Source organism: Paenibacillus athensensis, from assembly GCF_004514475.2.
GTDB classification, from domain to species: domain Bacteria; phylum Bacillota; class Bacilli; order Paenibacillales; family NBRC-103111; genus Paenibacillus_AL; species Paenibacillus_AL athensensis.
Genome location: NZ_MYFO02000014.1, coordinates 57,672 through 115,342 on the forward strand (window position 1 = coordinate 57,672; position 57,671 = coordinate 115,342).

General features: G+C 51.4%; 55 protein-coding genes (2 of these 55 cut by a window edge). 12 read left to right on the top strand and 43 right to left on the bottom strand.

Annotated elements, in window-relative coordinates; translation table 11 throughout:
- Positions 1 to 246, bottom strand: partial view of a sensor histidine kinase gene (locus B5M42_RS20725; protein ID WP_134754187.1) — the beginning only. Its footprint begins 573 nt before the window's first position; the window shows 246 of its 819 coding nt (coding positions 1–246); it begins with the start codon at positions 244 to 246; its stop codon lies beyond the left edge, outside the window.
- A 228-nt stretch (positions 247 to 474) separates the two neighbouring features.
- Here B5M42_RS20725 and B5M42_RS20730 point away from each other — a divergent pair, with 228 nt between their 5' ends.
- From B5M42_RS20730 to B5M42_RS20740, 3 genes are read left to right on the top strand one after another with little or no spacing between them, the layout of a single operon-like run.
- The gene (locus B5M42_RS20730) at positions 475 to 897 is read left to right on the top strand and encodes a FixH family protein (RefSeq protein ID WP_134754189.1); all 423 of its coding nucleotides are present in this window, start codon (positions 475 to 477) and stop codon (positions 895 to 897) included.
- Positions 898 to 909: 12 nt separating this feature from the next.
- Positions 910 to 1,524 carry an SCO family protein gene (locus B5M42_RS20735; protein WP_134754191.1) on the top strand — a complete coding sequence of 205 codons (615 nt, stop codon included), beginning with the start codon at positions 910 to 912 and terminating at the stop codon, positions 1,522 to 1,524.
- Between the two features lie 22 nt (positions 1,525 to 1,546).
- A complete protein-coding gene (locus B5M42_RS20740; RefSeq protein WP_134754193.1) occupies positions 1,547 to 1,912 on the top strand; it encodes a c-type cytochrome in 366 nt (121 codons plus the stop codon).
- A 361-nt stretch (positions 1,913 to 2,273) separates the two neighbouring features.
- Here the strand turns inward: B5M42_RS20740 and B5M42_RS20745 are convergent, their stop codons facing one another.
- The 12 genes from B5M42_RS20745 to B5M42_RS20800 form a co-directional block, all read right to left on the bottom strand.
- Positions 2,274 to 3,308, bottom strand: coding sequence for a cytochrome c class I (locus B5M42_RS20745; protein WP_134754195.1), 1,035 nt, complete (start codon positions 3,306 to 3,308; stop codon positions 2,274 to 2,276).
- A 22-nt stretch (positions 3,309 to 3,330) separates the two neighbouring features.
- The gene (locus tag B5M42_RS20750) at positions 3,331 to 4,647 is read right to left on the bottom strand and encodes a c-type cytochrome (protein ID WP_134754197.1); all 1,317 of its coding nucleotides are present in this window, start codon (positions 4,645 to 4,647) and stop codon (positions 3,331 to 3,333) included.
- A 126-nt stretch (positions 4,648 to 4,773) separates the two neighbouring features.
- Positions 4,774 to 5,133 (bottom strand): DUF6262 family protein, encoded by a 360-nt coding sequence (locus B5M42_RS20755; protein WP_134754199.1) that lies wholly within the window; start codon positions 5,131 to 5,133, stop codon positions 4,774 to 4,776.
- A 245-nt stretch (positions 5,134 to 5,378) separates the two neighbouring features.
- The gene (locus B5M42_RS20760) at positions 5,379 to 6,077 is read right to left on the bottom strand and encodes a response regulator (protein ID WP_134754201.1); all 699 of its coding nucleotides are present in this window, start codon (positions 6,075 to 6,077) and stop codon (positions 5,379 to 5,381) included.
- Positions 6,077 to 7,657, bottom strand: coding sequence for an ATP-binding protein (locus B5M42_RS20765; protein WP_134754203.1), 1,581 nt, complete (start codon positions 7,655 to 7,657; stop codon positions 6,077 to 6,079). The genes B5M42_RS20760 and B5M42_RS20765 overlap by 1 nt, the downstream gene beginning before the upstream one ends.
- Before the next feature lie 38 nt (positions 7,658 to 7,695).
- Positions 7,696 to 10,020, bottom strand: coding sequence for a universal stress protein (locus tag B5M42_RS20770; protein WP_134754205.1), 2,325 nt, complete (start codon positions 10,018 to 10,020; stop codon positions 7,696 to 7,698).
- Between the two features lie 11 nt (positions 10,021 to 10,031).
- Positions 10,032 to 10,595: a potassium-transporting ATPase subunit KdpC gene (gene kdpC / locus B5M42_RS20775; protein ID WP_134754207.1), complete on the bottom strand. Its 564-nt coding sequence runs from the start codon at positions 10,593 to 10,595 to the stop codon at positions 10,032 to 10,034.
- Between the two features lie 36 nt (positions 10,596 to 10,631).
- Positions 10,632 to 12,671, bottom strand: coding sequence for a potassium-transporting ATPase subunit KdpB (gene kdpB / locus B5M42_RS20780; RefSeq protein WP_134754210.1), 2,040 nt, complete (start codon positions 12,669 to 12,671; stop codon positions 10,632 to 10,634).
- Between the two features lie 27 nt (positions 12,672 to 12,698).
- Positions 12,699 to 14,372, bottom strand: coding sequence for a potassium-transporting ATPase subunit KdpA (gene kdpA, locus B5M42_RS20785; protein ID WP_134754285.1), 1,674 nt, complete (start codon positions 14,370 to 14,372; stop codon positions 12,699 to 12,701).
- Between the two features lie 45 nt (positions 14,373 to 14,417).
- Positions 14,418 to 14,534: a potassium-transporting ATPase subunit F gene (locus tag B5M42_RS20790; RefSeq protein ID WP_134754212.1), complete on the bottom strand. Its 117-nt coding sequence runs from the start codon at positions 14,532 to 14,534 to the stop codon at positions 14,418 to 14,420.
- A 171-nt stretch (positions 14,535 to 14,705) separates the two neighbouring features.
- A complete protein-coding gene (locus tag B5M42_RS20795) occupies positions 14,706 to 15,554 on the bottom strand; it encodes a sugar phosphate isomerase/epimerase family protein (protein ID WP_134754214.1) in 849 nt (282 codons plus the stop codon).
- A gap of 70 nt (positions 15,555 to 15,624) precedes the next feature.
- Positions 15,625 to 16,701: a Gfo/Idh/MocA family protein gene (locus B5M42_RS20800; protein WP_134754216.1), complete on the bottom strand. Its 1,077-nt coding sequence runs from the start codon at positions 16,699 to 16,701 to the stop codon at positions 15,625 to 15,627.
- 152 nt (positions 16,702 to 16,853) lie between these two features.
- On the opposite strand from B5M42_RS20800, the gene B5M42_RS20805 reads away from it, so the two are divergent.
- From B5M42_RS20805 to B5M42_RS20825, 5 genes are all read left to right on the top strand, one after another.
- Positions 16,854 to 17,699 carry an AraC family transcriptional regulator gene (locus B5M42_RS20805; protein ID WP_209280735.1) on the top strand — a complete coding sequence of 282 codons (846 nt, stop codon included), beginning with the start codon at positions 16,854 to 16,856 and terminating at the stop codon, positions 17,697 to 17,699.
- Between the two features lie 427 nt (positions 17,700 to 18,126).
- Entirely contained in the window at positions 18,127 to 18,804 is a 678-nt protein-coding gene (locus B5M42_RS20810; RefSeq protein ID WP_134754220.1) for a response regulator transcription factor, read from the top strand.
- A complete protein-coding gene (locus B5M42_RS20815; RefSeq protein ID WP_134754222.1) occupies positions 18,801 to 20,213 on the top strand; it encodes a sensor histidine kinase in 1,413 nt (470 codons plus the stop codon). Before B5M42_RS20810 ends, B5M42_RS20815 begins: the two co-directional genes overlap by 4 nt.
- Before the next feature lie 82 nt (positions 20,214 to 20,295).
- Positions 20,296 to 20,559 carry a hypothetical protein gene (locus B5M42_RS20820; RefSeq protein ID WP_134754224.1) on the top strand — a complete coding sequence of 88 codons (264 nt, stop codon included), beginning with the start codon at positions 20,296 to 20,298 and terminating at the stop codon, positions 20,557 to 20,559.
- Positions 20,560 to 20,578: 19 nt separating this feature from the next.
- Positions 20,579 to 21,385 carry a ubiquitin family protein gene (locus B5M42_RS20825; RefSeq protein WP_134754226.1) on the top strand — a complete coding sequence of 269 codons (807 nt, stop codon included), beginning with the start codon at positions 20,579 to 20,581 and terminating at the stop codon, positions 21,383 to 21,385.
- Here the strand turns inward: B5M42_RS20825 and B5M42_RS20830 are convergent.
- Positions 21,344 to 21,901: an SMI1/KNR4 family protein gene (locus tag B5M42_RS20830; protein ID WP_134754228.1), complete on the bottom strand. Its 558-nt coding sequence runs from the start codon at positions 21,899 to 21,901 to the stop codon at positions 21,344 to 21,346. The genes B5M42_RS20825 and B5M42_RS20830 overlap by 42 nt on opposite strands.
- 62 nt (positions 21,902 to 21,963) lie before the next feature.
- On the bottom strand, positions 21,964 to 22,305 hold the full coding sequence (locus B5M42_RS20835; RefSeq protein WP_134754230.1) for a low molecular weight protein tyrosine phosphatase family protein: 342 nt from the start codon (positions 22,303 to 22,305) through the stop codon (positions 21,964 to 21,966).
- 409 nt (positions 22,306 to 22,714) lie between these two features.
- Here B5M42_RS20835 and B5M42_RS20840 point away from each other — a divergent pair, with 409 nt between their 5' ends.
- The 4 genes from B5M42_RS20840 to B5M42_RS20855 all read left to right on the top strand — a co-directional run bounded on the left by B5M42_RS20840 (position 22,715) and on the right by B5M42_RS20855 (position 26,690).
- Positions 22,715 to 23,674 (top strand): tyrosine-type recombinase/integrase, encoded by a 960-nt coding sequence (locus B5M42_RS20840; RefSeq protein ID WP_134754232.1) that lies wholly within the window; start codon positions 22,715 to 22,717, stop codon positions 23,672 to 23,674.
- Complete coding sequence (locus B5M42_RS20845; protein ID WP_134754234.1) at positions 23,671 to 24,651, top strand: tyrosine-type recombinase/integrase; 981 nt, start codon at positions 23,671 to 23,673, stop codon at positions 24,649 to 24,651. The genes B5M42_RS20840 and B5M42_RS20845 overlap by 4 nt, the downstream gene beginning before the upstream one ends.
- Before the next feature lie 259 nt (positions 24,652 to 24,910).
- The gene (locus B5M42_RS20850; protein ID WP_167690015.1) at positions 24,911 to 25,294 is read left to right on the top strand and encodes a DUF5071 domain-containing protein; all 384 of its coding nucleotides are present in this window, start codon (positions 24,911 to 24,913) and stop codon (positions 25,292 to 25,294) included.
- Between the two features lie 25 nt (positions 25,295 to 25,319).
- Positions 25,320 to 26,690 (top strand): hypothetical protein, encoded by a 1,371-nt coding sequence (locus tag B5M42_RS20855; RefSeq protein WP_134754238.1) that lies wholly within the window; start codon positions 25,320 to 25,322, stop codon positions 26,688 to 26,690.
- Between the two features lie 63 nt (positions 26,691 to 26,753).
- Here the strand turns inward: B5M42_RS20855 and B5M42_RS20860 are convergent, their stop codons facing one another.
- The 28 genes from B5M42_RS20860 to B5M42_RS20995 form a co-directional block, all read right to left on the bottom strand.
- Positions 26,754 to 27,776: a tyrosine-type recombinase/integrase gene (locus B5M42_RS20860; RefSeq protein ID WP_134754240.1), complete on the bottom strand. Its 1,023-nt coding sequence runs from the start codon at positions 27,774 to 27,776 to the stop codon at positions 26,754 to 26,756.
- Positions 27,777 to 28,387: 611 nt separating this feature from the next.
- On the bottom strand, positions 28,388 to 28,714 hold the full coding sequence (locus tag B5M42_RS20865; protein ID WP_134754242.1) for a hypothetical protein: 327 nt from the start codon (positions 28,712 to 28,714) through the stop codon (positions 28,388 to 28,390).
- Between the two features lie 114 nt (positions 28,715 to 28,828).
- Entirely contained in the window at positions 28,829 to 29,131 is a 303-nt protein-coding gene (locus B5M42_RS20870) for a DUF7678 domain-containing protein (RefSeq protein WP_209280736.1), read from the bottom strand.
- A gap of 84 nt (positions 29,132 to 29,215) precedes the next feature.
- Positions 29,216 to 32,536: a DUF5704 domain-containing protein gene (locus B5M42_RS20875; RefSeq protein WP_230633089.1), complete on the bottom strand. Its 3,321-nt coding sequence runs from the start codon at positions 32,534 to 32,536 to the stop codon at positions 29,216 to 29,218.
- A gap of 14 nt (positions 32,537 to 32,550) precedes the next feature.
- Complete coding sequence (locus tag B5M42_RS20880; protein WP_167690017.1) at positions 32,551 to 33,867, bottom strand: S-layer homology domain-containing protein; 1,317 nt, start codon at positions 33,865 to 33,867, stop codon at positions 32,551 to 32,553.
- A 115-nt stretch (positions 33,868 to 33,982) separates the two neighbouring features.
- Entirely contained in the window at positions 33,983 to 34,969 is a 987-nt protein-coding gene (locus B5M42_RS20885; RefSeq protein WP_134754245.1) for a hypothetical protein, read from the bottom strand.
- Positions 34,956 to 35,504 carry a hypothetical protein gene (locus B5M42_RS20890; RefSeq protein WP_134754288.1) on the bottom strand — a complete coding sequence of 183 codons (549 nt, stop codon included), beginning with the start codon at positions 35,502 to 35,504 and terminating at the stop codon, positions 34,956 to 34,958. The genes B5M42_RS20885 and B5M42_RS20890 overlap by 14 nt, the downstream gene beginning before the upstream one ends.
- Positions 35,505 to 35,519: 15 nt before the next feature.
- The gene (locus B5M42_RS20895; RefSeq protein WP_134754247.1) at positions 35,520 to 35,909 is read right to left on the bottom strand and encodes a hypothetical protein; all 390 of its coding nucleotides are present in this window, start codon (positions 35,907 to 35,909) and stop codon (positions 35,520 to 35,522) included.
- 87 nt (positions 35,910 to 35,996) lie between these two features.
- On the bottom strand, positions 35,997 to 36,476 hold the full coding sequence (locus B5M42_RS20900; protein WP_134754249.1) for an ABC transporter permease: 480 nt from the start codon (positions 36,474 to 36,476) through the stop codon (positions 35,997 to 35,999).
- A 21-nt stretch (positions 36,477 to 36,497) separates the two neighbouring features.
- The gene (locus B5M42_RS20905; RefSeq protein WP_134754251.1) at positions 36,498 to 38,567 is read right to left on the bottom strand and encodes a hypothetical protein; all 2,070 of its coding nucleotides are present in this window, start codon (positions 38,565 to 38,567) and stop codon (positions 36,498 to 36,500) included.
- Positions 38,557 to 40,431, bottom strand: a complete 1,875-nt coding sequence (locus B5M42_RS20910; RefSeq protein ID WP_134754253.1) for an ATPase, T2SS/T4P/T4SS family — start codon at positions 40,429 to 40,431, stop codon at positions 38,557 to 38,559. The genes B5M42_RS20905 and B5M42_RS20910 overlap by 11 nt, the downstream gene beginning before the upstream one ends.
- Positions 40,432 to 40,433: 2 nt before the next feature.
- Complete coding sequence (locus tag B5M42_RS20915) at positions 40,434 to 41,324, bottom strand: hypothetical protein (protein ID WP_230633091.1); 891 nt, start codon at positions 41,322 to 41,324, stop codon at positions 40,434 to 40,436.
- On the bottom strand, positions 41,263 to 41,991 hold the full coding sequence (locus B5M42_RS20920; protein WP_134754255.1) for a hypothetical protein: 729 nt from the start codon (positions 41,989 to 41,991) through the stop codon (positions 41,263 to 41,265). Before B5M42_RS20920 ends, B5M42_RS20915 begins: the two co-directional genes overlap by 62 nt.
- Entirely contained in the window at positions 41,988 to 43,061 is a 1,074-nt protein-coding gene (locus B5M42_RS20925) for an SAF domain-containing protein (protein WP_230633093.1), read from the bottom strand. The genes B5M42_RS20920 and B5M42_RS20925 overlap by 4 nt, the downstream gene beginning before the upstream one ends.
- Before the next feature lie 46 nt (positions 43,062 to 43,107).
- A complete protein-coding gene (locus tag B5M42_RS20930; protein WP_134754257.1) occupies positions 43,108 to 43,338 on the bottom strand; it encodes a hypothetical protein in 231 nt (76 codons plus the stop codon).
- Between the two features lie 4 nt (positions 43,339 to 43,342).
- On the bottom strand, positions 43,343 to 44,722 hold the full coding sequence (locus B5M42_RS20935) for an AAA family ATPase (RefSeq protein ID WP_134754260.1): 1,380 nt from the start codon (positions 44,720 to 44,722) through the stop codon (positions 43,343 to 43,345).
- A 47-nt stretch (positions 44,723 to 44,769) separates the two neighbouring features.
- Positions 44,770 to 44,952 (bottom strand): hypothetical protein, encoded by a 183-nt coding sequence (locus B5M42_RS20940; protein ID WP_134754262.1) that lies wholly within the window; start codon positions 44,950 to 44,952, stop codon positions 44,770 to 44,772.
- Between the two features lie 322 nt (positions 44,953 to 45,274).
- Positions 45,275 to 46,072: a DNA adenine methylase gene (locus tag B5M42_RS20945; RefSeq protein ID WP_134754264.1), complete on the bottom strand. Its 798-nt coding sequence runs from the start codon at positions 46,070 to 46,072 to the stop codon at positions 45,275 to 45,277.
- 220 nt (positions 46,073 to 46,292) lie between these two features.
- Positions 46,293 to 47,225 carry a M23 family metallopeptidase gene (locus B5M42_RS20950; RefSeq protein ID WP_230633095.1) on the bottom strand — a complete coding sequence of 311 codons (933 nt, stop codon included), beginning with the start codon at positions 47,223 to 47,225 and terminating at the stop codon, positions 46,293 to 46,295.
- 72 nt (positions 47,226 to 47,297) lie between these two features.
- Positions 47,298 to 48,869: a proton-conducting transporter membrane subunit gene (locus B5M42_RS20955; protein WP_134754268.1), complete on the bottom strand. Its 1,572-nt coding sequence runs from the start codon at positions 48,867 to 48,869 to the stop codon at positions 47,298 to 47,300.
- Positions 48,866 to 51,355 (bottom strand): ATP-binding protein, encoded by a 2,490-nt coding sequence (locus tag B5M42_RS20960; RefSeq protein ID WP_134754270.1) that lies wholly within the window; start codon positions 51,353 to 51,355, stop codon positions 48,866 to 48,868. Before B5M42_RS20960 ends, B5M42_RS20955 begins: the two co-directional genes overlap by 4 nt.
- Positions 51,356 to 51,373: 18 nt before the next feature.
- Positions 51,374 to 51,595: a hypothetical protein gene (locus tag B5M42_RS20965; protein ID WP_134754272.1), complete on the bottom strand. Its 222-nt coding sequence runs from the start codon at positions 51,593 to 51,595 to the stop codon at positions 51,374 to 51,376.
- A gap of 14 nt (positions 51,596 to 51,609) precedes the next feature.
- Positions 51,610 to 52,317 carry a TcpE family conjugal transfer membrane protein gene (locus tag B5M42_RS20970; protein WP_134754274.1) on the bottom strand — a complete coding sequence of 236 codons (708 nt, stop codon included), beginning with the start codon at positions 52,315 to 52,317 and terminating at the stop codon, positions 51,610 to 51,612.
- A 4-nt stretch (positions 52,318 to 52,321) separates the two neighbouring features.
- The gene (locus tag B5M42_RS20975; RefSeq protein ID WP_134754275.1) at positions 52,322 to 52,579 is read right to left on the bottom strand and encodes a hypothetical protein; all 258 of its coding nucleotides are present in this window, start codon (positions 52,577 to 52,579) and stop codon (positions 52,322 to 52,324) included.
- 34 nt (positions 52,580 to 52,613) lie between these two features.
- Complete coding sequence (locus B5M42_RS20980) at positions 52,614 to 53,438, bottom strand: conjugal transfer protein (protein ID WP_134754276.1); 825 nt, start codon at positions 53,436 to 53,438, stop codon at positions 52,614 to 52,616.
- Between the two features lie 5 nt (positions 53,439 to 53,443).
- Positions 53,444 to 54,325 carry a replication-relaxation family protein gene (locus B5M42_RS20985; protein ID WP_134754277.1) on the bottom strand — a complete coding sequence of 294 codons (882 nt, stop codon included), beginning with the start codon at positions 54,323 to 54,325 and terminating at the stop codon, positions 53,444 to 53,446.
- A gap of 187 nt (positions 54,326 to 54,512) precedes the next feature.
- The gene (locus B5M42_RS20990; protein WP_230633097.1) at positions 54,513 to 56,198 is read right to left on the bottom strand and encodes a type IV secretion system DNA-binding domain-containing protein; all 1,686 of its coding nucleotides are present in this window, start codon (positions 56,196 to 56,198) and stop codon (positions 54,513 to 54,515) included.
- A 1,072-nt stretch (positions 56,199 to 57,270) separates the two neighbouring features.
- On the bottom strand, positions 57,271 to 57,671 hold the 3' portion of the coding sequence (locus B5M42_RS20995) for a hypothetical protein (RefSeq protein ID WP_134754279.1). The gene runs 190 nt beyond the window's last position; only the last 401 of its 591 coding nucleotides appear in the window; its start codon lies beyond the right edge, outside the window — the gene reads right to left on this strand; the stop codon is at positions 57,271 to 57,273.

Here is a 57,671-nt window from a genome sequence, read left to right on the forward strand (position 1 = left end):
CTCCCGCTCCTTCGAAGCGATTTGCGCAAAGCGCTCGCGGTTCAGCTCCTCCTGCGTCGCTTCCAGCATCGTGAACAGCCTGCGCAAGAAGGTGATGCTGACCGCCAGCACAATCAGCGGAGCGAGCCAGTTGCCCACTTCCATCGACATGTAATCCATAAACAGATGGTGCCGTGCATATTCCCAGGCCATTAACGTCAAGGGCGGGATAATCAAGATAAGCCATTTGATTTGTTTATACGTCATAGCGTCTCCTGTTTATACGAAATCGTGGTTTCCCCTTTACTATACGCCAATCCCCCGAATTACAAATGACCCGGAAGAGCTATTCGCCCCCGCTTGTGCCGCGACGTCATGAAATGTTCAATTCTCGTTGCGCGCTATAGCTCTTTCTGGTCATGGCATGGCCGGGCAGGCCGGATATAATAACAAGGGATGTAACGAACGTTATGATTGGACAAGGAGTGACCTAAGATGCGACCTGCAAGCAAATGGCTGCTGCCGGTATTCGCCGCGGCCCTGATCTTTACAGGCTGCAGCCCGTCCGGCAAGAATGACATGGATATGGGCAATATGCATCACGGCTCGATGAAGCCGATTGAGGTGGAGGTGCAATTGACGCCCGATCACCCTAAAGCCGGAGACCGGACCGAGGTGAAAGCCGTGCTGACGCAAGACGGCCAGCCCGTTACCGATGTGGAAGAGGTCAAGTTCGAATTCTGGAAGGACGGACAAACCGCGGAGCATGAGCAGATCGTCGCCTCCTCCAAAGGCAACGGCGTGTTTGCTGCAGAAAGCACCTTTGCGGAAGCCGGCGCCTACACGGTGCGCTCGCATGTAACCGCAGCCGGCATGCACACCATGCCGCAAAAGCAGTTTACCGTGGACGCTCAATAAGGAAGTGATCCCATGTCCACCGATCCAACCCGGAAGCGCCCTTGGCTGCGGGTGTTCACGCTTGTCATTTTTGCCGCTATCGTCGTGTGTATCGCCGTATGGTTCCGCCAAGGGACGGAGTCGCTGCCCCGAATTAAAGCGGCTCCCGATTTCACCCTGCAGAACCTGCAAGATCAGCCCGTCAAGCTGAGCGATTCCGCCGGTAAAACCCGGCTGCTGGAATTTTTCTTCGCCAGCTGCCCCGATATTTGCCCGGCGACCACCTCGCATATGGCCCACCTTCAAGAGAACCTGAAGAGCGCCAAGCTGTGGGGCGACAAGGTGCAATTCCTCAGCATCACCTTCGATCCCGAGCGCGACACGCCCGATGCGCTGGCCGAATACGCCAAGCTGTTTGGCATCGATACCGCCAACTGGACGCTGATTCGCGGCACGGAAGAAGAAACGCTGAAGACCGCCAATGATTTCGGCCTGATGGTCGTCAAGCAGAACGACGGGCAGTTCGCGCATTCCATCCGCTCGCTGTTTCTGATTGATCAAGACGGATACATTCGCCGAGTATTCGATATGGGCGAAAACATGAACGAAGATGAAGTCGAACAAGCGATTGTTCAACTGGCCAAATGAGACGGAAAAGAGGCGTTTACTCATGAAAAAATGGATCATGCTCGCTTTATTTTGCTCCGCCTGCGTGCTCGGACTGGGCGTGTTGTTCGACAAAGCCGCCAGCCATACGGCCGATGAGCAGAAAGCCGCCAAGGCTTCGCAAATGCCGGAGGTAACGCTGGACGCCGCAGCCGCCGAAGCGATCTACAAGAAAAGCTGCCTGGCCTGCCACGGCGCAGAGCTGCAGGGCGGAGCCGGACCCAACTTGCAGCAAATCGGCGGCAAGCTTACGCCTGAGCAAATTTACAAGCAAATCCAGAACGGAGGCGGCATGATGCCAGCCTTCAAGACGCAGCTGAAAAATGAAGAGGTTGCCAATCTGGCGCAATGGCTCGCGGGAAAAAAATAAGCCCGCGCACACAAGCACGGACAAGAATACACAAGAGGCTCGCATCAGCACGGATGCAGCCCATCCATCACGCTAACAACAAGCAGCAGGACGGCGCATTTCGCGCCCCTGCTGCTTGTTTGCTTCTGTGTCGGTCATACCGCTTCTGCCCTCCGACCCTTCACCCCTGCCCTCTCATCCCTTCTCCTTCTTCGCCGAAATCCAGTTGGCAGCTCTTCCTGTTATCGCTGCATGGTCGTTGGGACGGCAAAAAGGGTGAATCTGGTTCACCCTTTCCCCTTGAACCGCGACAAAATGGCTCTTTCGAGCGATGGCCACGCGCGGTACTTCCCATTGAGCTGCCAATTGCGAGCCGAATCCGCTACTTTTGCAGCGTTCGCGGCGCTTCTTCCATATAAGGAGCCAGATACAGCTCCCTGACCTCGTGCCGGATCCAGCTCATCAGGGTGACCGCGAGCAGCAGCAACGCCAATGAAGCGAGGAACAGTCGCTTGTTATCCTGTTTGGCGAGCCGCAGCAGCAGCCAAAGCAGGACGAGCGCCAATCCGATCGCTGCCGTCAAGAGGCCGGTGTGGAACCAGGAGCCGCCGAGAAACATCGACTTGACCCGTTTATCCATACTGAGCAGCAGCATCGGTCCGGCCAGCAGCTGCAGCGCCGTAAACAAAGCGGCCATCCTTTTGCCGTATGCGGCGTATTCGGTCCAGACAGGGACGGAATCGGAATCCTTACGCTCTCTGCGCTTGCCCCATCCGTACATGAACAGCCCCATCATGCTGAAGCTGGCGGCCATGAAGTGCAGGTAACGCTGCCAAATCGTCGGATAGGCGAATAACGATCGCCAGAAGCCGCGTCCGGGCTCCCACAGCTCCGGCTGCAGCATCGAAGCGACATTGGTGATGAACAGCAGCGGGACGAACAGCAGAATCAGCATGCCCAGCAGGCCGAAGGCCAGATGCAGCTTTTTGCGGGTTTGCCAACGCTGCCAGGTGAACTTGTACACATACAGCGCGAGAAATGCGACGATCAGGAGCGGAATCAGCGTCAGCCACATTTTGCCGATCAGAATGGTTGACGGATAAAAAAATTGCGTATAGATGGTGCTGATAATCAACAGCGGAGCAATGCCCAGCACAACCGCAATGCTTTTGAAAATGGAGATTTGCGTTGCCAGCCTGTAGGACAATTGATCAAAGACGTTATGGCCCATGCGAATGCCTTTGATTTCGTTATAGATCGCCGATACCGTTCCGGCCACCAGAATGTTGACGAAGATAATGTGCAGGATGAAGCCCGCTACCAGCAGCACTTCGAATAAAGGCAAATCGCCGGGAATGACCAACTCCAAATCGTTGGGCACCGGAGATTTCGTCACTAGATAAGCAAACATGTTCATAAAAGAAGTCCTTCCTCCTTGTTTAGTCGGCGTTTTGTTCGGCAGTCATCTGGTGAATGTACGCCGCAAGCGCCTTAACCTCGGCATCAGTGCCGGCAAAAGGAGGCATGACCGGACGCGCTTCGTTCATATGAGGGATAAAGGCTGCGATCGCCTCTTCGGTCCAGCCGGCCGTACGTACCGTCATGGCCCGGGAGCGCCGCACGCCGTCGATACTGTGACATACGATGCACTGCATGCGGAACAGCTCTTCTCCCGCTTGAATTTTGTTTTCTTCGGTAATCTCCTTGACAGAAGTAAATGGCGAGCTGACCAGCATTCCTTCCTTGCGGAACGTGTCTACCTGCGATTTTAACACGCCATTGGCATACATGTAGTTGTATACAACATACGGCTTGCGAATATTTTCCCGCACAATTTCGAACTCAGCCAGCAGCATCAGCGAAAATAAAGCCGTAAATACCGTCAAGATTGCGGAAAATCTCGATTTGCCCTCCAGCAGCAACACACCAAGAACAAACATCAGCACAAGACCCGTCATATTCACGAAATTAAACGTAAAATCGTTCATACCTGAGCCCCAGACCACCAGCGTTTTGGCTTTCTCCGGCAACGAATGCTGGTACCACACGCCGAACAGGAGCATCAACGGTACGGAAGCGATCAGCCATTTGCCGTACACCTTGAGCACGACATGACGGTCCCGTTCGTCCTTGACGAACCAGCGGTTGATTGGCGTCAGCAGCGCCACGCCCAGCGTAATGGCGGCAAAGGTGCGGAACAGCGTGGACGGCACCCAGGTTGGATTGAAAAACGCGCTCCAGAACGATAATGTCTCCACCCAGTTGCCCGGGTTAATTTGCGCTGCCAGAATGCCGGTAATCAACACCAGCGTAAACCACGACGCGACACATAAAGCGACACCTGTTCGCAAATGCCATTTTTTCTTGCTGCCGCTCCAGCGATCCCACGTGTAATAATACACCAGAATCAGAACGACCTCGGTAACAAACACCAGCCACTCCGTGAACCAGGCCCAATGAAAAATCCGCAGCAAAGAACCGATCGCATACGGCTCGATCACCGTGGTTGTAAACCAGATGCCCACCCCAGTCATCGCCCCGACCGTCGTCGTAATCATCAGAATCCATTTGCTCAGCCTGCGCGCAAAAGCTTCAAGCCGTTCATTTCCTTGCCGAACAGCGACAAATTCGATGGATACCATCAGGATCGAGCCGCCAATCGCGACCGCATGATTGATCATGACATGCAACACAGCCATCATGCCAATCAGGTTCCCGTTGCCCAGCCATCCGAAATCGATTGTCGGAAAACCCATTTCTTCCACTCCCTACTCTATAATCAGCAAGTCGGCGCCGACACACCTGATTATAAAAGCCTGCGGCTTAGGAAGCATGACCCCTTGGGGCTATCAATTTGAACGAAAAATGAACATCCACCTTGTTTACGTTATTGAATCGGCCCGCGGCAGCGAACGGTTCAGCAGCGCGCGCAGCCGCTTCAGCTCCTTTTTCATATCCTCGTTTTCCTTCCTTAACTCCTCATACAACAAACCAAACGGCGCAACGGCCTGCTCCGTCTGCTCCCGCAGGCTTTCGATGCGAGTCCGAAGCTCCGGCTGCGAATACAAAAACGGCTTGGAAACGCCCGCTTCCAGCGCCACGGTGTTGAAATTGACCTTATACTGCTCTCTGGTCAGCTTATGAATCGCTGCTTCTGCTTTCAGATACGCCTCGCGCGTCTTCTGCTCGCTGAATTTGCGGATTCCCTCGGTATTCCGCTGCTGGCGTTGAGTGCGATGCATCCTTGTTAACCTCCTCCGGCACACCGTTCCGTGTCGCCCTTCCTCTATCTGAACTTTATTATATCCCGTACCACCTCGATTAAAATGAGTAGAAAGAGTCAAAATACCTTGCTGACCATCTGTTTCAGGCAGGAACCCGCTTGAAACGGATCACCTCTACGCCAAAAAGGCAGCCTCGGCGACACAATGTCCGCAAGCTGCCTGTTCATCTGTTTTTCAATCAGCAATCATGAAGCTGGAGCCGCTTACGAAGGCAGCAAAAAACGATATCCGATACCCGGCTCAGTCTCAATAAACCTCGGCCGCATCGGATCCTCCTCCAGCTTTTTCCGCAAGTGTCCGATATAAATGCGCAGGTAGTGGCTGTCGGATTCGTGATGATGCGCGCCCCACACCTGCTTTAGCAGCTGTTTGTGGGTAACCACCTTGCCGGCATGGGCAGCCAGCATTTTCAGCAAATCATACTCCGTGGGCGTAAGCTTGAGCCGCCTGCCTTCCAGCTCGACGATCCGCTGCGGTAAATCGATGGTCAACGGGCCGAAGCGCAGCACCGGCTCCGGCTCCGGCGAAGATGCATGACGCAACGCCACGCGAATTCTTGCGAGCAGCTCGCCCATCCCGAACGGCTTGGTGACGTAGTCGTCCGCTCCCCCGTCCAACGCCGCGATTTTATCTTCCTCCCGCTCTCTGGCCGTCAAGACGATAATCGGCATGGCCGCCCACTCGCGAATCCGCTGCAGCACCTCCATTCCCGTCAAGCCCGGCAGACCGAGATCCAGCACGACCAGATCCGGGTGCGCGATACCGGCCTGATACAAGCCGTCCTCGCCGGACGCCGCTTCGATCACGTCAAATTGATGCGCCTGCAGCGTTACCTTCAGCAGCTTGCGAATTTGCGGCTCGTCATCGACAATCAAAATTCGCGCTCCATGCGCTGTCGTCATCACGTCGTCTCCTCCGTCTCCGACGGCGTTTCCGGCACGTCCGACGCAACCGTGGGCAACGTGATCGTCATCGTCGCGCCTTGCCCCGCGTTGGATGCAGCGGTAATAAGGCCGCCGTGCGCCTCCACGATCCCTTTGCAGATCGCCAGCCCAAGACCCGTGCCCGGAATCCGCTTCGTGGCGACTGAGCGGTAGAACTTATCGAAAACCCGCTCCAGATCAGCCTCTGATATACCTATGCCGGTATCTTTAACAGCGATGCTCACGGCATGCTCCTCCTTGGTCACCGTTATTTCAATCGTACTGCCGTCCGGCGAATATTTGATGGCATTGCTGACCACATTGACCAGCACCTGCTCCAGCAGCACCTCGTCGCCGGGCAAATAAAGCGGCAGCTCGGGCAGCGCGACAACAATCCGGCGCTGCTGCTGAAGCTCCTTGACCTGAGCCAGCACCACGCCCAGCATGTCGCTGATATCGCACCATTTCTTGCGCAAGCGGAGCATGCCGCTCTCCAGCTGCACCATACCCAGCAAGTTCGTTACCAGCCGATTCATCCGCAAAGCGCCTTCCTTGATCGCGCCAAGCAGCTCCAGCCGGTCGTCTGCCGAGAACAGCCGATCGTTGTCGATCAAGCCGGTGGCAGAACCAATAATCGCAGCCAGTGGTGTACGCAGCTCATGCGACACGGAATCCAGCAACGCGGTGCGAATGCGCTCCGATTCCGCCGTCAGATGGGCCAGCTTGGCCTCCTCGCCCAGCTTCACCCGAGCTATCGCACTCGCCGCCAGCCCGCCGATCGCCTCCAGCAGCCGCATCGTCTCCGGCTCCACGCCGTTGCTCGGCTCCTGGCCGCCGCAACGGACAGCCAACACACCGTACACCTGCGCCTCCGTCTGCAGCGGAAGGTAGAGCCCGCGCGATTGACCAAGCGTTTGCGTGCCTCTTCCGGCCCGTTCGCCGTGCCGGTAAACCCACTTGGCGATAACGGCTTCGGGCTCTGTGGCCCCGCTGTTGCCTGTAAGGGGCCAGGATGCTACCGCCTGCAGGTCATCGGTGTCGTCCGGAACATAAATATCCACCTGCATATCGGTCGTATCCGCCGCCTGTCGCGCCATGCTCTCCAGCAAACCACGCAGATCGGTCATTGCTGTCATCTGTCGGCTGATCGCATACAGCGTTGCCGTCGTCGCTTCCCGCTGCCGGGCAAAATCACGCTGTCTCCGCAGGCGTGCGGCAAGCGTCGAGGTTAGCGCCGCCACGGCCAGATAAATCAGGAAAGACACCACGTAACGCAAGTCGGCTACCGTAAAGCTCCAATAAGGCGGTACAAAGAAAAAATCAAACGCCAGCACGCCGGACGCCGCAGCCGCAATCGACGGCCCGATGCCCCAATAAACCGCGCTCACCAGCACCGGAATCAAATACATCAACGCAATATTGACCAGATCGAAAGCCAGTTCAAACCTGTGCAGGACAACGCTTAGTGCCGCTACGGCCGCAAATACCCCGCCGTAAGGCAACCAACTCGCCGGGAACGTCCTCCCGCGCCGTTTCACCGCTTCTTCTTGTTCCCTCATCTTCATCCCACCCGCTGCTGGCTCAACTCCTGCTCTTATTATAATCCATTGCGGGGATCAAAATCTGCCACAATCAACACATCGCGCTGCCGCGAGCGACGGATTAGCCGCTGGACGACCGAGCCCTGCCGCAATTGTCGCCATCGGGAGCGCTTGTCTTGGCCGATCACCAGTTGCGTCGCTCCCGCTTCCTCGGCTTTGGCGGCAAGCACGTCGGCGATCATTCCGGCGTGCCGGGCCTGCGCGATGCCGAAGGTCCCGCCCAGACTGACCGTCAGGCGTTCCAGCGCGTCCAGTCGCCGCCTCAGCTCCTCGGCAATGGCCGGTCCGACATGGACATATTGAACGTGCCAGGCGGCTTTCAGCCGATAAGCAGTCCGAAAACCGCGCCGGATCAACCGCTCGGCATGCGGCGAATCGCTCACGCATATGAAAATCGACTCCAGCCGCCGCCACGGCCCCCGCAGCGAGCTTGTCCGTTCAAGCGACTCCAGTCGCTCATCCACATCATCTGCAATTTCCCGCAGCGCCAGCTCGCGCAAAGCAATCAGGTTGCCAACTTGAAAAAAATGGCTTAATGCCTGCTCCACCTTGGCGTTCGCATAGATCTTCCCATCGCGCATCCGCTGACGCAGCGCCTCGGGGGCAACGTCGACCAACTGCACCTCGTCGGCCAGCTGCAGGACGCGGTCCGGGACCGTTTCCCGGACGCGAATGCCCGTAATGTGCTCAACCGCGTCGTTTAGGCTCTCCAGGTGCTGCACGTTCAGCGTCGTGATGACCGATATTCCGGCTTCCAGCAGCTCCAGCACATCCTCGTATCGTTTGCTATGTCGACTCCCCGGCACATTCGTATGCGCCAATTCGTCCACCAGCACCACCTCGGGATGCTTGCTCACGATCGTTTCGGTATCCATCTCCTCCAGCATGACGCCCTGATAGACCGTCCGCTTGCGCGGAATGACCTCAAGCCGTCCGATCTGCGCGATCGTCTCCTTGCGATTGTGCGTTTCCAGCAATCCGATCTGCACATCGATGCCTTTGACAAGACCGTCATTGCCCTCGCGAAGCATCGTGTAAGTTTTGCCGACACCGGGAGCCGCCCCGAGATACACCTTCAACCGGCCCCGCCGGATCTGTCCGATACGGGCTTCCACCTCGACCTCGCCGAGCCGGCGGTAGCCGTCCCCCTCCGGGTCCGTAGCGAGCCGCGCGGGCAAAATGCGCTCGCCTTCGTGCTCGGCGCGATCCGCGACAAGAAAAACGTCGATGTGCTTCGACGCCTTCATGATCGTGTTCACTACCGAGCCCTGCCACAGCTCCTGCCACCGGGTATGCTTGGTATGCCCCATCACAATGCGCGTCACCCGGCGCTCTGCGGCATAACGAAGCAGATCTGCAGCAAGGGAGCGGCGGCTCTTGAACGGCAGTTCCTCGAAGGCCCCGCCGATTTTGTCCACCAATTGGACCATGCTCTGGCGAAATGCGGCCGCTTCCCAGGACAACGGCCAGCGCATGCGGCGAAACGTCACGACCATCAGCTCGCCGTTCAGCCGCTTGGCAATTTGTTGGCCTCTGCGCACATAGATCGAGCCGTTCCAATGATATTGCGTTGACACCAGAATGCGTTCCGCAGCACCCGACGGCCCGGTCAGCCCCTGCCGCTCGCGATAGACGCGCAAGGATTCATGGACGCCATCGGCAACCAATCGCAGCGCCAGCTCGCGCAGCACACCGAGATTGCCCCGCTGAAAAACGGCCGGGTCCGGGCTGCCCTTCAGACGCCCCTCCGCCAGTCGCGTCAGAAGCGTTTCCGGCGTCACATCGATCAGCCGCACCTCATCGGCCAGCTCCAGTGTGTCGGACGGCAGCGAATAGTTGACTTCAACGCCGGTCAGCTTGTGCGCCAGCTCTGTGTAGCCCGCCAGCTCATACACATTGACCGTCGTAATCACACTGATACCCAGGCCCAACAGGAAACGAATATCCTCCAGCCTTGTCGGAAAGCGTGCGCCGGGACGGTTGCGATGGGCAAGATCGTCGACAAGCACCACCTCTGGATTGCACGCCAGCAGCGCATCCAGATTCAAATCCTTGTATTCGGCTCCGTTATTCCGCCAACGCAAGCTCGGCACCCGCTCCAGATCGCCCAACTGCTCGATGGTTTCCGGGCGCTGCAGGGTGGATACGGCGCAGATGACAACGTCAATGCCCATCTTGCGCAATTCATGGCCTTCCCGGAGCATATGGTACGTTTTACCGCTGCCGCTAACCGGACCGACGTAGACCTTTAACGTGCCGCGACGCAGCCGCAGGATCGATGCCAGCAGCTCCTCGGGCGTTTTTCTGCGAAACTCCTCCATCTCCATGCCTCCTACAAGCGGATTCGCTCCAGCAAAGCCAGATTCAGCGCAAGGACAGACACCCGCGGTTCTCCGAACAACCCCAACTGTCGGCCCTGCGTGCAACTGTCTATCAGCTCCATTAGCTCCTGCTCGCCAAGCCCGGTTTCCCGGCTGATCCGCAGCGCTTGGGCCTTGGCCGCCTCTGGCGACAGATCCGGGTCCAGACCGGAGCCGGAGCCGGTCACCCAATCGGCCGGTATGCGCTCCAGCCCCGGATAAAGCTTGCGGAGCGCCTCCACCTGCGCCGCGATATCGTGCGCATACGCCTCCGACGCAACCGCCTTGTTGGAGCCCGCCGACGCCGCAGCGTTATACCCCGCGCTGGACGCCCGCGGATGGAACAGCTTCGGCGATTCCACGGCTTGCGCCAGCAGCGCCGAGCCGATGATAACGCCTTGGCGTTCAATCAGGCTGCCATTGGCCTGCCCGGGAAACAGCGCCTGCGCAGCTCCCGTGACGGCGAGCGGATACGCCGCCCCGCACAACACCATCAATACGAGCGTAACTCGTACGGAAATGCATATATTTGTCATCCCCATCTCTCCTCCGCTTCCGTTATCCCCGTATCCTCACACCAGTCCCAACCCCTGCAACGCCAGATCAATCGCCTTGATCCCGACAAACGGCACCATCACACCGCCGATCCCGAAAATGAGCACATTGCGAGCCAGCAGCCGATCCGCCGTCAGGGCGCGGTACTTAACGCCCTTCATTGCCACTGGAATCAGCAGCGGAATAATAATGGCATTAAATATTAACGCCGACAATATCGCCGAATGCGGCGAAGCCAAATGCATCACGTTCAATGACTCCAGCTGCGGCAGCGCGGCAATGAACATCGCGGGAATAATGGCAAAATATTTGGCAATATCGTTGGCAATCGAAAAGGTAGTCAAAGCGCCGCGAGTCATCAGCAGCTGTTTGCCAATCGACACGACGGACAGCAGCTTCGTCGGATCGGAGTCCAGATCGATCATATTCGCAGCTTCCTTGGCCGCCATCGTGCCGGAATTCATCGCGAGCCCCACATCGGCCTGAGCGAGCGCCGGAGCGTCGTTCGTCCCGTCGCCGGTCATCGCGACCAGCTTGCCTTCCCGCTGCTCCTTGCGAATCGCGGCGATTTTGTCCTCCGGCTTCGCTTCGGCAATGAAATCGTCGACGCCCGCTTCCAGCGCAATTGTGGCCGCCGTCAGCGGATTGTCGCCGGTGCACATGACCGTCTTGATCCCCATCGCGCGCAGCTCGGCGAACCTGCCCTTCAGCCCCGGCTTCACCGTATCCTTCAAATAAATAACGCCGACGACGCGCGCGCCGACTGCAACTGCCAGCGGCGTTCCCCCTGCTTTGGCAATGCGTGCCGCGGCTTCGTCCACGTCGCCAGGCGCTTGGCCGCCAAGGGCCGCGACAAATTTCTTGATGGCGTCGACTGCACCCTTGCGGATCGTCGTGCCGTCCGGCAGGTTCAAGCCGGACATTCGCGTCTCGGCAGTAAACGCCACTGCTTCCGCCGCCGCATACTCGCCTTCCTCCCCCGATACGCCCAATCTGCCGGCCAGTTCGACAATCGAACGCCCTTCCGGCGTCTCGTCCTTCACAGAAGCCTGAAACGCCGCCTGCGCCATTTCACCGACCGATCCCCCGCGCAGCGGAATGAATTCAGCAGCCATCCGATTGCCGTAAGTGATCGTTCCCGTTTTGTCCAGAATCAACGTATCGATATCGCCAGCCGCCTCCACCGCTTTGCCGGACATCGCCAGCACATTGAATCGGGTAACGCGGTCCATCCCGGCAATGCCAATAGCCGACAACAGCCCGCCGATCGTCGTCGGGATCAGACATACCAGCAAAGCGATCAGCGTCGAGACATCCAGCGCCACGTGCAGATACGAAGCTACCGGCACCAACGTGATGATGACAATGAGAAAAATAAGCGACAATCCAGCAAGCAACGTCGTCAGCGCAAGCTCGTTGGGCGTTTTTTGCCGCTTGGCCCCTTCCACGAGCGCGATCATACGGTCCAGGAACGATTCGCCCGGATCAGCCGTCACCTGGAACACAATGAAATCGGAGACGACCCGCGTTCCCCCGGTAACCGAGGAACCATCTCCGCCCGCCTCTTTAATGACCGGCGCGGATTCGCCGGTGATGGCTGATTCGTCAATCGAAGCCACGCCTTCGATCATCTCCCCGTCGGCGGGGATCAGCTCTCCCGCCTCCACACGCACATTGTCGCCTTTTCTCAGCTCCGTAGAAGCAACGAAACAAACTGAGCCGTCTTTGCGCACGAGTCGCGCCGTTGTGTCCGATTTAGTTTTTCGCAGCGTGTCCGCTTGCGCCTTGCCGCGGCCCTCCGCCAACGCTTCGGCGAAATTGGCAAATAATACCGTCAACAGCAAGATGATAAATACGGCGAAATTATAGCCCCGACTCGCATGCGCCGCCGTGAACAGATCGGGCCAGCAAACCAGCAGCAGCGCAATGGCTGTACCCACCTCGACAATAAACATCACCGGATTCTTGATCATCACAGCAGGATTCAGCTTTTTGCAGGCATTCAGCAACGCTTGGGCCGCTATCGCCCGGGTTACAGCTTTGCGTTCAGATGACATATCAGGTCGTCCCCCTCTGACGCCGCTCTAACGCGGCATCGCCAAATGTTCAGCAATCGGTCCCAGTGCAAGCACCGGAAAAAACGTGAGCGCGCCAATAACGGCAATGATCACAACCAGAACGCCGGAGAACAACGGCGTGTTCGTCCGCAGCGTTCCCGACGTCGCCGGAACGACGCGTTTGACCGCCAGTGAGCCAGCAATAGCCAGCATCGCCAGAATCGAGATATAACGTCCGAGTAACATCACGATCCCGATGCCGATATTGTAAAAATCCGTATTCGCATTGAGCCCGGCAAACGCCGAGCCGTTATTGGCCGCCCCCGATGCAAAGGCATACAGCACCTCTGACACGCCGTGCATACCGCTGGCAGTCATCGAAGCGATAGCTCCAGGCTGGGTCAGCGCCAAGGCCGTCGGCGCCAGAATCAGCAGCGGATGCACCAGCAGCGCGATAGCCGCCAGCTTGATCTCCCGGCCCTCAATCTTCTTGCCGAGAAACTCCGGCGTTCTTCCGACCAGCAATCCGCATATAAACACCGCCAATATCGCGTACAGCAGCCCGTTCAGCAAGCCGACGCCCTTGCCTCCGAACACATTGTTCAGCATCATCCCGGCCAGCGAAACCATACCGCCTAGCGGTGTCAGCGACTCGTGCATATTGTTCACCGAACCCGTCGTCGCAGCCGTAGTCACTGTGGTAAACAAAGCGGACTCCGCTACGCCGAACCGCACCTCCTTGCCTTCCATATTGCCGTGGATGCCCAGCGCCTCTAATGCGGGTACACCGCGGTATTCAGCCGCAAACACCGTAGTCAGCATGGCCAGAAACAGCAGGCTCATGGCCGCGAATACCGTCCAGCCCATCTTTTTGTCGCGGACCATCAGCCCAAACGCATATACCAGCGCCGTCGGCAGCAGCATCATGCAGACGATATGCAGCATATTGGTCAGCGGCGTCGGATTCTCCAGCGGATGCGCGGCGTTCGTACCGAACCAGCCCCCGCCGTTCGTGCCGATATGCTTGATCGATTCCAGCGAAGCCACCAGCCCACGGGCAATCGTCTGCTGCGCCCCCTCCAGCGTTGTGGCCTGAACAGCGCCCTGCAGCGTTTGCGGAACGCCCTGCGCTACCAGGAACAGCGCGGTCAGCACGCTCAGCGGGATAAAAATACGCGTAATCGACCGCACGAGATCGACATAGAAATGCCCCAGCCGATCCTCCCGTCCGACCAGTCCGCGAATAAACGCGATCGCCACCGCAAAGCCGGTCGCTGCCGACGTAAACATCGGGAACGTAATCGCAAGCAACTGCGACAAATACGATAACCCGTTTTCTCCGCTATAGGACTGCCAATTTGTATTCGTGATAAACGACACCGCCGTATTAAAAGCCTGCGCCGCTGGCATGCCGCCGATCCCGTCAGGATTAAACGGTAACCCCCCCTGCAGCAGCAGGACCGCATACATGATCAGCAGCATCGCAGCATTGGACAGCAGCATCGCGCCTGCATACTGCTTCCAGCTCATTGTGGCTTCGGGGCAAACGCCCATCATCCGGTAAAGCAAGCGCTCGAATGGACCAAACACCCGATCCAGCGCTGTTTTTTCATTCGCAAACACCTTGACCATATACGCGCCCATCGGCTTCATCAGCAGCAAAATTACCATCAACGTCACGGCCACCTGCACCACGCCCATCGCCATTGACACTCCCCCTCCTTTTCAGCGGCTCCCGCGCCTGCTTCAGAACTTTTCCGGCTTGACCAGCACATACCCGAGATACGCCACAAGCGCCACAGCAATGAACCCCACGACCATCATCGCGCTCCACCTCCTCATTCCGATCGCTACATGTGCCATCGTAATACGACCCGCCGTAAAAAGGGGGTAAAGATGCAGCACCGAACTGTAAAAATTCCGTAAAAATACGCTTCCCGCTCCGTGGCAACGCCAAAAAAACCGCCCAGACGCCCGGCAGTCCCTGCAATAAGCACAAAGACGAACCCGCAAAGGTTCGTCTCCGATCAATTCCTATTTCAATCCCGCCGCCGCATATGCCTTGCGATAACCGGCTGCCGAACGCGCCAGCAGCTGCTCGCTCGAGCCGGCCGGCGGCTCGAGCGTCAAAATCTCCTGAGCGACGACGCCCCGATATCCAATCGTTTGCAGCGCTTTCAAGAACGTCCCCAGATCAATGACGCCTTCGCTCGGATACAACCGGTCATTGTCCAGAACCTCATTCACCGGAACCGGCTTCGCGTCGTTCAAGTGAACATGGACAATCTGCTGCGGCGACAGCTGCAGCAGCTCAGCTTCCGTCCCTCCGGTCGTATACCAATGATAGGCGTCCAGCAGCAGGCCGACGTTCGGCTCGCCAATCGCGTCGATCCAGTCGAGCGTTTCTTGCATCGTCCAGATAAACGGATTCGCCCACGCGCTGCGCAGATGATGGGGCCCGACGAACTCCAGCCCCAGCCGGATGCCGTACGCGCCGAGAATTTGCGCGCATGTGCGCAGCCTCCGCGTCGCCAGCGCCATGAAATGCGCTGCCGGGTAATCCGTTGCAGGCAGCACATACGTGCAGCAGGCCGTTACGCCGAATTGCGCCGCCGCTTCGGCGTGCAACGCCAAATCCTTCAAGCCGCTGCGGAACGTATCTTCATCCGCGCGCCATTCGACGGGCAAGCCGATAGCGCCAAGCTGTATCCCGTGGCGCTGCAGATGCGCCTGCGCCGCCTCCAGCCCCGCTTCCTCCAGCCAACGCTGCAATTCATCACCGCCCGCATCCACTGCGGCAAAGCCCGCTTTGGCGGCTTCAACGACCAACCGCTCCAAGCTGCCCGCCTCACCAATTCCCGCCCGCGATATTCCCTTGATCATGTAAACTCTCCTTCCCTCATGGACCGTACTGATGTTATCGCCTCATCGAGCATCTCCACCCGCGTTACGATCAAAGCTCCCAATCCAGCTTCACTTCATGACCGGTACGCGATGATTCGTACATCGCATCCAGCACAAGGTTGTTGGTCAGGCCTGTCAAAGCCGAGCTGATCGGCGTCACTCCGTGCTGCACGCAATCAAGGAAATGCTTGCTTAACCGCTCCCGCTCGCCTTCGTCGTCCTCCGGACGGCAAATCCGGCTTTCGATCGGACGATCGAACTTTTCATGCAGCAGCTTACCTTCGCTGCCACGGTAGCAAGCCCCGCCGTCGGAGCCCATCAGGTGAATGAACGGCGAATTATCCGTGTCCATATGCACCGCCCAGCTAACCTCCAGCGTCAGCGAGCTGCCGTCGTCCATCTTGATCATCCCGGTTGCCAAATCCTCCACATCATAAATGCCGTTCCAGTCCGGCGTCCCCCAGGTGCCGATCCCTTGCCGCCTTGGTCCAAACTCGGCGTAAGTAGCGCCAAATACAGAAACCGGCTTCGGATTGCCCATCAAATACAGCGCCAAATCCAGCATATGTACGCCAATATCGATCAGCGGGCCGCCGCCCGATTGGTCCATGCGCGTAAACCAGGTACCCCAGCCCGGAATGCCCTTGCGGCGGTACCAGCCGGTTTTCGCTGTATAAATACGCCCCAGCTCGCCCCGGTCGACCATAGCCTTGATCTGCATCGGCACCGATTCAAAGCGCATTTGATGCGCAATCATCAGCACCTGCTTCGAATTCTTGGCAGCGGCATAAATGCTGCGCGCCGTATCCGCGTTCAGACTCATCGGCTTCTCCAGCAGCACATGCTTGCCGGCGCGCAGCGCTTCAATGGCGATATCCGCATGATGCTGATTCGGTACGCCGATAATAACAGCTTCCACATCATCGCGGTGAATAAGCGCTTCAGCGCTTGGCGCGACATGCGGCACGCCGAACTCTTGGGCCCGTTTAGCAGCCAGCGGCATATTCGTATCGGCAACTGCCGTAATCTCACAGCGATCGGCCAACTTGCTGAATTGCTGAAGATGCACCGTACCGATATTGCCCGTGCCGATGATACCAATTTTTGTTGGGTGCGAAGCGTTCATTTGTTTTTCCTCCCAGTCACTATAACGTTCGACTTCATGATAGTATAAGGGGGAAGAAAAAGTATTCTGGCGGTTTCGGAATGTGTCTCAATTTTTCGACGGAGTGGATGAACGTGACGTACTTTCCGCAGTATTTACAAGATTACCCGAATATGGATACCGCCTTTCCCTTTCATATCAGCATCCACTCTCTGGAGCGCGGCTATCCCGCCCATCGCCATGACTTTCTCGAATTTTCTTACGTGATTGAAGGCAGCGGAGCCGAAAGTGTGAATGGCGTGCGCCACCCGATGGCTCCCGGCACCTTTACGTTTGTCTTGCCCTACCAAGTCCATGAGCTGTTTACCGATCCTGGCGGCAAGCTCGTTTTGTTTAATTGCATGTTCAGCATGGAGGTGTTGATGCAATCGGCCCAAGACGCTGCGGAATGGTTAAGCGGCGTGCTCGATGACGCCGAGGAATTAAGCCCGTTCGTTCAATGGCCGGAGAAGTCGCTGCAGTCGATGCGTCATCTGATGGAGGACATCCTGGACGAATATCGCGGCAACAAGCTCGGGCGCACCCTGCTCCTGAAAGCCAAGCTGACAGAAGCGCTGATTCGTTTCGACCGCCACCGCCGTGAGCGTCAGTCGGACTTTTTGCCACACCCAAACAAACCGTGGCCGGAGCGCTCGCGCTGGCCGATCATCCATTACATTCACCGGAATTTCCACCGGGAGGACCTGATGCTTAGCGAGCTGGCAGGCCGCTTTTCCCTAAGCGTATCGCGCATCAGCGAGCTGATTAAAGAAACGACCGGCCAGACATTCGTGCATTTTCTCAACGACCTGCGTATCCAGCATGCCGCCAGCCTGCTGGTCTCCACCAACATGAGTATCATCGAAATCGCGCACGAGGTCGGCTATGCCTCCTACAAAACCTTCACCCGCATCTTTCGGGAAAAAAAGGGCCTTGTCCCCACCGAATATCGCAAAAAACAGCGGCAGCACGAAACGTGAATCCATACCGCCGACTCGATCCCGCTTTCCGCACCATACGTGCAGAGCGGGATTTTTCAATTTGGCACAATTTCACACGGATTTCACCTTCAGCCTGTACGCTAGGCCCATCACATTTCGAGAGGATGAACCAACATGAATACAGCTCAGCGCTCCTGCTGTGCTTCCGAATTTGATAGGCGTCAAGCCAAGTATCGGCCGTCACTTCTCATACGCTTGCGTTAATGAACGATGAAACAAACCCGCTTGTCTTTATCGTGAAATAACGGACTTTGGCTCCTTTTACGACGTGCTGGTGCTGCCCTCACATCCTGTGATCGCCTTGCTCCGGCACGTTTTTCTTATCGGTTCACCTCCAGCATGGTACACTGAATGAAGGAAAGCCGCAGCAACCAGACACATCATTGACCATCGCTGGGGGGATAACATGGAAATCCGGATATTGGTAGTGGACGACGATACACCTATGCGAAATCTCGTATGCGATATTGTGCGCAAAGAAGGTTATATCGCGATAGAAGCGCATGACGGACAACAAGCGTTGGAGAAGTTTTATGCCGACCAAGAAATTCAGCTGGTGATCCTCGACGTCATGATGCCCGTCTACGACGGATGGGAAGTGCTGCGGGACATTCGCGAGGGCTCCGACGTCCCTGTCATGATGCTAACTGCGCTGGGCGACGAGCATCATGAAGTCGTCGGGCTGAGACACGGCGCGGATGAATACATTGCGAAGCCTTTTAGCTATAAGGTGTTTGTGGCCCGTTTGAATACGCTGCTGCGCAAGGTGAAAAAAGAACGGGGCGAGGAGCTGACGCTCGGCGGTCTGACGATCCGGCAATCGGCTCGCCAAGCGCTTGTGCATCTGGCCGAAATCGAACTGAATCATAAGGAATATAACCTGCTGCTTTATCTCGCCTTGAATGCAGGTCGTGTGCTGACGCGCGAGCAAATTCTGAATCACGTATGGGGCTATGCGTTCACGGGCGATGAGCGAACCATTGACACCCATATCAAAACCTTGCGAGCCAAGCTCGATGCGTGCGGCCCTTATATCAAAACGATTCGCGGCAGCGGCTATATGCTGCAAGCAGGCAACGGATGAGAACCATTCGAGCCAAGCTCTCCGCCTTATTTGTTGTCGTCGTCATCATTTTGGTGCTCATTGGCATTTTGCTGAATGTCTGTCTGCTCAAGCCTTATTACATTTATAAAAAGAAAGCGGTATTCCAAGCGCATAGCGCCCGGATCATCGAGCTGTATGAGCATGATCGCCACCAGCTCAAAGCATTCATCGACGCCATCGACCAGTCCGAAGGGATTAGCAGTCTAATTTTGGACAGCAGTGGCGTAGTGACCTATACTTCAGTCCAGCAACAGCCCGGGCTCATGGATCTTACGCTCCCCAAAGAAATCCGGGACATTCTCCAAGCCAACGCACTGTCTCTGGCCAAGCAGCCGCTGTATACGGTAGCAACGAATGAAAAGGATCTTACACAAAAGCTCGTCTATATCGCACAGCTCCATGACCAAGGACTCGTGATTCTCAGATGGGGGCTCGACGGCGTCACGGAAAGCGTAGCTATCGCCAACCAATTCTATTTGCTGGCCGGTCTCGTGCTGGTCACCATTGGCGGTTTCCTGATCTATGCAGCAGCCCGCAAAGCGACGCAGCCGGTCATCCAGATGAGTCATATAGCCGAAGAAATCTCAAACCTGGTCTTTGATCGCCGGGTCCATTATCAATCATCCGACGAGCTCGGCGGCTTGGGCGCCAGCATTAACCGAATGTCGGAGAAACTAAGCGAGAATATGACCGCCTTGCAGCAAGACGTCAATCGTCGCAAGCAACTGGTTCGCAACATCTCTCACGAGCTCAAAACGCCCATAGCCGTGATCAAAGGATATGTGGAAGGGCTGCAATATGGCGTTGTAGACGAGCCGGAGAAAGTCGCAAAATATTACAGCGTCATTGAAGAAGAATGTAATCGGATGGATGGCATGGTTCGTGAGCTGCTGCAGCTGTCCGCGATGGAATTCGGCCTGTTCGAGCTGAACCCAACGAGCTTTGAGCTTGTCCCCTTGATTCGAAAAGCAGTCGAACGCTTCGCCCCCGAATTGTCGAGGCAGGGCATCCAGCTTGACCTGGAACTGAATATCGATGCGTCCGAGTTGATCCGCGCCGATTATGAACTGATTGAGCGCGTTATCATCAACTACCTCAGCAACGCGATTCATTACACCAACGAACAAAAATCTATCCAACTCACGGCCACCAAAACGCCAGATAGCGTAATCCTGTCGGTCTTTAACACCGGACAGCCTATTGCCGAAGAGGACCTGTCCAACATCTGGGATGTCTTCTACAAAGCGGATCGCGCTCGCTCGCGCGCATATGGAGGGCATGGATTGGGGCTCTCCATTGTCAAGCTGATCGCTGAACTTCACGGAGGACAAGCACGCGTGCAAAATGTCGCTGGCGGTGTGCGATTCGATATCGAATGGCCGAACTGACAGCCGCGCTGCAAGCGCGCAATATTTTCAATGAATTGAATGAGCGAAACGGATGTTTAAGTTTGCTTCTGGAGGTATCAGGATGGCTCGATTTAAAGTCAATTACACACAAAAGGATGAAGATACCTTCATCCTGCAAGGAAATATTCTGACAGGTCAGATACTTCCAGGTATGCAAATTCATGCGCCTCTGAATTCATCTCTATGTGTAACCGGGGATATTACTGCCATCAAAGAAACCGATAGGATGGATCATTACGACATCTTCATTTCTTGCTCCGACCCTGAAGAAATGAATATTTGGTACATGCTGAATTTGACAGGCTATGAGCTTGAAATCGTTTAATCGGTAGAAAGGATAAAAGATGTTCAAAAAACTGATCGATCGCGTAAAAGCTCATTTAATAAGCCGCAAGCTTGGCGTTGATGTGCGGATAGTTCGTTATCAACATCAAGGTGAACCTATTGTCGGCGAGCAACTGCTGCAAGTATTGGATACCATCATTTCACCGCGGGTCTCGCGTTACGGTTTGCATTGGCGTGGCGACCATTCATGGGTAAGTGAAAGCAACAACGGAATTAGGAAAATCGTTCATTATGGCAGATTTACGAAAAGTGGGCATCGCGGTTATATTTCATGGGGAATTGCGCTTGATTTTGTCCTGATTCCGATAGGAAATAAGCTCATCTATAATCGCACGAAAAAGACAGCAATTATCCACATCGGCGAATGGGCTGACGGCTACTTGAGATCGTTCCGGGGAAAAAACATGATTGACGGTGTTGGCGTAGCTGCTCATTATAGCCAAATTGCTGAAAAAACAATAGCGCAAGCTATAGATGGAGAGCTTGAACGTATTACTACGTTCTACGATAAAGCTTCAGATCTTGAAGCCATTATTGAAATAGCAAAAAGTCAATTAGAAAACCCCTTTTCTCCATTTTCTAATATGAGGTTCCCCTCCCCGGCTTACATTCTTGCATTCATATATGCAAAATTAGGGGACATCCAATTAGCAACTACGTACCTTCAAAGAGATCGATGGATGTCCGATCCTGAGAACAGGGCGTTATTCATCTTGGTCGTAGAGAAACTTAATCACTTGGCGACAGAGGCACATCAAAAGAAACTAACCCACCATATCGCTCCAAAATCGAATCGGCTTGATTGATTCAAAACAAATATCATCATACGAGGCTAAACCGAATTCAATCATCAAATATCGGGCCAAATTGTCACCATAATAAATAATATCCGTCTGGTAGACCGAAAAAATAGGATTGCCTATTTCATATGGCTCCGATGGAATATATCGATGAGAATAAATCGGGATCAGTCTCGGCACTTGGCTCATCTCTGCTTTGCACATGGCAAGAGCAGCCTCGAGATGATCCGGCTTGGCTCCCCATCCTTCGTACCAAAAAGAATTGTGCTCAACATCGAAAAGCATACCGTTTAATGGCCAGTTCAAGCTTGTCTTGATTTTATTTATATTAGCCTTGTCTCTATCTCTCCAATTTACAAAATGATTCGATACAGGCAATACCGTGGATAAAAATGCCTTCAAATCTGGAGGAAAAGTCAACTCATACAAGCTTTCAATGGCTTCGAATTCCAAGCAGCTTAGCCCTTGCTCAAAAATAATTCCTTTTCTTTGAAGAGCTCCGATTATTTCATTCAGCGGCACAGTGGCTCCACTCCCTTTAAATTATTCTAAGCTTCTAATCCTTACCCGTCGCTATGCCCCATCTATACTTCTGGCAGTTCAATATATTCCGAGACTCGGGAAAACAAGATTTCAACGAGCTCCTCGTCCATATATGTATAATCGTCGGGTATATCCAGGCAGATTAATTGTTTATCGGACAGTTCATCACTGAACTTTTCACGGAGCCTTCGAATATGCTTCTTTTCCATCGCAAAAATGATGTCCGCCCACCCCACATGGCCGCGGGTCACTCTAATTCGAGCCTGCTCTTCTGTACCTGCAGAACGGACCTCGTAACCCAGAATGCCGTCAAAAATTTTTTCAGCCGTGAGGCTCCTCCATTTATTTTTACTGCATACAAATAAAATTTTAATAGCTTTCATCCTCGCTTTTCTCTATCACTGACTACACATCGAATCCTAATAATGTGTCCACCGCTAATCCTCTTTCGTTATCCCGTTTGAAAACAAAAACAAACCCTTCAAAATTAATTGAAGGGTTGTTTTTAGGTTTGATGCGGTCGAGAGGACTCGAACCTCCACGGGGGGTTAGCCCACACGGACCTGAATTTGACGGGGTAGCAGGAGGTGAATAATTTTCCCATAAAACCCGCAAAACCTTGATATATAAGGCTTTCTCAGGAAGTTCCATTATTTCAGACAAGCTCATTTTTTCTGAAATTTTGCATGTGTTTGACGAGCACATACGCCCACAGGTTTCGCGCACCTGACAGCCCGAACCGCGCAGTTCTTTTTCCGCACCAAACTCTTGCCATGAGAGGATGGTTAGAGTATGCCAAAAAATGAATGTAAAACAGCTTCCCCCGATTTTCACGAATGCGTTAAATCGTTTCTTCTGGACTGCAGGCTCCGCAATCTGACCCAAACCACGATAAACTATTACAAATTCAATCTTCAAGCCTTTGCCGATTTTCTAAATCGTGCCGGTCTGCAACTCGCCGACCTGACTCCATCCGATCTCAGTGAACGCATGATGAATGACATGATCGACAACAGGCTCGCTGTGAATACGATGCGGGGACGCATTTGTACCTGCCAGGTATTTTTCAAGTATATATGGAAGGAAGGGATTCTGCCCGCGAACATTGCCGCCAATCTAAAGCTTTTGAAATCATCAAATCAAGCCATATTTTGTTTTACAGAAGAACAGGTTCATGCTATCCTTCAGCAACCGAACCGGGAAACCTTTACCGGGTTGCGAGATTACGTGATGATGCTCATTTTGCTGGAAACAGGCATGCGAGTGATGGAACTGGTCAATATGAAGGTTTCTGATATTGAGTTTCATGAGGGAACCATTCGCATTCCTTCAGGCAAAGGGAGAAAGCCGCGCATCGTACCTATTCAAAAAACATGCCTGTATCATCTCGATAGGTACATTCGTGAACGAGGCAGCCAACCGTTCGATGACTTCTGGATAACCCTGAACAATAAACCATTTCGGTATGACGGCGTAAAGCACATGATTATAGACCGCTGCAAAGCGGCGCATATTCAAGGAACCCGCGGCTCCGCGCACACCTTTCGGCATACAATGGCCAAATATTATCTTTTGAATGGCGGAGATGTGTTTACTCTGCAGCACATTCTTGGACATACCTCGATCGAGATGACCCAGCGGTACGTCGATTTATTCAGCCGCGATATCCATAACCAACACGAAAAAGCAAGCCCTATAGAATTTATAGTGGCTGCGGCAAGCTCCGAAGAAAGCGGGGGAGTCTGCATATGACACGCCGCAAAAATGCCCTGGCTACCATAGAGCAAGCCGCTCCGCAAAATCCTGTCCTTCCGCTCACATTTGATCACGCCTTGAAATCCTTCCTCCTGCACAATCGAGCGAAAAACCTATCGCCTCGAACACTTGGCTTTTACGAAGAAGCACTTAGACATCTACACAAGTCATTTCAACAGCAACAATTGCCATTAGAACTGAATCGTATGACGGCACAGCAGATCAAGCAGCGTTATATCGGATACATGCTCGATAACGGATTGGCCAGCAACACGGTGAACAACCGAATCCGAGCTTGTAAAACATTTTTCAGATACTTATTTGACGAAAAACTCATTTCCCACAACATCGCCGATCAATTCCATTTGATTAAAGCCGAGAAAAAAATGATTCAAACCTTAACCAAGGAGCAAATTATCCACCTATTGAACCAGCCGGATCAAAACACTTTTACGGGCTTCAGGGATTATACGATTATGATCCTGCTGCTTGAAACGGGCATGAGAATTAGCGAGTGTATCGCCTTACAAGTGAACGATATCAATCTCAAGGAACAGGAAATATCCATTAAAATGGGGAAAGGCAGAAAATCGAGGCGCGTCCCGATCCAAAAAACCTGCATAAGAGCTTTAAATAAATACCTCGCAGAGCGCGGCGACCTTGAAACAAACGCCTTATTCGTAAACGTGGACAATGAACCCGTGAAAGTGAGAACCATTCAAGAAAATATTCAAACCTACGGAAAAACGGCACAAATAAGCGGTGTACGGGTATCGCCGCATACCTTCCGGCACACAATGGCCAAATTTTATATCATGAATGGCGGGGATATTTTCACCTTGCAGCGGATATTGGGGCACTCCACCTTGGATATGGTTAGACATTACGTGGAATTGTTCAGCACAGATATTCAGGAGCAACATCAGAAATACAGCCCGGTTGAGAACATGAATTTGCTTCGTAAGATTCGGTAGATCATGACAAAAGAATCAAGAACTCGGAAAGTCGGGTTTTTGATTCTTTTATTTTAATGGATAAAGTAGCTTTAAGCCGAAGATGCATTTAAGCTATCGAGTCAAGGGATTTAATGGTAAAATTGAATGATTAAGTTGGTAAGCATAGTTTGGGTTATTACCTAATGACGGTGTATGATCTAATTTGACTATTAACGAAAAATCAAATGGATCTACTGTCGCCATATCATATATTTGTCTCAAAAAAGGAATGATTCTGATGAGTATTAGAGACCTGATTCCAAAAGATAAACATGATCTGGATGCTGTTCGTAAAATAAAACAACATTCCGCAAACGAAATCAACGACATACTCCCCGAATTATTCGAATGGTTGCAGGACATTAACTGGCCTGTTGCTGGAGAACTAACAAAAATTCTTCCCCAATTTGGAGATATACTGTTGCCACATATTCGGACGGTGTTAAGGAGCAATGATCCCCAGTGGCAATTTAGCCTGCTGCAATTTCTTATCAGGGAGTTGCCCAGAGATACATCGCTTCAATTAACTGACGCAATTCAGCGAATTGCGGATACCCCTACTCAAGCCGAAATGCTTGAAGAAGTTCATATTTTGGCTAAAGAGATGCTTCGAGATACATAATGAACCAAAAGGAGGGCTACTACGCATGAATAAAAACTACGACCTATTAAGCAACGATATTAATGAATTAAACGAAAACTTAACATTTATCAATGATATTAACTCTGGAGTTAAATACAGAATATTTGCGGTTTATATCTTAGACCTATTAAATGAAAATCCTAAAGAATTAGAGAATTTCCCTTCCTTTCATGATTTAATCAATCTTTACAAAGATTATAAATTGACCTGGCTAGAGTCAGTATCAGTTCTCCAGAGATTATCAAAAGTACATTTTTGTGAATTTGCAGCAGAATTAAATAAAGATCTGTCTTTGCTACTGGAAGAAATGATCGCTAAAGAAGCAAGCGAAATTAATAAGTTAAAAGCAATTGATCGAGAGCTTATCCTTTTTATCTATAAATACTATAAAGAGTTTTTTTCAAAAAAAATCTGTTACAGTTGTAAACATTGTCTCGATTTTAGTTTGTACCTAGATCTTATCTCGAATTTAATAAATGAGCGTATAAGTATTGAAGCAGTGGAGGAAAAACTTCATTACCATAAGATCATACAAATACAAGATAGTATTCTGGAGCTCATTGCCAAAAAAAAGAATGATAACGTATTTCGTATTGAAAGAACCTTTATTAGAAACACAAAGCCAATCGTGTATTTTGACCAAAATGTGCTGGTAAAGTATGAGGAAGATGCTGATTTCAAGTTACTTGTTAACAAAAGTAAAATAGATTTTTATTATGCCTACAGCCCCTCTCATTTGGAGGAAATTAACAAACGATCCGACCAGGATAAAAAAGAACATATTTTAAATGAAATTATTGACTTAACTGAAAAATTGATAATATTACCTTGGGATGACGGATTGAAACTTTTTTATGAAGATCCAAAAACCGGATTAAAAAGGGTTTTTGAGCATAGGGGAGAAGCTGCTGCTCTCGTTGAAAAACTCAGATTACTCAAGTATGAAGGAAGAACGATTTTACATAAAAAATATTTGGAATATAGCAAGAGTATTAACAACATGGATTTGTTTGAAAAGGATAAGGATCTATTAGAGGGAGTCCTTAAGCAACTTTCATCAGGATTTACTCTAGATAGCATCAAAAATCTGGCTAATCCCGAAAGTAATTACATTCGAATCAATAATATAATTTATAAACTTTATAATGCATTTGATGTATTAGGTTTTTGGAAAGAAAAAAATAGCGATTTACGTGCAATTAAAAGTAGCGTGCATGATATTGAGCATTTAATATACGCCATTTGTGCTGACATCTTTGTAACGTCTGATGAAAAATGTTTTAAGAGGAGTCAAGCAATATTTAGCCATATCAAGCCCGCTCTGAAGGTACTCTCTCTCAATCAATTTATAAGCAAGCTTAACGGAGAACACTAGTTCCATAATGGGCGGCAGAGGCAACACTCCTTGCTGCGCGCTGCCGCTATCCTTGTTCTACACTCAGCCCTTCCTTGTCCCCCCTCGAATCAAATTCTTCATCGGCGATGCCTTCGCATGCTGAAGCTTTTTCTCCGGCTTCCACAAATTCACATAGCGCTTGACCATGTCTTGGGTTGTGTGACCCAAAATCTCCTGCAAGCTGTAAGGATCGCCGCCATTCATAATGTACAGCTTGGCAAATGTATGCCGAAATGTATGAGGACTGACCCTCACGCCCTCAATCCGTGCCTTTTTACCGTATTCGCTGATAATTTCCTGAATGGATCGTTCCTTCATCGGGTTGCCGTCAATCGTGACAAACAAATAATTGCTCGGCAAGTCGCCGCGAATCTTTATATACTTCGTCATGATTTTTCGTAGGTCGTCGCAAAAGGGAACATCCCGCGGCCGACGGCTTTTACCGAGCACTCCTTGTAAAAAACAGCCTTTTAGCTCAACTTGATTCAGTTGCAGCTTCACAAGCTCACCTAATCGCAAGCCTGTGTCTAAAATAAGCGTCAGCATGGCGTAATCTCGAAGTCCGGTAAAGGTATGCTGATTGGGCTGAGCAAGCAGGCTGCCGATTTGTTCTTCCGTGAACGAACAGATGGGGTTCTGTTGGCCTTTGCGAGCTTTCAAAAGAAGCAGCGGATTGTTCAGAATCCAGCCTTCACGATGCAGGAAGGAAAAGAAGCGCTTTAATGATTTAATCCGATTATTGATTGTGCTAAGCGCATACCCTTTTTGCTCGACCATGTACATCACAAAATGTTTTCGTACAGCTTCAACCGTAATCTTTTCCACGCTTGGTTCCAAGTCTTGTTCCAACAATATGCGCTTATAGCTCGCCAAATTTTCCTGCTCATGGCAAACAGTTCGTTCGGAAGCTGTTTCAGAACGCTTCGCACGCAGATAAATCTCAACGGCTTCATCCCAAGACAGCTTGATATCAGAACCGCTGGAAGAACTGCTATCCATGTCAATGATGTTCTTTCTTCTTCTCGTAGCCATATGCTCATTGGGAAATGCAACGACGTTTCGCATGGTATCCCTCCATTTCTTCATGGTCTCCATCAAGCAAACTTGCCTCGAAGAACGATGTGTGCTAATACTTTTTGATTGAATTACTCAGTTGCCTCCATGTACTCATATATTGCAATAAGAACTAGGGGCAAATTCACTTCCGGCAAGACAGGCAATGCTCCTGTCCTCTATAAATTCGGTCGTAGATTTGCTGCTCAACGAAGATCGTTTTCCCGCATCTTTTGCAATGAAACCCCACTCTCGACATTAAAGCCCCCCATCTGCTCTTGAAAACAGCAAAACCGCCCCAATGGGACGGCTCACTGTATTGGCCTGGTTTTCAATTCTGGTTTTCCATAAATGAAAAATGGACTACTTCCCTGAAAGTTTATTTTCGCCGCAGCAGCCACAGGCCGAGCTTGTGGCTCAGCACTACGAGTAAAATAAGAGAAGCACCCTCAGCAGATCGATGAACAAAATCACCTAATCTGCATTCTTTTTGCCTGCATCAAATGAAAATCATGTATGTACAGGTTTTTCGTTTGTTCGCCTTGATTTCATTTTTACGACTTCATATAACTGCGTCAGCATTTGCAACAACGAACAAAAGTCTGCTTTTCTTACGCCCTGCGCTATTCAGATGGCCCAGCATTCCCCGACAGATTCACGGCATAAGTTCTGCAGTTTCTTTCTCCCAAACAGGCATAAACCTGAATTCCATCCATAAATCCGTGCAGATACAATTCTTCTTTCTCCTTGGAGGTCTGAAACCCCATAAGCGCATCCCATTCCAAAAACCACCTCCGCTGCTCATCCGACATTGTTTTCCTCAACCGTTCAAACGAAACATCGACAAGCCTCCATTCCGCTTGCTGCTTGGGATTTTCATGTATGTGCTGACAAAGCGAATCAAAGCGATTGCGAAACGCTTCTGCCATCCATGCAGGTAAACCATTCACACTTATTCCTCCTTCCTTGAAAGGTGTGTCCTAGCTTAACTCTGCTCAGCAGGTGCTTGCAAGTCGTTTTTGATTTATCTTGAATGGATTTCACTCATGTTGGAAAATTTCTTGTTATCTCCGCGCCTCGAACGACCAGTCGATACTTTTACGGTCAAAATATTGCACCGTTTTCTCGATCACATCGCGGATTCGTGAGTCGGTCGGCGGACCGCCATCCCACCCTCGATCGTAATTAACAAGCTTGCGGTTGAATTGGGCCGACCGATCCGGGTATACGATCAGTCGACTGATTCTGCCTTGGGCAATCCCATAGTGAGATGGCTCTGAAAACACTTGCACTTCCAAATAATAACCATCCACTTCCCCTAGAAACCGTTTGCCCATATACCATGACCCCTTATCTACAAATCGCATGTTCATCTCCCCCGTTCATGAAATGAAGATGGCATGACCGCTGTTGCCGATCATGCCACATTCAATCGTTTGATAAAAAAACCATCAATGCGTTCCGCCTGCACCGAAATCGTCGTAGGAGGACTGGTCGGCATTGTAGAAAATTACATCGCCATCTTGCACTTGGAACGACACGCCATAAGGATCGGTGAAGCTGCGCTGAAAGCCTTCCATCTGCCATTGATTGCTTAGCGGCGCATGAATGTACTGGAGATTAGGATGATCCAAGTCCTGATTGCGAATCGTCTCGATATTGAAATTGACAATAATGTATCCGTTCTTCAAAAAGACCGGCGCGTTATCGTCCAGTTGATGACTTTTGCCATATACCGCGAGGTCAATGCCCTTCGGAACGACATAGGGCGCCGCCGGAAGGCTGTATTCGCCGCGCCAAAGCTGTACGGAGGCATTCGCCCTCGCAGCACTCACTCCTGTTGGAACGGACATGCTTCCGATAAACGTCCGCAGCGGCGGCGGAAGAATAAGCACATCATAACCGCCGACATACGTTGGCTTTTTAGCGTTTTTCAGATATTTATCGATATACGACTCCCGAGTGCTGCCTGTATTTCCTGACAAGCTCCAAAGCGATGCAGCCGTGTCGGTCAATTCTTGTTGAGGTACGTTACGCAGACGGGCGTCGAGTGTTACGTACCTCCTCTCAAGATCGTCGCTGGAACCGATGCGCACAAATTTTTGGTCATTCGTATGGTAATAGAGGTCAACTGGTTGACGGTTACTCCCCGTTTTATCCACGAAAGTAAAGGTTGGCGTCATTCGGATGCCATCCTGCGAGCCAAACATATTCCCCTTCGTTGTGACCTCGAATTTGAAGTGATACCCGGTCTTGACTGCGATGTTCATCATGCCCGGAAGCGGATTGCTTCCCTGCCGGATCGGCAGCACAAAAGGAAAGCTGTTTCCTCGCGGCGAACCGTCAATTCCATTTGTTCCAACCCAATACTTGGTTCCGGTCGGCGTACTGCTGCCATGCTGTGTTCGAAAAACCTTCTCCCAATTGTAATCAGCTATATCAGTGATTTTAAAATCGTAGAGACGACCAATGACTTCAACCGGAACAACCTGGGTTGCCACATGGTTAGTCAAATCCAAATTTGCATTCATTTGTGCCGTAAAACCGGAGGAAGGGCTGTTTTCGGCAAATGTACGAAACAGGACTTCATAATTCCCTTCATCCACCCAAACTGGCAGGAAAAAAGTGGTTCTCTCCTGCGATACGGGAATGGATGTCCACGTTTCTTTGGGTATAAATGTAGATTTGTCGGCAGTATACACATCGAACGGAAACCAGATCTGCTTATCCTTTATATATTTGCCGTAATCCCGATTGCCGTAACCCGGAATGCTGCGATGCTGGCCGCTCGTCGGAATCGTCACTGAAAATGGCCGATCCAAAATAATAGCCGAACGGCCGGCGGTCGGATTCGTTTTTTGGTTGTGGGTCTGATCATCGGACACTGTCGCGTAGTTAACGACCGGCGTATGCACGGTTACGGTATTGATACCCTGTATAGGAAAGGATAGATTCGAGCCTCCTCCCACGTTTCCCGACAATAGGTCGTAGTAAATCGTTCCGGCGCTTGGCGTATTCGCTCGGTTCACAAGCGATTTGCTAATGATATTCCCGCTCTTGTACAACACATTTTGCCCGATGGTTGTCGGGCTTGGTATGTTTCTCGGTATCGATCCGTCTCGCGTAGTAAGTGCGTCGCTCATTGTGCTGGAGCCGTTGAATTTGACCAAATCATTTTTCACTTGCGGGTCGGGGGTTCGTTCGGCCATCCCTTTTAATATCCCCGTATCATCCGGCAGTGATGGCGGAAAATCAAGACCGCCCTGAACGACTGGCGGACTGTACGTAATCGTCGGCGATGCCGCCGGATAAACATGATTATTTACATTGGCATCATGATGGGATTGCAACGTCGGAGGGGTATATTCAGCAGGAATCATTGTAACGCTTCCTCCCGGCAGCGCATAGTTGCTCACTACCGCCCGATTGATTGAGTACAGTTCCAAATTATTAATTTGCCAGTAGGAATAGCTGCGTTCAATTGTGAAATGATAGGGCTTATTTTGTGAATCTTGCCTGATTCGCGGTGGCTGCGGAACACAAACCGTCCCTCCCTCGTCACTGCTGAAGCATATATCAGGCTGCGACTCTTGCCATTGTCGCGTATAAGTCACAGTAACGGAACACGAGTAAGTGATTTTACCCGACATTTGCACCCAGTTTTGTTTATACAAATAATTGAAAGCAAACACATTGGTATATAAGCTTTCTGAAGTAGGAATCCCCTGCAAGACGTCGAACTTCTCGTTTCCTCGATTGTCAGCTTTTACCACACCGCTGGTCAAAGGATCTAGCACGCTTCCCAACATCGCGGTTCCTTGATTGGGGGAGCCAATGGCCGGTGTACAGCTCCCGCTGCCTCCGCTTGGCGGCAACGGTGTCGGCTCTCCCCCACCACCTCCGTCCGAATAAACAACATGCAACGTCCAGTTGCCGGTGTAGGTGTAGGTCTGGCCTTTGAATATGATGTTAAAGCTATATGGAAAGCGATAGCCAAGCGGACTGCTGCCAAGCTGCGTATAGCTGGGGTCGGAGCCATCGAACGGTCCTATATCTGCATCAAAAGATATGCTTCCGCTAGCATCGGAGGCCACAGTAGTCGGGTAGTTTACGACGAATGATCCGGGTTGAAGCGATAATAACGCATTTTCGAAGGCGACATACGCCGAGCTTAAATTGCTGATACTGTCGCTGTTTGTATAAGTCAGTTCCGAACCGTTAACATTCCAGCCTGAAATGGGATACGAGGCATCACCTGGAAAGCTTCTGGCCGATACGGAAGTGTTTCGACCGGCGTCATAATATGCTTGTTCACCCCCTGCGATGGAGTAATGCGTCGTTCCGTCAAGGTCGAATGACCACCAGTAGCTATGATACGATCCGGCCTGATTTCGCCACCAATCAAAGTAACCGGAAATTGTCGTTTCGGCATGGACAGGGTTCGGCGTACCGCTCACGCTCGTAAATGTACACGCTGTTGTGGAGCATGTCGCAGTTCCAAGGGTTGAAGTTAATGTAGCCGATTGTACCCTTGACGTTTCAATACCCAAGCTGGCAAGGTCAATCAACTCTGGCGTTAAGGCTGCGTTTCTTGAAAAATAGGTCGTACCGTCGCCGCCTCTAGCCGTATGATAGTCGAGCGGAAACTCCAGATTGCCGGTTTGGGTCACATCTGGCGATTTAGCATAGCTGTAATTTGACAAGTCTGCGACAAGCGTGCCAAAGAGCAAGGAGAATAGCATAACCCCTTGCCCAAACTGTATTTTTTTCATATAGCTGTCCTCCGTTATGGATTGGAGACCGTGTAGTCCGTTATTGCTTCCTCCAAAACAATCGATTTCTTCGGACCGTAGGAGTTCATATAGCTTAAATTGGGAGTGTAGCGCAAAGCCGTATACGTATCGTCAAAGGAGTAATAATCCCCTTTTGGAATCGCTTGAGCCGATATCCAGTAAAATGTACCGCCATCGCTTGGAAAATCTTTTGCATAATACGGATTCAGGCCCTTATCTATATGCCATTGTGAAAGCATGGACAGCGTGGAAGCTTTGGAGTAATAAATGCGATCCGTCGATTCCTGCGATGCATAATATGACATCCAGTCAGATCGTTTATTATTAACCGCGTCCTGGGGTACAATCTGACTCATCGTTACGGAGCCGCCAAAGTTGACAATAAGACTGAGCGGATATTGCCCTTTTATGACTTGCTTCACCTTGGAGTAAGCGGCAAATGCATGTTTGGGAGCCGCATCCACCCGCCCTCCTTTCCGCCCATTTTCATAAGTCTCATAGGTGAACGAAATTCCTTCAATCTCACTCTGAAAAGGGTCCTTCGGATCGTCGAGGTCAACCACGATATAGCTTTCCAATTGTTCATGATAATTTCCGTCAGAGGAGTCCCACTGGGCCTTCTGTATATCAAAACGATCCTGGTATTTCGGATTAAAATAACGCGGAAGCATCGTATACACGTTGGTTCCATGCCATGCTACTTCTGCCCGAGAAACCGCATGCTTCTCGATTGGCAATGCTTGGCCATTTTTAATGGAAAGGATGCGTTCGATGATCGATACCGATTGCGCACGCGTTGTCGTTTCTTCTTCTCCAAGAGTCCCCGTATCATCCAAGCCGTTAATCAAACCTGCCTTTGTCGCCAAGTACATCCATTTTCGCTCGTCCCTGTTCGGGTCGCCCGTTGCCGCTCGAACAGCTATTCGAGCCATTTCCTTCCTGGTTATCGGTGTATCCCAGTCTCCGCTCGTAAAGTCGCTCCACTCATGAAATCCAGCATCCACTGCTGCCTGGATATAAGGCTCGTACCATGCATCATCGGCTTGTACGCCTGAAACCGGAACCTGCAGTGCAGTATCAACCAGCTTTAAAAACTCAGCGCGTGTCACATCGGCGTCAGGCTTGAATGAACCGTCAGGGTATCCGTCCACATATCCCTTTTGAACCGCTTTTTCAATTGACAACTCCGCCCAATGCCCATGTACATCAGAAAAGAGAGCCTTGGCTTCAACAACACTTCCTTTGTTGTCGGCTCCGACGATGCTTGCTGCCATGAGTGCGCTCAAAACGATTAACGTTGCCCTTCTCATTTCTCTCCCTCCGGCAAGTTGGTTGTACATATACCAACCAATATTTTACTGTTTTGTCTCCATCTTAAACCGTCTTTCCGAAGCCGTCCACTCTTTTTAAGCGGTTCATTTGCCCCTATTTTGAAGAAGAATTCGCACACGATAGCGGAATATATCCTTGCTGAGCGGCATTTTTTGCATAGGAAAAGGTCTCTCGTACCGGGTAAGGCATGCTGCACGAACGGAGATAATAATAGGGAATCCCGTTCTTGAGCGCTGCGGCGTATACCTGCTTTTGCAGCACTCTGCTTCCGCCGAGCGCATAATTGTTATATGTCCCTGTTCCCATCGGAATGCCCTGCACGAATGCTAGTACACCGATATCATCAATCGTGCTGTTCCAATCCTCCTGGCTAATTGTCGGCAGCGTAAAAGTGTAGGAGATTCCTGCCCTTGCCGCATACCTATTGTGAAGATTGATTCGGTACGCCAGTTCATTTTGTATCGCATTCACAATCGTGCTGCGACGAACCTGCTCGAACGTAGCTGCATCATGAAGCAGCGGAATGGCTGACGAGCCTCCGATTTCCGAGCGAAAACCATGCTTCCAGCTTCCGCTGCTTTGCTCGTAGGCGGTCACGTAATCGTCCAACGTAAAGGACAGGCTATTTCCCTGCGCATCCACATAGGCGTAAGGTTTTTTCGGACCCCAGACGGGACGAAGCTCTTTTTCCCCCACGGCATTCGTAAACTCATCTTCCGCATACACCCAGTAACCATCATATCCAATGACAACCACTGCCGGTATATAGCGGTTCAGATCACCTTGCGAGATCGTATCCTCCCATACGCCAAAGTTCATGTACAGTGTCCGATAAAAAGCTTGAATCGCTTCTTCCTTGTTGACAGACATACGCTTGGCTGAATCATATTGCGCCTCTTTTCCTTGATCCGCGTTCAAGATCAGTGCCTTAGCTGCATCATCCACCGCAGCATCTATCGCCGCGTTATAGCGCAACTCAGTGAGCAGGGCTTGCCGCTGTTCAGCAATCCGAAGGCCGAGGATGATGTATAAAGGAAATACAAGCAGAACACCAACAATCGCCAGCTTAATGATCCGCATTGCGCACCATCCCTCCATACGGGACGAATATTTTTACTGAGCTGCTGTTGGCGTTGTTTAAAAAATCCCGTAAAACAGTTCCGTTCGTCCGGTTCGTATTTTTCACAGTTACGTAAAAATAGTCGCCCGCATCGAGCAAATAACGGCGATTCAGAGCATCTTTCGCCGCTGTTGTGTCAGGGAAAAGAACCTTCATGATCTGCGCATTATAAAATGAATCGTAATGGACAGCGTATTCATTGTGAAATGTTGCTGGATTCAATGGGTCGTCATAGACCGGATCATACCGTTTATGATCATGCTCCATTTGGATATCGAATGTGTTCCCTGTCGCATGAAGCTCTGCAAAAAAGTCATTATACATCTCAGGGCTGATATACCCTTTATCCCGCACAGCATCAACAAACGTAGTTACGGTTCTCAGTACAACCAGTTCCGAGACATCGTCCTGATGATCGAAGGCAGCGGAAATCGGAAATATATATAATAGAAGAACAGCGATCAGGATTGCGAATACTTTGGTTAGACTGTTAATCACAATCTCCCCCTTTCATGCCGAGGTAAAGATGATGGTTTGCAATTCCCCATGCGTTCCCCGAATATAAGTCGGGGCGTACTTCCCGCTCGTGCGGATACCTGAAAGATTCGTTTCCTCCAACTTCAAATTAGCCGGATATACAACGCCATCAACGATTATATCGGCGCCAATCTCGGTGATACAACCTATCGATTGCAGCACCTCCGCACCAGACACAGTGCCGTCCCCCGCTATTGGGGATAATGTCGAGTGAATGCTGTAATCGGCAGCGCGGTTGGACATATACGCAAGATCAACCGTCTTTAAGCCGTTTTGAAGCAGTAGCAAACCAACTGTTACGGTAGCAAGAAAAACAGCAAATGCAAAGCTTCTCTCTATCATAGAGCGAACAGAACTTCCCATTGCCGACCAGCCCTCCTTTCATAACAAAGCCGGACATGCCTCTGTCACGAAGGTAAAGAAGGCATGTCCGGCTTAACCTGCACCCCCTTATTGCTGAGTGAATACAATTGCTCGGATGACATTGCTGTTATCCTTAACGATGTGGGCTTTGAATTTTCCGCTGGGGTTTACATAATCGTTGCTGGCTTCATCCATCGCATTGGCCAGCACACCCGGAGCCGGCCCAACTACCGAACCATACGTGATACTGCCGATCGGTACGACCACATTGATCACTTTGCCATACCACGAACCGACCGGATTCTTCCCTGTAATGATTTGGATGCCGAATTGATCTTGATCGGAAAATTTTCGCAGCGCATTGACAACCTGACTGCCGGAAACCGTAGTATTGTCATATACCGTGAAGGCTGTTTGCGAAAGCTCGGTTTGAATGTTGGAAAAATTGTTCTGCGCGGCCTTCGTGGCTTCTTGGGCGGAAACGAACATGACAACTGCAATCGTGATCAGGGCAATGGCAAGAAAGAGTCCGGCTGCCATCACCAGCGCTTTTTGTGCGTTACTCATGTTTCATCAGACTCCTTTGAATTACTGGATTTTTTGAAGCTGCTCATAGTACAGGGCCATCTGATTCAAGCTTACATAGACGAGTGGAAAAACCAGATATAAAAAAATAAGGGCATACATCGGTGCGAAACCGATCATGCGTCCCCAGCCCGCTTTAGTATCAATGATTCGTTCATACTCTTGCTTGCGTTGCTCTTGAATAAACGCATATTCCGTCTCCAAATCGTCGAATGCCTGCCGGATCGGGATTTTTTCCACGGCGAGCTGCAGCTTTTCGATGGTACGCACGAAGGGTGGAAATGGCGAGTCCTCCTTCAATTGCTCTAGCGCTCGCTCCGCTCCCTGCTCGTAATGGAGCAAACAATGCTGGAGAGGCGATTTAAAAATGACAGCAAAACGCTCCAGCCATTCAAGCAGTTCTTCAACCGACATTCGATCCATCTCTGACAGCATGGCAATGACGGAATGAAACTGATCGACCTCATGCTTCATCTCCATCTGGCGCATACGCTTCTGGAACCACAAAACACCGAGTGGCGCATCATAACCTCCCCAGCCGATCAACAGGCTGAGCATAGCCTCCCACCATTTCATGTACTCCCCATTGATCGCATCAAGCTTTTGGACGATCCGATGCGCGGCGGCTGTCAGCCTCCCTTCATCCTGGGCAAGCTGCGGAACCTTTTGCAATTCGGCGATGACGGCTTCGTTAACCTGTTCACTCATGCCTTTCACAACAGCTATAATTCGGCGGTCAAGCGCCGTCTCTTCGACTGCCTTGGCCTGCTCGGCCGAGGATAGCTGGCCGAACAGCCTTTCATTTGGAGCAGACGTTTCGATGTGATGAATCGCAATGAAATGCATGGTCATGAACATGCCCAGTGAAACAAGCCAACAAAGCGCCCCAAGCAAAATCCGCTGCGCAAAAAACCACTCCAGTCGGAGCGGCGAATTCGTTTCCTTGAGAAGCTTCCCGCTTCGTATAGCTTCACTCGTAGCTGGTGCAGGGACGATGCGATCAACAATCCAGCGAAGCCACGGAATTTCGTAGAGCTTCTGTCCCCACGGCTTCCTTTGGCTCACACCTTTGCTGCCATCCAGCTCCTGCATCTTTCGCAGCAGCACATACGATCCGAAAATAATCGCCAGAAGGAATATTTTAGTGAGAAACCCCAGCTTTCCCTCATAAAAATCATTCATAGCCGGAAAATGCCCTAGCGCCCAATGCTCAATCGGCTTTGTAAACAAAATTGGAATCAGGGCGATGGCAGTAAGTCCTTGCAGCAAATAACTCAGCTTTTCTCGCCGCAAAATTTCCAGATTCAACTCCGTTGTTAACCGGCTTAACGCCTTCAAATATAGAGAACCGTTTTGCGTAAGCTTATCTCCATACTCTCTCACCAAATAGGAAATACCGGCAAAGCCCTTCAGGAAGCGATTGGGGGCCGTTTCGTAATACTGCTCCAGCCGTTCCTCCGAATTGCTCGCGGTTAGCACATCGTAAACCGCCTGTGCATGCAACCCTACCTCATAAGGAGAGGCTTCCGTTGCGTCATAGATCGCTTCCTCCACCATCCCATGCTGATGAAAATGATGCCGCACATCGGCCAAAAAGTTGCGAAGTTGCCAAAGCAGGCGGTTTTCAAGCCGACTTACAAATACATCGACAATAATCCCGTGACCGACCCACATACTGATAACAATGGCAAGCAGCGAGAGCACATCATGACTGAGTAACAAAAGCAGCAAAGTTGCGAGTGACAGTGCGCCCCATGCGGATAAAGCAATGTTCATCGTTTCTTTACGCAGTGTCCACTCGTCATAAGTGTGAAGGTTGCTCAGGCGCTTGCGAATATTCGCCAAGTACGTTTGAAATAAGGGGATGCGGGCAAGCCATGCATACAGCCTCTGCAGCCGACTGTAGACGGATTGTAGAGTATCCCGTTTCCCTGGTGCAAGCAGCCTCTGATACTCCCGCATGGAACCCTGCCCCGTATTTTTCCTAGCGAGAGTTTTAAACCCAATCACTGCCGCTAAAAAAAGAATCAAGGAGCCGCCGATCAAGGCAAGCAGCAGCGACTTATTGTCCATGTTCGTCCCCCCAATACGCAGCGAGGAACGACGCAAACGATTCCCGGTCTGTATCGGACATAAGCTCCATCATCTCGCTAACGTTTCTGCCCGAGATCGGATTCACGGCGACATAACAACCCTCTCGGAACTCCACAACATTCCTAGCCTCATACAGACTCCGATCTGTCGATCGTCTGAAATATTCAGCAGCCGTATCCATGAATCGTTCTATTTTCTGATCTGTCGTCCTTGCATGCTTGTAATCGTTCGGATAGACGATTTCATGATCGAGCGGCACACACTCGGTAATCCGCTCAATATAGCGGCGGCCATTGTAATCCTTTTTCAGATGAATATCAAAGTTAATGACACTGATCACCTGCTGCTCCGCTATCTTTTCACTTGCAAACATGCCGGTCTTGAGCAGAGAGTTGCGAAGGGAAAAGACCAGATCTCTGAACGTTTTGGCGTGATGGGTAAACAAAGTGAAAAGACTAGCCACCTGCGCCATTTGAATCATCCACGCCGCCACGGGGTCGGTCGCTACCTCGCCCAAAATGTTGACCGTGCCATCCGTCTTTTTCTGAATGTCCAGCCCGTCCTGACCAGAAATATGATCCGTCTCGCGGAGGCTCAGAATGTTGCGATCCTCATATATTTTCCGCAAATGCAGCTCAAACGACATCTCCTGCACACGAATCGTAAAGGTCGCATAGATATGCTTGACCATCGCCATTAAAAGCGTCGTCTTGCCGCTCCCCTGTGCGCCCGTGATCGCAGTAATCCGGCAGCCTTTAACAAGAAACTGAATCAGACCGATCGGCAGCCTTGCATTGGAATCCTGAATCAATTGCTCCAGCGTCGCTTTCGGAACATCAAATTTGCGCACAAAAAAGGCCCATGATTCCGAAAAACGGGGGCGCAGCACCACAACACGCGAGCCATCTTTCATCTCATTGACCTTAAACCCGTTGCTCTCTGACAATTGACCAGGATAATTAAACTTGTAAATATTTTGGCAAACCCGCTTCAGCTCCTGCTCCGAACCAAACGATAAAAATGCCAAATGAATGGACTTGCCCTTATAAAAGATCCAAACGCTGTCATGGGACTTAGGTCTCCGACGCAAAAGTTGGTTCGCGTTAAACTCCCATTCTCCTTCCCACATGGAAGACGGCAAGCCCGACACCCCGCCGGACACGCCGTCAATGTTCATGTCGCGCAGCTCGTCCACGACGCTGAAGCCTTTATACTGCTGATAAATACGCTGTACGATGATATACAGCTTATCCTCGAAGTGCAGCCGACGCGCTTCCTTTTTATAGATGTCGTCAATTTCATCGGCGGTGATCAGGTACGATTCGGTCTGCCCATCTTCAATCAGGCGCTTGGGACGATCCAGGTCGTATTTTTGAATCAATTCCGTTAGCGCATCGTAACGATATCGTTTCTTAAATTGATACAGCAAAATGTCGAACTGGTCCTGCGGCGTCAGCTCATATGGCTCATCAAACGGAATGATTTGATTAATATTGGTTTCATTAAGCCCATACGCATGCAAAAGCAGATCGAACAAAAATTGCTTCACATACGCTTTGTCCCTTACATCGCCGGACGTACAGCCGCGCAGTGCTCGCTTTAATTCCAACCGTTTGTTTTTCCTGCGTTGAAGCTCTTCTTCAGACAGGCCAAGGTCGTAAAGGTTGCTGCTGGTCATTTTATGGAGGGCATGCTTCACGTAATCTGTCATCGCTTCAAGGGTATAGATTTGCTCATCTGATGACCTGCCAGCAATTTTACGATCAGACATCCGAAAATAGAGAAGCGTTCCGACTAGCAGCACCAGAACGATGATGAGCAACCAATTGAACGTATAGAGCATGCTTACTCCCCCTTTCCGCCGAAATAGGGCTTATTTAAACCTGCCTGCTCAATCAACGCTTGCGCTAAAATGCGGACGCCCTGCATCAAAAAATGATGCTCATGACCCTTGGGTACACTTTGATTGCGAAACATAAAATCGATAACCCGCCCTTCCTGCATCGCATCCATCAAGCCTGCACTATGTGCGATCTGGTAAAGTGGGGATTTGAGCTTGAAGCGGCGTTTGATATTTCGGGTCGTATACACCGAGTATCGATCATACTGCCCAAGCACTAAAAGCAGCGGCTTTCCAGACAACCATTGCTGCCAATCGTTTTGGGCAAAAAAACGCTCCAGCACGGACAAGTTCTGGTTTAAGCTGACCACCACTGCATCCGCATTTTGCAAAAGCATTTGCGATAACGGTTGCCGCGCCCCGCTGCCCGCATCGATGAGTATAAGATCGTAATACCGCTTGGCAGTCAAAAGCATCTGCGGCAAAAAATCATGCGCTCCGGCCGCGAATGTCTTATGCGGCTTTATTGTACCCGGCAGAAAATCAAAGCGCTCCTTTAACAACGGAATCGTGTAATCGCGGAGCATTTCCGGCAGCAGCTTGTTATTGCGAATCAGACGCTCCAGCGCGTCAACTCCGATATCGGCATACAGAGGATCGCTGCCCGCATCATCCCGGCGTTTGACTAGCGCTCGTTCAAGGGAAGCCGCTTGGCTCTGAGCAGAACCAAGAAGCAATATGCGCGAAGAATATTCCAGCCCAAGCAGAGCGGATACGGCGATGAGATTGCTCGTTGATCCTGTCTGCCCGGGAACAGGGCTCCAAAATACCACATTATATCCCATGCTGCCCCCTCCTCTTGACTCGCTTCCATGACATTGTGAGGGTTCGAGCATCCAGTCCTGTTAACGTTCCGGCTAGTGACAGAAGCGTTTTCGCATAAGCTCTGGACAGCCTTCTTGCGTCAATGCGGCCATGATGCTGATTTTCAAGCTTGACCGCCACATCCCCCACATCCAGTGGAAAGCGATACACGTGGTCCTGCCAGCGGATCGGGTAGTCCGAATAGTATCCGTCCAGATATGCTTCCCGAATACCAAATTCCATGAACGGATAAATAACCTTATGGAAGTCCAGCGGTTGCCCAATTTTCACCGTTTGAAAATATTGATCCAACAACCGCACATTTCGGAGGAGGCATAGCTTTTCAAAGCTGGTTACCAGCACACGCTGATGAAGCAACGGCAGTTCGCTACCCTTGACGAATTCAGTATGATCAGTATCGATCAGCATCACATCATAGGACAACAAGTGCCCGTCGGCCCGTTTCACGTAATGCTCCAATTGCTCAAATGTAAAAAATCCGCAGGCCACATCCAATCCTTCCACCTCGGTCAGAAGCGTATGCGGCTGCTGACAGGATACGGGGAGCGAGGCATACATGCCCTGTGTTGTAGTCGCATCCACGACCAGCACTTTTTGATCGGCGGCTGCAAGCAGCTTGCCAAGCACAAGCAGCAAATCGCTTTTCTCGCACGCGCCGAAGAAAGCAATTTTCTTCATGGCGACACCTCGTTATTCGACTGCTCAAACACTTGTTTTTGCTTGTCCGTCACGGCGATATCAGTGTCGGCACTAGGGGCTTGAGTTGGAAACGGTGTTGGTGATGGACTTGCCATTGGTTCAGGCGAAGGAACCGCTTTATCCGCTTGTCCGCTTTGTTGCCCCTGCTGCTGGACGGACTGCCGCATCGCATTATTTTGCTCGGCTACGATTTGGCTGTTCTGAATCTGCTGTTGTACCGTAACGCTGCCATTAGTCACCTTCATCTTTTGGATGTCGTCCATTTCTTTCAGATCATTGTCCAATATCGTGCGCAGCCTGCGGGTCAGCTCGGTTTTCGCCTTTTCCAGCAGGTTTGGATCGCTTTCCAGCAAATCAAGCACCTTCGTATTGGCTGGATAATTGGCAATCGCCTTCTCCTGCATACCTGGATCGACATAGGTCAGCGCATACAATCTGGCCCCCTGCAAGTAAGCATCAATAATGGCGCTCGACATCATCAGGATTTCTTGCTCGTCCATTTCATACCAAACAATGCCGCCCGAAAGCTCCTGTACTTTCTTTTTGGCCAGCACAATATAGTCCTGCCCTGTTGGGAAGTTGATCCGCACATCAACAAACTGGCCTTTTTGCAAATTGGTCGGCAGTTGAATAATATTGAATTCCTTGCTGCGCAGGTCTTTCGGAAGCGCCGCTTCCTCAAACAGCATCGAAGCGATCAGCGGTGTATGTTTACCCAAGTCGATTTTGGCGATTTTACCGATTGCCTTGCTTGGCTCGGTTATTGCGGCAGAAGATGACGAGCCTGCCGGTATGTCGATGACCTGTAAATCCTCGGATTGCAAGGTCGCTCCCGCCGGAATATCATGGCTGGCAACAACCGCTCGTGCTTTCCTGACCTGCTGTTGAGCTTCCAATTCCTTGACCTTGGCGTCGTACTCGTTCTGGAATTGTTTTTTGAGCTTGGCCTGCTCCATAAAGTGATACACAGCCAGGCCGGACAGAGACAATAGCAAAATGAATACGACCGCCACACTTCTGACAACCTTTTGCTTCTGATAACGGTACACGGGCTCTATAGCTCCTCTCCATCAAAAAATAGGGGGCTTGTCTTCTTTACCTCTTTTCATAAAACCAGTAAGCGCGTGTGTAGAAATCAATCCCTTTGCGAACCGGGATACCGATGCTCCCTCTCCCGTTGCCGTTCCAGCCTTCCGCATTTGCGATCTCGACAGCAAAGCGATCGGCGGCTCCGCCATAAATCTCCTTGCTCGTTCCCTCTATCTGCACATTTAATCCGCCCGTCGCATTGATTGGGTAGCACACCTTTGCCTCAATAACTCGCATGTTTTCACCAACCTTCTCGCTTTGTCGTTGGCCTTCGCTCAAAGAGAAGTCGTGACACAAGACTTCGTTTCGTAAAAGAGCGTACCTCCTCCTCACCCATCCAGCGATCAACCAACCCCTGGATTTGCACCATATACGGATTGCGAAATAATCCGGCCTGCAAGCATTCTCCTTGTCGGATCGCAAGAGCTACCGCCCGATCCTCGGGCAATTCCAGCACGATTGGCCACGGAAGCACTTCACGCAGCTTTTCCTTGCCCAAGGGGTTCACAAGCCTGTTAACGACCGTGTATATTTCCGGCGAAGGCCGCAAGCCGGACAATACCGGCTTCATTCTCCCAAGGCTGTGAATACTGACCGGTTCGTTTGTTGTTAAGAGAAGCAATTGATCGGCCTGCTCCAAGGCCAGTTTTGTTATGGCATCAAAATGAGAGGCCGTATCGATGAGCACCACATCCGCTTCAGACTTCAAAAAGCGAAGCAGACCCGGCAGTTCATCCAGCTTTAATAAGCTTGATGCCTGATGCGTTGGTGTGGCAACAATGAAAAAGCCCATCTCCGTTGGAAGAAAACAGGCCCGGCTTGCTTTTGGGTTGTCCATCCTGCGAATCAGATCCACGATCGTTTTGTTCGGCTGCAGGAAAAGCGTGGATGCCACTGTTCCATGCATCAAGTCAAGATCAAGAAGACACACCTTGTATCCGCACTTCGCCAGTACGGAAGCAAGGTGAAGCAGGAAAACCGTTTTGCCTACTCCGCCTTTGGCTGCATAAACGGCAAGCATGGATGGAATTTGAACCGTCAAAGTCATCCGTTTAGACAGCCTGACTGTTCTTTCCTCCTGCGTCTCGATCAGTTTATGCCTCGCCTCTTCCTCCCATAAACTAACTGTTTGATCCTGCTTCTCCCTCGTCTCCTGAATCGCAGCCTGTGATGGCAACGCCTCATCACTCGCCTGACTCGCTTGAAGGGAATGCTGTAAGTCATTGCGTTTTCTTCTCAGGGACAGCAGCACAGAACTGGATGAAGGCACACCTTCTTCCGGACATGGAGGCAGCTCTGGGGCATGACTTTGCTTGCGTTCCAAATTCCATGCTTCCGGTCCTTCATCCGTCGTTATTACTCTGGAAACGCCGTACGAAGCAAGTGTTTCCGGCGCAACAGAATGGGGATCGTCCATAAGCAAATATACGTTTTTGCCGTGATAGGAAAACAACACCGCAAACTTTTCCCAGTTCCCTGCCGCAACGTCAAGCACCACCGTCTGTTCGCCGGATACGAACACTTTTTTCACTTCATGGGCGATGCTGATCGTCCATCCGTTCTCACGGAGCCGTTCGATCCAGACTTTTCGATTGCGCGGACGAAAAAGAATGAAGTGCATGGCTCCCGCCTCCTTTCCGGCTTGTTCATTTTGTCCGCGCTATGCGTTTAACGGCTGAGTCTTTTGCCCTGATAGTACACATCCAGCTTCAAGCGCCGAGCCAAGTAAAATGCGAAATGGGTCGCGTCCTCCAACGTATTCCGCACATCCATCTCTTGGGACGAGCCATGATGCTCCAACACAACAGCAAATTTGTTCCCTTTAGGTTCAACTCGAAGCTGATCGGCCATTGTTGACGACTCCCTCCTTCATATCTTGCTTATCATCATTCCAGCGGTCTCAGCGTCAATGGTGCAAACATAGCGGGCATATCCATAGCCTTGGGGGTCAATAGCAAGCACCCGTCTGCGATCCGTCAAAACGATCAGCGGCTTCCGGCAATGCTGCTGAATAAGCTCCACATCTTCCAGATTTACGGCCGAATCCAACTGCTCGGGTACAATAAGGAAGATAGGAACATCGGCAACTGATGCGGCTTGGCTGTATTGGCTTCATAATCCGGCAATCTCGCACTCTTCCGAAAACGTTCATATACCTTGATATCCATACATGTCATTGCTTGTCCTCCTTCAACAAGGATGCCATGTCGTAATTGGCAATCAGCAGTTCCTTCGCCGGTTGCCGGCTGCTCGTTTGCTTGGCAATCGTATACCTCGTCTCCATACCTTCCATCTGAAACGGAGCGTACCATTCCCGAATTTGCGGATGGTCGTTAATGCTAAGCAAAAACGTTCCCTTCATCCCATGCAGCAAGTCCCGCAACGTCTGATGGTGCTCCTCCGTAAATTTATACAGGTAGCCGGAAAGGCCGAGATACGGCGGATCAACATAAAAGAACGTATCTGGCGAATCGTATCGCTGGATGATCTCTTCGAAAGACCGATTTTCCAGATAAACACCAATCAAACGCTGATGAGTCTGCTTGAACTTCTCCTTCACCTTGCTCATATCAAAGGCTGGCTTCGTGCGTGTATACCCCCAATCGTCGCTGTCGCTGTACTTGCCTCCAAAGTGGGAATAAACCCGGTAATAAAAATCATAGGCCCGAGTCACCGGATCACGTTCATCATCTCGCCGTGCCATGATTCGTTGAAATTCATCGCGAGAATAGAGCGCCCATTCGAACCGCTGAGCAAGCTCTTCCCAGCTTTCCTGAATGACACGATAAAAATTGACCAACTCCGAGTTAATATCCGCAAAAACCTCAACAGTAGAGCGTTCTTTTCCAAACAGCACCCAGCCGCCGCCGCCAAACACTTCAACGTAGCATTTATGGATCGGAAAACGCCGGATGATTTCAGTTCGCAGGCGCGATTTGCCCCCCTGCCAACGAATTGGACTTTTCAGCAAGGGCTTTCCCTCCTTTCAAGTAGAAGACAGGCTTCAAACGCTTGGGCAATTTGCCGTGCCAGACAATAAGCAAGCTTGGGCGGCACGGCGTTGCCGACCTGTCGGTACCGAGCGCTTAAGCTGCAAAAAAAATGTATCCTCATGAGCGTTCTCCTCCATCCTTACTTTCCTGCAATCCGCATCCACTTTCTACCGGCTTCAAATCTGTTAACCATACGCATTACCCTCCGTGAATAAAATTCGGCCAAAACGTTTGCGGATTTACAGATTGCCCGTTGTCCGTCATTCCCAAATGAAGGTGCGGGCCTGTCGATTTGCCGGTGCTTCCGACCGCGCCGATCACTTCGTCGCGCAGTACCCTTTGACCAGGCCGCACGCCAATCGCAGCTAAATGGCCGTAAAAGCTTTGCACGCCTCCCGCATGCTGCAACCGAATCAGATTGCCATACCCGCCGCTGCCAAAGCTGACCTCAATCACTGTTCCGTCCTGAATCGCTACAACTGGCGTTCCGCGAGGCGCAGGGATATCAATCCCGTCATGGAAAGCACCCGACTCCCCTGTGACCGGATCAGTCCGCATACCGTAAGGACTGGAAATAGATGAATAACCAATCACGGGCCATAACCAGTCCCGGTTGATCAGGAGCATCGCGGCATATTCCGCTTCCTTGGCATGAACAAGTCTGACATCCTCCGGGTTCAGCAATATAGCGGCAAGCGCCTTTTCTTCGTCAGCGGCTGTATCTGTATCGTCCACAGCGTGTTGAAAATAGTTCGCCAACGTGAAAATAACGTCATACGGATTGTCCCAGTCCTCCTTGTTATCCTCGTCGCCATCTATTCGATACGAATTCCAAATAAAAAAAGGAAGCCCCAACGACCCGATCGTGTCGGACCGTCTCGCTTTCTCTTCCCCAAAATTGGTCGATATTTTTTGAATCGCAGCAAGCCTCGCCCATGAGACCCGTTCATTTTGTGCCCGGATATAGATAGGAACCAACGGAGCAGGAATGTCAAACGCCGGTTGCTCAGGAACCGGGATGCCTTCGAGCAATGCATCCGACGAGCTGACGAACATGCCTAGCACAATTACAAGCAGCAAGCCGAACAAGGCAAGCAGCGAAATGCCTGAAAAACCTATGCTGCCAAGCACCCATTGGAGCAACCTTTTTTTCAGAACCGTCTTAGCGTCAATAACCGCTCACCAACCGTTCTTTTTTACCGATCAAGAATCGTCACCGTCGCTGCCTTCATTCTTTTTCTTAAACCTGGAAATGAACTTCTTCGCAGTTGCGTTCGCTCGTCTTGTCGTGTCCTTGGTCTGCTCCCATGACTGCTTGGCCTCGCCCCAATGCTGCAAGACCTCCCGCTTCGAGGAATCGTAGATGTCATGCGGTGTTGGGGCTTCGAAGACGCTAAAAATTTGCCTCAATATTTTTTTGCGGAACAGGAAAGCGAAGAAGAAAAGCAGCGCGACGAAAATTTGCTGCAGCATAAGAATACCCGAGCCACGCGCCACAATATCGGCAACAAGCAGGGTAAAACCCATATAGAAGCCGTACACCACCTTGGTTCCCAGCACCCCGATCAGCCAGGCTATCCAACGCCTCACAAAAGCAAAGCCCGTTTCCGGGAAAATGCCTAGCAACAGCACAATCGGGGCCAAGACAATAACAACCAACGCCAGCTCCTGGGCAAGCAGCAACACAAGCGATACCGCGCCGACAAACAGCAGCAGCGTCAGCGAGGCGAGCAGCGACAAAAAAGCGATCAGGCAGCGGATGCCCGCCGAACCTCCCCAAAAAAGGCTGACGATATCTGCGTGATTGCCGTGATCCACATCCTGTGAACCAAGCACGTACCGCAAAATATCCCGTTGCACCATGCCGGACGAATACTCCCGAAGCAAATGACCCCACGCATCTCCTGCGCTCACTGGCAGACGCACCTCATCTTCCTCGGCCTTGTCGCGGATCGCCTCTGCTTCCGAGGCTGTCACCGTTACTTCGTACACTTCCTGCCGATTCAATTGCCCAATCAGCCACGGCCTATCGACAAACAGCTTCCATAAACGATTCGACGTCGCCAGCAACTGTTGATCGGCTATATTTGTGATTCCAGCCGCCACATTCTCTCCCGTTACCTTTTGATAAGGCGCAGCCAAGGAGCCCATCGTGATTTGCGTCAACTTGTCCATCGTCCCGGAAATCGCCCGGATGCTTTGGCCTGAATAAGCAAAGAACCAGTAGCTGCCAATCAGCACAACAAGAGAGCCGACAACGCCGGACGTCAGCCGTGTCGTTTGATTGTTCCAATATCCGACCTTCACCATCCATGTGGCAAGCAGCACCAACGCGAACGGCAAAAACTTGACGAACAGGCTTTGTCTCAACCCATCCATAATCGGCAAAACCAGTGACAACTGGCTGTTCACGAGGTCAGTATGAAACGCAAGCTGCATCAAAAAAATGCAAAAGCGGACGATGAACGTGTTAGCCAGAAACACTCCGTTCGACAGCCAGTTCAGCAGGATCGGAAACGGATTGTTTAGCTTTGGCTTCCATCCCTTCCACTCCACAAGGTCATATCCTAAATCCCATGTATAATGATCCGGGGGATACTGGCGATAATCCAATGTCCGTTCGCCGGGTGTAATTCCCATTTCGCTTTCCCCCGGAATAAACTGATCCAGCATGTCACTGCTCGCTTCCGCATGAGCGGATGCACCTCCACCCTGCCAAACGACGCAAGCAATAAACACCATCAGTAAAATCCCGTATCGGCATCGCCGCTTCAATCGGCATTCCTCCTTTCAGCCGTCACTTGATCCGGCGTCGTGTTAAAAATATGCAGCAAATCTTCCGGGGTCGGCTCAATATGCACGCGTCCGATACGGCCGGAAATATCCTTCATGTAGCAATCGCCGGATTTCAGCTCGCGGAACCCCTGAACCATATCCTCATCCTCCGGGTCGAGACCCAACAGCGTCAAATTATCTGCAATCGCCCTTGGGTCCTCGGTTCGGAAACAGAAAATAGACCCTAAATTGTTCCGGGTCTCCTCGTCGCTGACATCGCTCGGATTTTGAGTTACCAATAACGGTACTACATCGAAAGAGCGACCCATGCGGATAATTTCGTCAATCAGCAGCGCTCCTTCGGGAAATGCTTTCAGCAGCCATCCCTCATCAATGCCAAAAACTTTAAGCTGATCGTGCGGACTGTAAAACATATATTCCCGGCCAAGGGCCGCTACCAAGTACATGATGCCAAGGCCAAACCGCTCATTGGGCGTCAGTGCCGTATGAAATCGCTCATTCCGTTTTTTGGGCAGCGGTAATCCGGCCAACGTAATGACAACAAATCGGGAGTGGTTAAGCTGCGCATTCTCTTCACCGTCGCGGGCAAATACAAACTTGCCGTAAGGACTTTTTGAGTACGACTGCAGTCGGTTGATGCAACGACGAGCTTCCACCCTGATCGCTTCCACTGGCGACTCATCCGCAATTCGTTCCAATTCCTTGATGAACACAAACAAGTCCCGCCGAGCCTGTTCAAACGTTCGTTCGACGGCTTCCATAATGACGTCGGCCCGCTCATCGCTACGCGTCCCTTCCAGCAGCAGGCTTAAAAAATCAAGCACGATTCCGTGACACCGTTCTTCATTACTGGACATGCGAAACGGATTGAATTTCGTTGTTGATCCCGCCGAAAAGCTGAGCTGCATCATGTTGGCGCGGATTTCAGGTATAAGTGCAAAGCAGGCATCCTCATCCTTAGGGTCAATCGCAAATACGATGCCGCCGCTGTTATACGCATGATAATACAACGTCTTTTTCAGCACCGATTTCCCGGAGCCGAGCGTACCGACAATAACCATTGCCCCGGATCGATTCAGCTCCTTGGACATCGGTCGCTTCAAATCAAGCAGTACCGGAATCCGATGCAGCGTCCGGCCGATATAATCGCCGTCCGGGTCACCGATCTCTCGCGATCCATGCAAAACACTGGCTGCTAAAAATCTCGGGTCCATCGGAATGCGGTTTTGCTTGTCCATGACCGAGCCGGGCAAAAACAACTGAAACGCCTTGGCTTGATCCGCGGGAGAGCGGACAATACGAATATGCTTGGTTGCATAAAGCTGCTGCAATTGAGCAGCGCGCTCCTCCAGCTCCCTCCGCGACGAGGCCGACACATTGAGCCACCCTGAGGACCAAACGAGGGGCATTCCTTTTTGCAGCTTGTTCTCCAGTACGCGACCGCGTTTGCCTGCCCATTCCAGCGTAATCGGCGCATCCTCGGAGGCTTCCTTATATTCACGTCGCTGGTCCTTTAGCACCTTACGATTTCGTTGCAAGCCGCCCGCCGCCTCATGAGGCGTTTCTACTTGAAAATGGAGGCTCACCTCGGCAGGAAACGGCAAATCTTCGAGCGCGTACAACCACTCGTCTCCGACCGTGAAGATTTCCTCCGGCACATCAACGATAGAGAAAAACGCCTGAAAGCTCTTCCTCCCCTCCTCGTCATCGTCATGATGTACAATCCACGTTTTCATCCTTTCCTCGCCTACAAGATCGGCGGCAAGCAGCAACTGCATCGATTTCTTCGGACGCAGGAAGACCTTTTCTCCTGTTACCCGCACCTCGCGCATCCGCTCTGGCTGCAGGATCAGCTCCGGCCCCAGTTCCAAGCCCCGAAAAAAGCCGCGCCGCAAGAGCCACTCTATTTCATGGGCAAGACAGCGTTCGCCGTGCAAATGGTGATTCACCTGATTGAATTGCAAGCTTTCGGCAGATTTGGCGATCATGACTCGATCCAACTCCAACTCCCCGCGCTGCCGATACCAAAACTGCTCTTGTATGCTGCGACCCAACACTCCAATCCATTCCTTCAGTGTTTCCCCGGTTTTCCGCCAGCCGGATAAATCTACTTCAGGAAGCTCCTTTTGCACCGCAGACAACTGCAGCGCCAAATAAAGCGACCGCTGCCACGGCCTACGCTCGGCAAAGCGCTGCATAACTGCCTGGACGTATCTGTCGTATTCCACACCTTGGCCTGTTCGCTTCGTTCGCCATTGCCCTGCATCCATCATTCGGGTCACAGAGAGCAGTTGACCGTGTCCTTGGTAACCATGTAAAAACTGCTGCATAGCGGTAACCGTTCCCCGCTTCTTTTCCGCGGATTGGTAAGCATACGGCTTAAGTGGAATTCGATAAAGCGCCCACGGACGCAGCAATACGTCAAAAAGAACGTTGCCCTCCCAATACAAGACGGGAAGTTTCAAAGGAATCCCTCCTCGTCATCAGGTGGAATGATTGCCCGGGATATGCTTTTCAATGCGAGCAATTTCGATCCCATGAATGTGTACGCCGCGTCCGACGAATGTAAACTCATCATACTGCGGAGATACGGTATCAAGCGTGCCGCTGATCTGTTCATCGTTCACCAAGCGGAATATGACCTTATCTCCCGCGTTAAGCCCTAGCAATTCCGTAAAGCTGATCGAATCATGCAAGGGTCTCATTTTAGCTCACTCCCTTAGTTCTGAATGTCGATGCCTCCGCTCTTAACCTTCCATATCTCTCTGTTCGAAGCGCTGTCTCTATGAATATCCACTTGTACCGGCTGCGAGGTAATCCAGGTCAATTTGCGTTTAGCTTGTAAAGAAGCAGGAGAAATGACGGCATTCCTATGTTGACCCTTAAGCGCCTGCACAGTCAGCTTTCCCGACCGACTCTGCCATCTTACTCGCACCGATGCAGGGAGAACTAAAGACTGCAAGCCACGAACCTTGCCCCGCAGCAACCCTGCACTTCCCCGCCATTCCTCTACTCCCTTCGGCTGCTGCAGAACATTGTACGGTTTGCACAATCCTATAAAAGCCACCCTTCGTTTTCCTACGGGATACCGTATGGCCTGCCAGCGGACAACCCATTTCGGGCGAAGCAAAAAATGCACAATATCCTGTAAGTACCGAGGCACTGTTTTACCTGCCGGATCTAGCTTCACTGTGTAATAGGCGGCCGCGATGGGACCTATGAGCATCGTTACGACACGATCGAGCGGGATGATCCAGGCCAATACAGGGAACACGTAGCAAAAGACAAAAAACAAAAAAAGATACACGAACCAGAGCACAATTCCGTCCTGACGGATCGGTATCCAAAGTCGAATATCTCCAACGTGATAAATAAGCGGCCGAACTCGATACAATGCCCGGTAAGACTCTGTCTTGTCCTGCTCCACTTGCTCAACCTCCCGTTGTATCGGTTAGACCATCGACGGAAATACCGAGCTTTTGCAGTACATAGAGCGCTAAATACTTGGCAATGCCGGGGAAAAAGACGAAAATACCAAGCAGGACCGAGAGCACCACGTGCGACCAAAGCCGATTGTTTTCCCCATTGGCATACATTTTCACGCCCCGGTAAATGGCGATGGTCAAGAAGATCGCTTGGAGCAGCCGCTTGATGACAAGCAATCCCGTATCAATAAAATCCCCGTTCATTCATCCACCTCCTGATTTGGTAATCCTGCCGTTGTTAGGGATGGATCGCGCCAATAAAAAACTTTTGATTTTCCTCCGTAACGGCAAGCTGCCAGACCTGCGCAAAGCTGATGCCTGTTGCAGCGTCCTTCACCGTAAACGTGGCGCTTGCGGTATAGGACGGTCCGCTCCCGCTTGCCTCCAGATGATCCAGCGAGTTGAAGTGGATACGGCCCTGCAGCGGTGTCAGCTTCGTGTCTGTACGCACATAGTTGAGCAGACTCTCCGCATCTTTGCCTTCACACATGACTTTTAGGAATCCCTCCACAGCGGGACGCATCCGTTCTTTTTCGCTGCCTGGAACGGCTGGATCTGTCCTCTTGATCTCAGAAACGGCAAAAGGCTCTTGAGCGATACGCATAAGCGGCGGCGCAGTGACCATAGCACCTTTGCCAAGCTGCACCCACACCGGAACCTCAACTTCCCACACCGTTCTCGCCGGATTCAAAACAATGACACGGATGCGAACCGCAACCTTGGGCGCATCCTGCTCGCTTAATGATACGAACTCTGCAGCGACTACCTTCTGCTGATCCGATTTTTGCTCGGTCTTGATTTGTCCAATGCGAGCAAGCGCCGACGGATTCACATAAGGCTTTAATCGGTTCAAGCGGTCCTCCGGCAATTCCTCCCCGCTCCAGGTCATCCATTCGCGGGCAAAATTAGTAGCAGTATGAACAGCCATCTGCTGCTTCAAGGCTGCCTGCTCGGCCACAACAGCCCTGTCTGCCTCCGGCTTGACCCATGACGAAATCGCACCAAGCGTTGAAAGGGTCAGCATGCCCCAAATCAGCGCCTTGGGAATAATGCGAATGTCCACCTGCCTCACCTCTTTCGCATCGGGGAGGCTTCCCTCGGTTGCTTGCCGAGAAGCGGCAAATTCGCTTCCGGCGGAAGCGGGAGCAAAGGCATGTCCTTCAGCGCTATACGTTCTCCGTTAGCTCCCAACCACTTCGCATCTGCCACCCCGTGCTGCTTCCATTCTGTTTCACTAATCGCCCATACGTTAGGAATTTTCCGGCCGAGAAGCGGACCCTCCACGCACAACGCCGACCACAGCTCAAGCAGTCGCTTCGGACGCGAATCGATTTGTGTTACAAAGAGCACCTGTACCGATTCCACCGTCGCCCATACCGAAGGCAGCACCCGACCGTACAGCCACAATTTATCCTGCAGCTTCCACAGATTTTCGCTGCCAGTATCATACTCCACATGAAACACCAGCTTTCCGCGTTCCGGCAGCAAGTAAGAAGCCATGCCATCCGGTCGAAGCAGCAGCGTCTTTTGACCCGATTCCTTGAAATGGGCATACTGCTCGGCAGCTTCACGGTTTGACTGCCATTCCAATAGTCCTTCGCCCGAGCAGGCAAGGCTATGACGGATGAGTAAAATAAAAAAAGCATTCGTTCCGTAAAAATGCTCCAATTGCACCGGATCATCTTCCCACGCTTTGGCCCGAAACACCTCCTCCTCCCCAACCAGACTGGCGGCGGCTCTTGCTCCGTATGCGGTCAAGAAATAACCGACATGGTTTTTTCGCAAGAAAGGCAATGGAATGCTTCGCACCAGACCTTGTTCTTTCATTTCACAAACCATTCCGTAGATCGTTGGTACTTGATAATGCAGTAATGTTGCTAACTGCTGGGCAGTAAGCAGTGTATATCGGTACAGCGCCGTCAGCATTTCTTTTTTGGCGGCATAATACATGTCCGTCGGACTCCTCCTTTCTCCTCACCGGCTATAGGGGGGCGTGCAAGTGAATTAGTCTGGATTTGTGCAGCGCCATTTTCCTCCGCCCCATTGCGGTTTTTCCGGCTTTTCGCAGCATCCAGCCTTATGTCAGTCTTTATCTCAGTTGTTATGTCAGCGTTTATCTCAGTCTTTATTCGCTGCTCTATTGCTTTCCGCGCGACCATCCATTCAACGGAGAGCCTGGGCTTTCACCAGTAGCCAGTTCCCGCTCAATCTCTTCAATCGCCCTGCCGTCCCGTTCATCCGAATGCATCCAGGCTTCCTGAATCCAATCCTTGTGCAAAATGGGCACAATCTCGTTCTGAATCGTAAACAGCTCCAGCTTTCCTTGAGTTCCCTTGGATCTCACGATCGCATTTAGCTCCGCAAGGTTCATCAAATCGAGATTCGTGACCTGCGGCTTGAGCCAGCGCGATAATTTATCCGCATCCGGCCCGCCGAGCTGAAGCAGCATCAGCGTGCCGACGTTTCCCAATATGGCCTCCAAAACACGGTCAGAGAGCTGCGACAAGTACTGCGTCGCCAAAAACAGCGACAAGCCAAACTTGCGATCCTCAGCCAGAATCTTCGTCAGAATATCCGTCGCGAACAAATGAATTTCATCGGCAAAAAAGAAATGCGCCCGCGATTGATGCTGCGGACGCTTTCTGCAGGTAAAGTGATAATCGATAAAGAACAGACTGGCCAATATTTTCAGCAAATCGGGCACGCAGCCCGAGCCATCAATGAGCACGATATGCCCCTCATCCATCGCTTGCCGGGTATTCACGCTGCTTTGTAATTGACCCAGCATTCGACGCGAGGTCGGGTACGTCGTCAGCGCTCCCAGCTTGTTCAGAATGGGCCCCAAATGTTCGCCGATATTTTTGATTTGCGAAAATTCGTCCGACCAAAAATGACGCAAATGTGCGTCCAGATGCGGCAACAGCTTTCTCCGATACGATTCATTCAGAAAGATGTTTACGATGCCAAGCACCGTCTGTGGAGGAACGGATAATAAGCTGAGCACGCCGTTTCGCAAATAATGCTCTGCTCGCGGACGCGAGCCTGGAAACAACTGCTGCAGCGTCGTCACAAACTCCCCTGTCAGCGCCTCGGCAACATCGGCATAAGCCGACTGAAACAAATTGAAGCCGCGAGGCCGATTCGTGCTGCCAAGCGGAATCAGGTGCAGCTTCGGGTACAGGCTCCTCGGAATATAGCTGAGCAGCGTTTCAATGGCTCCGCCGTGCGGATCAAGAAACGTAAACCCCGGCGCCTTGTCCGGCGACTTTTGCAAATCCTCCACCATGCGAGTCATCACAGACAGCAGTGTTGACGTCTTCCCTGATCCCGTCGTTCCTGCAAGAAAGGCATGCTTGAGCATTTGATTGATCGGCATGCGAATTTCCTTGTCTACACCCGGGACATTACTCTTGCCGATAAAAATGCCTTCCTGCAGACCCTCCGGCGCCGGCATGATTTTGGCTCCCATCCTCTGCATATGTGCAGCACCCGATTGACCATAAACGGGAAAACGCAGCCAGCAGCCAAGCTCCTCCGAAGAAAAAAGCAGCCTCCTCGTCGGTGTCCCGGCCTGCAGGAAGTCGGCGATCTTCTTCGAACGGACAGGCCGTAAAAACAAACCGTTGCCATTCCGCATCGCTTTCAACATGTCGTTCATCGTTTGCAGCCGCGCTCTTGAGGAAAGCGCTCGGATACCTACCCCAAAGCCGACCCATAACCCGTTTTCTTCATCCACTTGCTTGGATTGAAGCAAACGCATCAATTTCTGCTGATGGTCGGTGAGTTCGCGGTGCTTGGGTCGCACTTTTGCATCTGTCGTCATTTCCCGCCAAATGCTCTTAAAAGATACCATTTCATTAGCAGGAGACTGCAGCCACTTTTCGGCCCTGCGGATGCGCCGCGCCAGGTCACGCTTCGAGGCCGGAGCAAAAGACAGGCTCAGCCACACTTCTTCTCCTGCCCTTAGCTCCCCCGCTCCCATCGCCGCGATCATTTGATCGACGGGCTCCCGTCCTTCAGGTCGGAACGGAGTAATAGCAAGCGCTCCCTTATACAGAGGAACTCCTTCGGCAGCAATCACATCCGTCGATTGCCCATCAGCAAAAACAGGCTCCGGGACAGAAATCAGATACACACCAGACACCTGCGATCGGAATGCCGTTTCAAACCCCATGAGACGGATATCCGGGACAGAAAAGTAAAGCCGAACTTGACCAGAGGGTCCTTTGCACTGGATCAAGAATCGAAAATAAAGCTGTCCATACCGTCTTTGTTCTTTCTCAGGTAAACCCAAATGGCTGATATGCTTGGCTAACCGCGAAGCTTCTGCTAAACCGATAGGCGAACCTTCCAGGGAAGGCATCACCTCGAACCATTTCATCTGCGCAACCGGACCGCGCCCCGGCCTGCGCCAAAGCGGAGGAAATAAAAACGATAGCATGTCCGGCTTCCCTCCTCGCTCTCTTTGCAACCACGCCTCAATTGTGGAATAATAGGGCTCCATCACTTCCTTCCCGTAAAAACGCGAAAGGAACAGCTTGCCCGAATCTCGGGGGCTGTCCCTTTTTCCTTACAATACCATCTTAACAGGAAAAACTACGATTGTGCTCCCAACTTACTTGCTTCTTTCTCCACTGAAAGTTACGAGGAAGCATTCACCCGCTTTCATTCATGTTTGGTTAATTTTGATTCAACTTCGGTTTTACTTGCAAATAACTTTCGTCCGACTTCATGCCCCGTGCCGTAAATACAAGGCTTTCCCGCGATTTTCGCCGCTTATCAAGCGTCTAACTTTACGTTCAAAGTAATGTCTAAATCTATGCTCAGCTTTATTTTTTTCAAAAAAGACACAAAAAAAGGACGAACCGCCTGCCACTCGGTCGTCCTCCATTCCACTATGCGTCGTTTTTTTTCCAAGGAACCCAAAGCACCGATGTCTCCCCGCCCACTTCCTCATAAATTTGCTGTAAAACATCCTGTCTCTTGCGGTAAAGCATGCTTGCAGACAAATGAAACCGATCCATTAAATCATCATTGCTAAGATGCTGCATATATTTCAACTCCACAAAATGTTGATCCTCGGGCAGCAGCGTTTTAATCGCTCCCTCCATCACTTCCACCCGAATCATCCAAAACGGCAGTTCCTCCTCCCGAAGCTGCAGCCGCTTAATCACTTCATTCAGGACACTTTCGTTTTTCTGACCTTGCCCATGAATGGCAACCTGCTCTAAGCGCGCCGTTAAGCCGGGAATATGAGAAAGCTGCGACTTGATGGTCTCAATACGCTGCTTCCATC

Coding starts and splice junctions, on each gene's coding strand:
- B5M42_RS20730 (WP_134754189.1), top strand. CDS start 475: ATGCGACCTGCAAGCAAATGGCTGCTGCCGGTATTCGCCGCGGCCCTG.
- B5M42_RS20735 (WP_134754191.1), top strand. CDS start 910: ATGTCCACCGATCCAACCCGGAAGCGCCCTTGGCTGCGGGTGTTCACG.
- B5M42_RS20740 (WP_134754193.1), top strand. CDS start 1,547: ATGAAAAAATGGATCATGCTCGCTTTATTTTGCTCCGCCTGCGTGCTC.
- B5M42_RS20745 (WP_134754195.1), bottom strand. CDS start 3,308: ATGAACATGTTTGCTTATCTAGTGACGAAATCTCCGGTGCCCAACGAT.
- B5M42_RS20750 (WP_134754197.1), bottom strand. CDS start 4,647: ATGGGTTTTCCGACAATCGATTTCGGATGGCTGGGCAACGGGAACCTG.
- B5M42_RS20755 (WP_134754199.1), bottom strand. CDS start 5,133: ATGCATCGCACTCAACGCCAGCAGCGGAATACCGAGGGAATCCGCAAA.
- B5M42_RS20760 (WP_134754201.1), bottom strand. CDS start 6,077: ATGACGACAGCGCATGGAGCGCGAATTTTGATTGTCGATGACGAGCCG.
- B5M42_RS20765 (WP_134754203.1), bottom strand. CDS start 7,657: ATGAGGGAACAAGAAGAAGCGGTGAAACGGCGCGGGAGGACGTTCCCG.
- B5M42_RS20770 (WP_134754205.1), bottom strand. CDS start 10,020: ATGGAGGAGTTTCGCAGAAAAACGCCCGAGGAGCTGCTGGCATCGATC.
- kdpC (WP_134754207.1), bottom strand. CDS start 10,595: ATGACAAATATATGCATTTCCGTACGAGTTACGCTCGTATTGATGGTG.
- kdpB (WP_134754210.1), bottom strand. CDS start 12,671: ATGTCATCTGAACGCAAAGCTGTAACCCGGGCGATAGCGGCCCAAGCG.
- kdpA (WP_134754285.1), bottom strand. CDS start 14,372: ATGGGCGTGGTGCAGGTGGCCGTGACGTTGATGGTAATTTTGCTGCTG.
- B5M42_RS20790 (WP_134754212.1), bottom strand. CDS start 14,534: ATGGCACATGTAGCGATCGGAATGAGGAGGTGGAGCGCGATGATGGTC.
- B5M42_RS20795 (WP_134754214.1), bottom strand. CDS start 15,554: ATGATCAAGGGAATATCGCGGGCGGGAATTGGTGAGGCGGGCAGCTTG.
- B5M42_RS20800 (WP_134754216.1), bottom strand. CDS start 16,701: ATGAACGCTTCGCACCCAACAAAAATTGGTATCATCGGCACGGGCAAT.
- B5M42_RS20805 (WP_209280735.1), top strand. CDS start 16,854: ATGGATACCGCCTTTCCCTTTCATATCAGCATCCACTCTCTGGAGCGC.
- B5M42_RS20810 (WP_134754220.1), top strand. CDS start 18,127: ATGGAAATCCGGATATTGGTAGTGGACGACGATACACCTATGCGAAAT.
- B5M42_RS20815 (WP_134754222.1), top strand. CDS start 18,801: ATGAGAACCATTCGAGCCAAGCTCTCCGCCTTATTTGTTGTCGTCGTC.
- B5M42_RS20820 (WP_134754224.1), top strand. CDS start 20,296: ATGGCTCGATTTAAAGTCAATTACACACAAAAGGATGAAGATACCTTC.
- B5M42_RS20825 (WP_134754226.1), top strand. CDS start 20,579: ATGTTCAAAAAACTGATCGATCGCGTAAAAGCTCATTTAATAAGCCGC.
- B5M42_RS20835 (WP_134754230.1), bottom strand. CDS start 22,305: ATGAAAGCTATTAAAATTTTATTTGTATGCAGTAAAAATAAATGGAGG.
- B5M42_RS20840 (WP_134754232.1), top strand. CDS start 22,715: ATGCCAAAAAATGAATGTAAAACAGCTTCCCCCGATTTTCACGAATGC.
- B5M42_RS20845 (WP_134754234.1), top strand. CDS start 23,671: ATGACACGCCGCAAAAATGCCCTGGCTACCATAGAGCAAGCCGCTCCG.
- B5M42_RS20850 (WP_167690015.1), top strand. CDS start 24,911: ATGAGTATTAGAGACCTGATTCCAAAAGATAAACATGATCTGGATGCT.
- B5M42_RS20855 (WP_134754238.1), top strand. CDS start 25,320: ATGAATAAAAACTACGACCTATTAAGCAACGATATTAATGAATTAAAC.
- B5M42_RS20860 (WP_134754240.1), bottom strand. CDS start 27,776: ATGCGAAACGTCGTTGCATTTCCCAATGAGCATATGGCTACGAGAAGA.
- B5M42_RS20870 (WP_209280736.1), bottom strand. CDS start 29,131: ATGCGATTTGTAGATAAGGGGTCATGGTATATGGGCAAACGGTTTCTA.
- B5M42_RS20875 (WP_230633089.1), bottom strand. CDS start 32,536: ATGAAAAAAATACAGTTTGGGCAAGGGGTTATGCTATTCTCCTTGCTC.
- B5M42_RS20880 (WP_167690017.1), bottom strand. CDS start 33,867: ATGAGAAGGGCAACGTTAATCGTTTTGAGCGCACTCATGGCAGCAAGC.
- B5M42_RS20885 (WP_134754245.1), bottom strand. CDS start 34,969: ATGCGGATCATTAAGCTGGCGATTGTTGGTGTTCTGCTTGTATTTCCT.
- B5M42_RS20895 (WP_134754247.1), bottom strand. CDS start 35,909: ATGGGAAGTTCTGTTCGCTCTATGATAGAGAGAAGCTTTGCATTTGCT.
- B5M42_RS20900 (WP_134754249.1), bottom strand. CDS start 36,476: ATGAGTAACGCACAAAAAGCGCTGGTGATGGCAGCCGGACTCTTTCTT.
- B5M42_RS20905 (WP_134754251.1), bottom strand. CDS start 38,567: ATGGACAATAAGTCGCTGCTGCTTGCCTTGATCGGCGGCTCCTTGATT.
- B5M42_RS20910 (WP_134754253.1), bottom strand. CDS start 40,431: ATGCTCTATACGTTCAATTGGTTGCTCATCATCGTTCTGGTGCTGCTA.
- B5M42_RS20915 (WP_230633091.1), bottom strand. CDS start 41,324: ATGCTCGAACCCTCACAATGTCATGGAAGCGAGTCAAGAGGAGGGGGC.
- B5M42_RS20920 (WP_134754255.1), bottom strand. CDS start 41,991: ATGAAGAAAATTGCTTTCTTCGGCGCGTGCGAGAAAAGCGATTTGCTG.
- B5M42_RS20930 (WP_134754257.1), bottom strand. CDS start 43,338: ATGCGAGTTATTGAGGCAAAGGTGTGCTACCCAATCAATGCGACGGGC.
- B5M42_RS20935 (WP_134754260.1), bottom strand. CDS start 44,722: ATGCACTTCATTCTTTTTCGTCCGCGCAATCGAAAAGTCTGGATCGAA.
- B5M42_RS20940 (WP_134754262.1), bottom strand. CDS start 44,952: ATGGCCGATCAGCTTCGAGTTGAACCTAAAGGGAACAAATTTGCTGTT.
- B5M42_RS20965 (WP_134754272.1), bottom strand. CDS start 51,595: ATGAGACCCTTGCATGATTCGATCAGCTTTACGGAATTGCTAGGGCTT.
- B5M42_RS20975 (WP_134754275.1), bottom strand. CDS start 52,579: ATGAACGGGGATTTTATTGATACGGGATTGCTTGTCATCAAGCGGCTG.
- B5M42_RS20985 (WP_134754277.1), bottom strand. CDS start 54,325: ATGTATTATGCCGCCAAAAAAGAAATGCTGACGGCGCTGTACCGATAT.
- B5M42_RS20990 (WP_230633097.1), bottom strand. CDS start 56,198: ATGACGACAGATGCAAAAGTGCGACCCAAGCACCGCGAACTCACCGAC.